The organism is Flavobacterium sp. J372 (assembly GCF_024699965.1).
Lineage (GTDB): Bacteria > Bacteroidota > Bacteroidia > Flavobacteriales > Flavobacteriaceae > Flavobacterium.
Genome location: NZ_JAJOMZ010000004.1, coordinates 1 through 57,671 on the forward strand (window position 1 = coordinate 1; position 57,671 = coordinate 57,671).

Consider the following 57,671-nt stretch of genomic DNA (forward strand, 5'->3'; position numbering starts at 1 on the left):
AGGTATTATAAGCTGTTGTGTAAATATTCCCTGCCCGTTATTCTTATAACAAAATAGAGAAGTATAGCTGCCTTGCATAAAATATGTGCTGTTCGCCATAATGTCGAGGTCGCCGTCATTATCTATATCAACAAGCGTGGCATTACATGCGCCATTCAGAGAAGAGGTGATCGCCAATATTCTGGTTTCCTGTAAAGCCCTGCCCGTTATTATTTTTGGTACCAAGTAATCTTCTTGTCGGTTCCAGATGATACCACAATATCTATATAGCCATCACCATCAATATCGCCTGTATCCGCTTTATTAGGGTCAAACACTGCGCTGGTGATGTTCACTTCGCCATTAAAGCCATCCGGCGTGTTTTTATACCATGACAATTTCGTAGTCCGCATTTCTTGCAACAACTATCAATACTTTCGTTGGTTTCATGTGGCCAACCGCAACAAATTGATGATGCCGGCCATATTTTGGGCGATAACCTGCCCAGCGCGCCACAATACTCCATTTCGCCATGTTTAAGGCATTGTACCAGGGCCACTTTACCTGTTTCCCTTCTCGACAAGCCAATGTCGTGTTTATCATCATTGTCCAAAGTCGGCGGTTTCCAGCCAGAACCAATCATAGCTATTATTTGCCGTTAGTGGTGAAACCAGGGTTTGCCTCGCATCAAACGATGACCATTATTATTGTTTTTGTACCACACCAAACTTTTCAAGGAAAAGCTTGAATCCTGTTCCCATCTTATAAATACAATATCTTCATTACCATCACTATCCATATCAGCAGCTGCGATATTAAAACCTATAGATGCTGTATCTATAGGTTGCATTGCTGCAAAATTCCCGTCCCCGATATTTTTAATTAAACCCATTGTATTTACATGGTTATACACAATATCCGGAAGACCGTCATTAGTGAAATCTGAGCATGTAAACACTATAGTTGCATCACTAAGTTGGGCAATTACAGTGGGCGAAGCGAAATTCTGCCCGTTAGTATTTTTAGACCAGCAAACAGCATTATTTTTTATAAACACAAGATCAGGTTTTCCATCAGCATCTATATCAGATAAATAAAGGTTTACATCTGCAATGGTATTGCCAAGACTAGCTATCATCACTACAGGAGCAAAATTACCTGCTCCGTCATTCTTGATAAAACCTATGTGTGCTGACTGACTTTGTTCACTATATCTATGGAAAATAATGTCCTTGTCTCCGTCACCATCAATATCACCTGTAATAAATCCGCGCATTGACTCACCTGTAAGTATAGTTTTACCCCGGCCAAATGTACCATGTCCATCAATATTTTTATGCCATAGGATTTTTGTTGACCCCTTACTTACAACATCATTTTTACCATCACCGTCAATATCTGCAATTGCAGTATACATCAAATGAAAGTCGCCGGATGTCTCGTCTGTTATTATTTCCCGTGCAAAACCCGTTTGGGCTTGAGCTGCCCCGCAAATCGCTAAAAACACAAGCGTAAAAATTTTCTTCATAAAGTGATTTATTCTGCCGCGAATATAGCATATTGTTTTGATTTACAGCAAACAAAATACAAGCGACCGATATGTGGACTGTTTTACAAGCACACTAAATAAAGACTAAGCTGGAAAATTTCAGAATTTCAAAGAACGTTTGCAAGACTTGAAAAACTTTGAAAACTGAAGACTTTGAAACTTGAAGACTTGAAAAATGAAACCTTAACTTTCTACACTGCAAAATTACGGCGGCTATTTTGAACCGGCGTTACAAAACCCTTTCAAAAGTTACCGTTCATCGATTATTTTATAAGGAAGAATTTTCTTGCATTTTTTTTAATTGAAAAACATATTGAACAGCACCTGTTAAAGAAGTGTTAATCGCTGCTCTGCAAAAATTCAAAAGTGAAGGCAAATAAGGCAATTTATTGTTCAGGTGTTAAATTCTGTTAAAACGAGGCGCGAAAATTAATTATCGTAACTTTGTTTTTTATACCACAAAATGCCGGGCAAAATTTTATCAAACATCAACTCCCCAAAAGACATTAAACAGCTTTCAATTAGCGAATTACATCAGTTGTCGCATGAGTTGAGGGAGTTTATAATTGATGTGGTTTCGGTTAAAGAGGGGCATTTGGGTGCGAGCCTGGGCGTTGTAGAGCTTACTGTTGCCCTGCACTATGTTTTTGACACCCCTAATGACCTGTTAATCTGGGATGTAGGCCACCAGGCGTACGGCCATAAGATACTCACTGGCCGCCGAGACAGCTTTGACACCAACCGTCAGCTTGGCGGTATCAGCGGCTTCCCAAAACGCGATGAGAGCGAATACGATGCTTTTGGCACAGGCCACTCAAGCACTTCAATTTCAGCAGCTCTGGGCATGGCGCTGGCCTCAAAATTAAAAGGTGATTCTGAAAAAGTACACATTGCTGTGATTGGTGATGCCTCGATAGCATCAGGAATGGCTTTTGAGGCCCTGAACCACGCCGGGATGACCGATGCCAACCTGCTGGTGATACTCAACGATAATTCCATTGGCATTGACCCGAGCGTTGGCGCACTCAAGCATTATCTCACAGAGGTAAAAGCAGGCCGTAATCCGCGCCAAAACAACATGATACGCTCGCTGAATTTCAATTATAGCGGACCTATTGATGGCCATAATCTTGAAGTTCTGGTTGCCGAACTTAATCGGCAGAAATCACTGAAAGGCCCACGTTTCCTGCACATTGTTACAACCAAAGGCAAAGGCATGAAACTGGCTGAGGAAGACCAGGTGAAGTACCACGCCCCGGGTAAATTTAACCGCGAGACTGGTGAAGTTTTGCCGGTTAAAAACGAAGGGCTTCCGCCCAAATACCAAGATGTTTTCGGGTTAACCCTGGTTGAGTTGGCGCAGCAAAATGATAAAATCATCGGGATTACGCCGGCCATGCCATCGGGCTCGTCTATGAAATTTATGATGGAGGCTTTCCCGGATCGTGCCATTGACGTTGGCATTGCCGAGCAGCACGCCGTAACCCTCTCCGCAGGCCTTGCCAGCCAAGGAATGACGGTGTTTTGCAACATCTACTCAACCTTCCTGCAACGGGCATATGACCAGGTTATTCACGATGTGGCTTTGCAAAATTTGCCTGTTATTTTCTGCCTTGACCGCGCCGGGCTGGTTGGCGAAGACGGCGCTACACATCACGGTGTTTTTGATATTGCCTACCTCAGCTGTATACCTAACCTTATCATTTATGCACCGCGAAATGAGTCTGATTTACGAAACATTTTATATACCGCCCAGCTTGGGCTGCCCCACCCCATTGCTATTCGCTACCCGCGTGGCCGTGCAGAAAACGCCGACTGGCTGAAGCCGTTTGAACGCATTGAAATAGGTAAGGCACAACAGCTGAAGTCCGGTAGTGAAGCTGCGATTTTAAGCACGGGTACAATCGGCAACAATGTTACCAAAGCGCTTGCAAATAGTAGTAGCGCTGATAAGTTTTCGCATTATGATTTTGGGTTTATAAAGCCGCTTGATGAAGAGCTCTTACATAAGATTTTTGCAGAATTCAAATCCATCATTACTATTGAAGACGGTACCGTTATCGGCGGTTTCGGCAGCAGCATTACGGCCTTTGCTGCAAAGCATAACTACAGAGCTGCTATCAGGGTTTTAGGGATTCCGGACAACTTCATTGAACACGGAACAGTAACCGAACTGCAACAAATTTGCGGTATAGACGTTAAATCACTTACCGATATTTTTTCGGCTTACTAAAATTACCGACTTTTGCACCGAATTAAAACCGTTTCCCGATGAAGTTCAGGGTATACCTCACTACAGTAGTGTTTTTGGCGTTTTTTTTTCAATTGAAAGCACAGGTGCTTATTACTACAACCCTGCCTGATACCATTACTTACTGGACGAAAACCAATACCGTGGGCCTTGACATAAACCAGGTAGCTTTTGTTAACTGGAGCGTAGGTGGTAATAATTCGGTTGCCGGGCTTGCCAAAGGCGCTTTCATCAGGAAATACACCAAAGGCAACCTCAACTGGAATAATGAGCTAATACTGAAATATGGGCTTAACAGTCAGGAAGGGCGTGAGATGCGAAAGACAGACGACCAGATACAAATGAACTCGACCTTCGGCTACCGCACAGACACGATATCTAACTGGTACTACAGTTCAAAATTTACTTTTAATACCCAGTTTGCCAACGGTTATGCCTACCCTAATACCGATATTGAAATCTCTGCCCCATTTGCACCTGCTTATATTTTCCTGGGTGTTGGTACAGAGTACATCCGCAAAGACCTTGGGCTTACTGCTTATTTCTCGCCTCTTACTGAAAAGACTACTTTAGTCCTGAACCAGATGCTTGCAGATAAAGGTGCATTTGGGGTTGATGGTGCCATTTATGACAGTGAGAGCAATAAATTACGAGACGGCAAAAAGTCGCGTACTGAAGTTGGTATACTTGTAACCAACCAGATAAAGCGCCCAGTAGCTAAAAACATAAAAATGGATCACCGTATAAGTTTCTACAGCGATTACCTGAACAATTTCGGGAATATTGATGTAGACTGGCAGCTGTCGCTTGATATGACCGTAAATGAATATGTGAAGGCCAACATAGGCACCCATATTATTTATGATGATGATATAAAAGCTACCGAAGAGCGTGATGGCGGAGTAGTGACCGTAGGCCCGAAACTTCAGCTGAAGCAAATACTAGGGCTTGGGCTGAGCTATACTTTTTAGTCAGATTTTTCGATTATTAGATCTTTCGACAGCATGACTATTTCAACAATTGACCTCTTCGATTACTCGACAGCATGACTGTCTGAATGCTTATTCTTCATATACTTGGTAATTCGAACAGTCGAAATCGAATATCCAACTTTCGAAGATGTCGAACAGTCGATTATTTGTTCCCTGTTATCATATTGTACAACAGCACTGCCTTACCATCGGTAAGGGTTGATACAAAGTGGCAGATATGCAGCAGCCTGTCATATAAGTTCATTTTTTCGGTGATGAACTTTTCGGGAAGCATTTTCAGCAGCAGGTTGTCATAATTTCCCGCGGTGCCGTCATACTTTTTGTTGTAAGCGGTACAGAAGCTATCCAGAAGTACATTAATCATCCTGTAACCCATTATCTCCTTTTCTACTACTTCACGGCTTTGGTAGATATTCTTCACGCTCAGATTGATGATATCACGCATTTGTGCAGTATATCTGCCCTGATTTGTGAGCGCGTGGGGATATTTACCTTCCAGTATCAATTCTTCGTTCTCAAGGAAGGTGCTTACCGCATCGCTGATAAGGCTGCCTATTGCCAGTGCACGCAGGTAGCTCAGGCGGTCTTCCTTAGTTGTCAGCGTATTATATTTGGCTGCGTCTATAGAATCTTTTACCAGTTTTATGAGGTATTCCAGGGCAAATTCTTCAGGAATTAGGCCCAGGTTGATACCGTCTTCAAAATCGATAATGGTGTAACAGATATCATCGGCCGCTTCAACCAGATACGCCAGCGGGTGACGCTCATAACCTATATCTCCACTTGTTTTATTCGGAATCATTCCCAGCTCTTTCGCCACGTCCTGAACAAACTCTTTATCGCATTGGAAGAACCCGTACTTCTTATCAGATATATTGGCAGTCGGCTTTTTAGGAAGCGATTCTTTGGGGTATTTCATGAAAGTGCCAAGCGTGGCATATGTGAGGCGTAGGCCGCCCTCAACGCCGGGGCGTGATGATGTAAGCAGTGTGAAACCGTTGGCATTGCCTTCAAAATCAATCAGGTCCTGCCACTCTTTATCAGTAAGCTTATCACGGTACTGCTGCCCGTTGCCGGTTTTAAAATACTCGCCAATAGCTTTCTCACCCGAATGCCCGAAGGGTGGGTTGCCAATATCATGTGCCAGCGCCGCCGCTGCCACAATAGCCCCAAAATCGTTCATATGGAAACCATGCACTTCGCTTAAGTATGGATGCTTCTCTATGATTTTCTTGCCTACCAAACGCCCAAGTGAACGCCCAACTACACTCACTTCAAGGCTGTGCGTGAGGCGGGTGTGCACAAAGTCGGTTTTAGAGAGCGGTATCACCTGCGTCTTGTCCTGCAGGCTGCGGAACGCCGACGAGAATATAATACGGTCATAGTCCACCTCAAAGCCGAGGCGGGTATCATCCTGTTCTTTACGTAAACGCTTGCTTGTATCGCCCTGCCTTTTAAGAGACAGCAGCTGTTCCCATTGCATCATGGAGTTTTTGTTTCAGGTTTAAGGTTTCAAGTTACTCACTCTTGCAGCAAAACTTGTGGCTTGTGCCTTTTGGCTAGTTACTCTTCTTTACGTGGTGTTTTTACGAACTTCTTATCAGCCAGTACAAAATCCTTTGACTTCATTGGGTAGTCGTGATAGCTGATATCGCTTGGGTTTTCAATCACCGAGCGTATCGTTATCTTATCGCCTTCCTTAAAGCTATTCACCACTATTTTATAATCCAGCAGGTACTCGCCACAGTGGTAGTTGCCTTTCTCATCTTTTCCGATAATGCCGGTGTATATATCCTTTTTATCTTTTGACATGATTTATTCTGATTTGCCTATATCATCGAAAGAATTTTTCCGACTCATTGCTTCATTATACAATTTAATATCAACTACATAGGTGTTAGAGAAGTTGTCGTGCCAGCCATACGCGTCATCACCAATAAAAGATAATGCCTCAAAAGGTATCAGCCTGCACAATGTACGCAGCACAATTGTCCCAAAAGATGGTTTTGAACCGTCGGCCATTACAACCATTGTCCCGGTGATTAACTTCCCTACCGTCCTCTGGAAAATTGATTCCGTTACAATGAAGTAAATCATTAATAGCAGCAGGCTGTACATGATATCTTCGAGCGTAGTCACAGTCTCAATCCAGGCCGTAAATCCTTCGGGATCTATTACAATCGCGATAAAACTCAACACGAACACAATCACATACCGGAAAATTAGGTCTATCACAAAATTCCCGAATCGCTTGCTTTTTACAGCAAGCACATCATCTGTTATTTCCATAAGGTGTTTTCAATCAAATAAGGAGCAGTTGCCTGCCCCTCATTTTCTGTTTGTGTTTGTTTTAAGGTTAAGATCCGCACATTTCGCAGTCTTCAGGGTCAGCATTGCGTGAACGCTCAAGCATCGCCCTGAACTCTGCCGCACTCATGCCTTCTGCTTCCGCCTCAACGGTTACAACTTCAGGCATTGCGGCTGCAACCGGTGCAGGCTCAGCTTTTTTATCGTTATTCAGCGTAAATTTAATAGCATCAACCGCGCTCTTCGTCCTCAGGTAATACATGCCTGTTTTCAGGCCGCTCTGCCATGCATAGAAGTGCATCGACGTAAGCTTGGCAAACGTAGCGCCCTCCATAAACAGGTTAAGTGACTGGCTCTGGTCAATGAAGTATCCGCGCTGGCGAGACATATCAATGATGTCTTTCATACTCATTTCCCATACGGTTTTATACAGCTCTTTTATATCAGCCGGGATGCCTTCAATATTCTGGATTGAACCATTTGCCCTCATGATCTCCTGTTTCAGGGTCTCGTTCCACAAGCCAAGGCGCACCAGGTCTTCAAGCAGGTGCTTGTTCACCACAATGAACTCGCCCGAAAGTACGCGGCGCGTGTATATGTTTGATGTATAAGGCTCAAATGCCTCATTGTTGCCCAGTATCTGTGATGTAGAAGCTGTAGGCATTGGCGCCATAAGCAGTGAGTTGCGCACGCCATGCTCCATAACTTCTTTACGAAGCGAAGCCCAGTCCCAACGCCCGCTAAGGTCGCTGTCATTAAGCCCCCAGAGGTTATACTGGAACTCGCCCTGAGATATTGGCGAACCTGCAAATGTAGAGTATGGCCCTTCTTCTTTCGCCATTTCCATAGATGCGGTAACGGCGGCAAAGTACATGGTTTCAAATATTTCCTGGTTTAGCTTTTTAGCCTCATCACTGGTGAATGGCAGGCGCATAAGTATAAATGCATCCGCAAGGCCCTGCACACCCAAACCAACCGGACGGTGGCGCATGTTACTGTTCTCGGCCTCTTTCACCGGATAGTAGTTCCTGTCAATAACCTTGTTAAGGTTACGGGTTACGCGCTTAGTAACCTGGTATAGGTAATCGTGGTTGAATTTGCCATCTTCAACAAACATTGGCAGTGAAATTGAAGCCAGGTTACATACGGCAACCTCATCAGGCGCAGTATATTCCATAATTTCCGTACACAGGTTTGATGAACGTATAGTACCAAGGTTCTTTTGGTTTGACTTGCGGTTAGCGGCGTCTTTGTAAAGCATGTATGGCGTACCGGTCTCGATTTGAGACTCCAGTATTTTTTCCCAAAGCTCACGTGCCTTAATGGTCTTACGGCCACGGCCCTGTGCTTCGTAAGATGTATACAGCGCTTCAAACTCATCGCCATAAACATCATATAGTCCCGGGCACTCGTTAGGGCACATCAGCGTCCAGTGTGCATCTTCCTGCACGCGCTTCATAAACAGGTCACTTGTCCACATTGCGTAAAACAAGTCACGTGCACGCATTTCTTCTTTACCGTGGTTTTTCTTCAGGTCAAGGAAATCCATGATATCAGCATGCCATGTCTCAATGTACACAGCAAAGCTTCCCTTGCGCTTACCGCCGCCCTGATCAACATAACGTGCAGTGTCGTTAAACACACGCAACATCGGCACAATACCGTTTGATGTACCGTTTGTACCGCGGATGTAAGAGCCTGTAGCCCTCACGTTGTGTATAGAAAGGCCTATACCACCCGCCGACTGCGATATCATGGCTGTTTGCTTCAGCGTGTCATAAATACCTTCAATACTGTCATCGCGCATGGTCAAAAGGAAGCAAGACGACATCTGCGGCTTTGGCGTACCCGCGTTGAAAAGCGTTGGCGTAGCATGGGTAAAATATTTTTTAGACATCAGCTCATACGTTTCTATAGCTGAGTCTATATCGTTCAGGTGGATACCTACAGATACACGCATAAGCATGTGCTGCGGGCGCTCAGCAATCTGGCCGTTCACCTTAAGCAGGTATGAGCGCTCAAGTGTTTTGAACCCGAAATAATCATAGTTGAAGTCGCGGTTGTAGATGATGGTTGAGTCCAGCTTTTCAGCATTGGCCATAATCACTTCATACACTTCGTCAGAAATAAGCGGAGCCTCCTGGTTGGTGCGGGGGTTCACGTACTTATACATGTCGTGCATGGTTTCAGAGAACGACTTCTTGGTATTCTTATGCAGGTTGCTCACAGCTATACGTGCAGCAAGCTGGGCATAGTCAGGGTGCGTAACCGTCATAGATGCCGCCGTTTCAGCTGCAAGATTATCCAGCTCACTTGTAGTAACGCCGTCATACAGGCCTTCAATCACGCGCATGGCTACCTTTACCGGGTCTACCAGCTCGTTAAGCTCATAACATAATTTCCTTACCCTGTCGGTAATCTTATCAAACATTACCGGCTCTCTTTTACCGTCTCTCTTTACTACATACATATGGCGACATTTTTTAGGTTAGAACTGGCAGCATAGCTGCATATATAATGGTTTGTTATCTTATTAAAAATCAGCATCAAAGCTTATTTTCTGCGAGTCTCCGCTTTCTTTGTTGAGCACGCCCGCCTTCTGGTATTCGCTTACGCGCTTCTCGAAGAAGTTGGTTTTCCCCTGAAGCGAGATCATATCCATGAAATCAAACGGGTTGCCGGTGTTGAACTGCCTTTCACAGCCAAGCTCTACAAGAAGCCTGTCGGTTACAAACTCAAGGTACTGTGTCATCAGCACGGCATTCATCCCGATAAGGCTCACCGGAAGCGACTCGGTAATAAATTCACGCTCAATGTTAAGCGCATCTATCAATATTTCTTTTATCCTGTCTTTCGATACTTTATTTACAAGATGGTGGTTGTGCAGGTGCACGGCAAAATCACAGTGAACACCTTCGTCTCGCGAAATCAACTCATTTGAAAAGGTTAGGCCCGGCATCAACCCGCGTTTCTTCAACCAGAATATAGAGCAAAATGCACCTGAGAAGAAAATACCCTCAACGGCCGCGAACGCAATAAGCCTTTCGGCGAAAGAGTCGCTTTTAATCCATTTCAGCGCCCATTCCGCTTTTTTCTTGATGGCGGGAAACACTTCAATAGCATGGAACAGTTTGTCTTTTTCAGCCTCATCTTTCACATAAGTATCAATAAGGAGCGAGTATGTTTCGCTGTGTATGTTCTCCATCATGATCTGGAAACCGTAGAAAACTTAGCTTCCGGATACTGCACCTCGTTTACGAAATTTTCTGCGAGGTTCTCATTCACAATACCGTCTGACGCCGCAAAGAACGCCAGGATATGCTTGATGAAATACTTTTCGTCAGGGCTGAGTTTAGTGTTCCAGTCTGTAATATCCTGGTGCAGGTCAATTTCTTCAGCAGTCCAGAAACTAGCCTCCATTTTCTTGTACCAGTCCCATATATCATGGTGCTTGATAGGGAAAATTACGAAGCGGTTTTTGTTTTCCTGTAAAATTGGCTCTATTGCAGACATATTATTTTGACTTTAATTTTATTATTTGTATGGCGATTTTACCGCCGGAGTAGATTACAAAGATTGGCATTTGAAAAAGAAAATGAAAGCCAAACTTATCCACAATCAGGCATAGTTTTTAACAACGCTTAACATTAAGGCAATCAAATATTAAATTTATAAATACCTGAAAAGCAAAATGTTACGAAACTAAAATAGCAAGATGAGATAGATGTAACGCCCTGTAAAATCAGGGCTTAAGAAGCGATTAACGCCTGCGTTGCGCAGGTTGTTCTTTCAGTTCGGCAGCCACTTTTTCAAGTTCAGCATACCAATCTTCCCTAAAGCGGCGTATCAGCGCCTCGCGTACAAATTTATACACCGGTACTTCAAGTTCTTTACCAAGGGCGCAGGCTGGGTTGCAAATGTCCCACCTGTCATAATTTACCGCCGCAAATTCGGTGAAGTCCTTTACCCTGATTGGGTACAAGTGGCATGAAACGGGTTTTTTCCAGCTTACGATGCCCTGGTTGTAGGCCTGTTCTATTCCGCACAGGGCGGTTTTTCCGTCAAATATTACGTACGCACAGTCTTTATTATCAATGAGCGGTGTTTCAAGGTCGCCGTCAGTCCCGGTAACCCATGTGCCCTGGGCCTCAATAGCAGCAATCCCTTCCGGGCGCAGGAATGGTTTTACCAGTGGATAGATCTCTTCAAGAATGCGGGTTTCCTCTTCATTAAGGGGTGCTCCTGCATCGCCGTCAACACAGCAGCCGCCATGGCATGCCGAAAGGTTGCACACAAAATCTTTCTCCAGTATGTCTTCAGACACTATTGTTTTACCCAGTTGAAACATGCGGCAAAGATAACCATTACATTTTGTATAAATATGTGCTAAAATCCTGCCAAAAAATTAACGGTGTGTTAGCTTCGGGTTCATAAATATTACGGTACTTTTGCGCTTGCAAATAATTTCGCACAAAGATGAATTTCGACTGGAGAGAAATGTTTACCGTGAGCATGGTGCTTTTTGCCGTGATAGATATTGTGGGCAGCGTACCTATTATAGTTGACCTACGCAACAAACTTGGCCATATACAAAGCGAAAAGGCTTCAATAGTTGCTTTAATCATTATGGTGGCGTTCCTGTTTGTTGGTGAAGAGATACTGAAGCTTATCGGGATTGATGCCAACTCGTTTGCCGTGGCGGGTTCGTTTGTACTTTTCTTCCTGGCGCTCGAGATGATACTCGGTATACGCCTTTACAAAGAAGATAATCCAAGCACAGCATCAATCGTACCTATTGCTTTCCCAATCATCGCGGGTGCCGGCACAATGACGACAATATTATCTTTAAGAGCTGAATACGAAAAGATTAACATTATAATTGCCATAGCGCTTAATGTGATTATTGTGTTCGCAGTACTTAAGTCTTCAGCAAAAATTGAGAAAGCATTAGGTGTAAACGGCCTTGGCGTAATCCGCAAAGTATTTGGGGTTGTGCTGTTAGCTATTGCTGTTAAATTATTCGCATCTAATGTTAAACAATTGTTTCTTTAGTTATAATCTGCATAACTTTACCACAGAATCATTACGATTTATATAATGAAATTTTTTATCTACACTCTTATCGCGATTGCAATTGCCCTGATCGCATTTAACGTCACTCTTCTTGATTTTGATAACCTGCTTGCCGGTAACAGCCTTGTAGCCCTTATTGGCATCATTGCCTCTATGTGTGCGGTTTGCATATTGCTTATCTTCAGGATGGCGAAAACTATTGAGGAGAAAACCAGGAACCTGTAGTTTCTCTGATATGTTTGACGTTTTAATTATAGGCGGTGGTGCAGCAGGAGTATCCTGTGCCCTTGTGCTCGGCTCATCTCTTAAAAAGCCTTATGCTGAAGGCAAGAAGGTAGGCATATTCACCCACCAGAAAGCTTCAGCCCTGCAAGACGGGCTTTACAACAATGTTTACGGCATCGCTCCCGGCACATTAGGTAAAGACATAATGGCCCAAAGCCTTGCCCACCTTTCAGGCACTTATCCTGATGTAGTACAGCTACCCGGAGAAAAAGTGATGAAAGTGGAAGGTACTGCCGGCAATTTTACCATTATAACTAACAAAGGCGACTATAAGGCGCGGATTATTGTAGTGGCAGTAGGTTCGGCAGCAACTTTTGATATTGCGGGACTTACAGAATATATTATTCCGCACAAAAAAGCTTTACCTGAAAAAAACCGCATACAATTAAAGAATGAAGACCACCTGGTTGCTGATGGCATTTATGTTGCCGGGACACTTGCCGGTGAAAGAAGCCAGCTTAGTATTGCAGCCGGAAGCGGCGCTGCGGTAGCAACTGATATTATGACGTTGTGGAATAGCGGCACACAGAGCCAGCACCACGATAGCACAAGAAAATAAAAAAACCGCTGCATAGCGGTTTTTTTATTATTCAGGCAGGTTGTAATTATATGTAAACTCCCCTGCTTCTATTGTTACAACTATGTTGCTGTACTCATTATACAGCTGCCCGCTAAAAGTCCCCCTCAGCCTGTTATCACTGTTAAGCAGTGTATTTGAATCAATATCATATTCTTCTCCGTCAACCTGCTTGCGTATGGCAAGGTTACTGTCTTGTGAATATGCCCATCGTGTGGCACGGTTAGCCCCTGTTTCGTATTTATTTATCCTGAAAGCAATGTATTCTCCCGGCACACCATTATTAGACCCTACTACATTAAGATATCTTTGGCCTGTAGAACCCACTTTTTCTGTAACCTGTACATTATTATAAACTTTCTGTACATCATTCACAATAAATGTCATTTCGCCATAGGGCGTGTTAAGCAGTTCAGTGGTTTCATCTGAACATGACGAAGCCGTAAGCCCTATAATTATAGCAAATACCAGGAAGTATATTTTTTTCATATTGTTAACCTTTGAAAAAGTACTGCAATATAATAACTTTTAGCACTCACTATTTAGATTTTGACTTTAATTTAATCATTACGCTTATTGCTTCAGGTAGAGGCAATGGTTGTAATAGTCTATGATCGCTTTGCCCTGAAGCAGCACATCAGCCCCAATTATACCATGTACAGGCCTTGCTTTGTAAAGCCGAAGCGCTTCATTTACATGCGACATATCGAAAATAACAAGGCTCAGCGCGTCGGTTTTCCAGCGCCCCATCTGCAGCATATTTTCAAACGAAGATTTTGTGAGCATCCCTACACCGCCTGCTCCGGCAGCTTTGGTTTCAGAGTCGAGCGCGTTTAGCTTAAAATGTTCAATACCCTCAAAATCAACGCAACTGTTTGATGCCCCGGTATCAAGAATAAAATCGCCTTCTATCCCGTTAATCTTAGCCTTTATTCGCAGGTGCTGGGTCTTAGAAATTTTAAAGCTGATTTTTTTGTAGCCTTTATCTTTAAGGGTATCGTACAGGTTTTTCATTTATGACATTATGATTGACAAATTTGGTTTAAATTAAAGTATTGTTATACTGAAACACAAACCCAAATCGTAATTTTGGCACAAATTTACAACATGACTTTTACCGATACACATACACACCTTTACAGCGAAGAGTTTGAGCAAGACCGCGAGGCAATGATAATGCGAGCTTTTGACGCAGGCGTAACAAGGCTTTTGTGCCGTCTATTGACTCATCATATACACAACAGATGTATGAGCTGGAAGCTAAATATCCTGAAAATGTTTTTCTGATGATGGGCCTGCACCCTACCTATGTGAAAGAAAACTATAAAGACGAGCTTGACCATGTGGAACGTGAACTGGCCGGGCGAAAATTTGCCGCGGTAGGCGAAATTGGGATTGACCTGTATTGGGATAAATCTACACTAGGGTGGCAGCAGGAAGCCTTTAGCAGGCAGATTGAACTTGCAAAGCAATATTCGCTGCCAATTAATATACATTGCCGTGACGCTTTTAATGAAGTTTTTGAAGTATTGGAGTCACATAAAGATGATAACCTGTATGGCATCTTCCATTGCTTTACCGGTGATTTCGCTCAGGCGAAGCAGGCCATCAGTTATAACATGAAACTGGGAATAGGTGGTGTTGCCACTTTCAAGAATGGTAAAATTGACCAGTTTTTGAATGAGATACCCCTTGAAAACATTGTTCTTGAAACCGACGCTCCCTATCTTGCACCTAAGCCCTATCGCGGTAAGCGGAATGAAAGCAGCTATACTGTTATTATAGCACAGAAACTGGCTGAAATATACAGTATGCCTTTAGAAGAAATTGCCGACATAACTACTAAAAATTCAGTTGAAGTTTACGGCATTTAACAAAGATTTTCTAATAAAATCCATTAATTTTTTGTTCATTTGCAGGATTGTTTAACCCGCAGCAAGCACATGTCTAAATTTGACCATATAAGGCCTTTTTACGATACAGAAGTAAACGGGGCTATAAGGAGCGTGATACATCACCCAATGATGAAAGCGCTCATGAGCTTTACATTTCCCGGAACACCTGAAGAAGTCTGGACCGAATGGCTGGAGAAAACGCATTCAAAACGTGATTTTCAGATCAATTTCATTTACCAGGCCATACAAAGGGTTCTTGAAAAAACATCTGACGGGCTTACCACTTCGGGTTTTGAAAAGCTTGAAACACACACACCCTACCTTTATATATCAAACCACAGGGACATCATACTTGATACATCATTGCTTAATGTGTGCCTGTATGACCATAAGCTTACCATGACAGCCAGTGCCATTGGCGATAACCTGGTGCAAAAACAGTTTTTGCAGGTACTGTCAAAACTTAATCGTAACTTTTTGGTACAACGCGGGCTTTCGCCAAGAGAACTGCTGCAAAGCTCTAAACTAATGAGCGAATACATTTACCAATTATTGATGAGGGAGTGCAGATCTGTATGGATTGCACAGCGTGAGGGGACGGACTAAAGATGGTAACGACGCTACCCATCAGGGTGTACTGAAGATGCTTGCCATGGCCAGCGATGAGGAGAACCTTATGGATTATTTCAAAAAGGTTAAGATTGTGCCGGTTTCAATTTCTTATGAATATGACCCTACAGATATGCTTAAAATGCCACAGCTGTTGGCAGAGGCTAACGATGAAGTTTACATAAAAGAAAAGAATGAAGACTTCATGACACTGATAAGCGGAATCATGGGCCAGAAAAAGCGAATACACCTGCATGTATGCGAGCCCCTGGACAAAGAACTTGATGCGATTGCTGCCACTGAAAGTAACCCAAATAAACAGATACAGGCACTTGCGCAGGTTATTGACGATGCCATATTAAGCACCTATAAGCTGTGGCCCACCAATTATATAGCCTATGACATGCTCAATGGATCTGACAGGTTTGCTGCACACTATTCTGAAAAGGAAAAAGATCTTTTGAACGCCGGCTTGAACTTCGCATAGATGCAGATGACAAAATTGTGCGTGAAGGTTTCCTGGCTATGTATGCCAACCCGGTTGTTAACCAGATGAAATACCAGAATGCACTATAGGCCAAACATCCTGCTTATTTATACCGGCGGCACCATTGGCATGGTGAAAGATTTCACTACAGGAGCTCTTAAGGCCTTCAATTTTAAAAACTGCTGAACCGCATACCCGAACTACGCCACCTGGACTGTAATATTGAAACGGTTTCTTTTGACCACCCTATAGATTCATCAAACATGGATCCGGATAAATGGACAAAGATTGCAGCTATAATAAATGACAATTACGACATTTTTGACGGTTTTGTGGTATTGCATGGCTCAGACACTATGTCGTATTCAGCATCAGCGCTAAGCTTTATGCTTTCTGGGCTTACCAAGCCAGTGATTTTTACAGGCTCTCAGCTGCCAATCGGGGATTTGCGTACTGATGCCAAAGAAAACCTTATCACTGCCATACAGGTTGCGGCCCTACAAAAAAATGGCAAACCCGTAATCAAAGAAGTTTGCCTGTATTTTGAATATAAGCTGTACCGGGGCAACCGCACAACAAAGATTAGCGCTGAGCACTTTAATGCATTTACATCGCCCAACTACCCTGCCCTTGCAGAATCTGGCGTGTATTTGAAGGTAAATGAAGATTTGCTGCACAGCAATAACAATGAACAATTTAGCGTAAAAGATAAGCTGGATGCAGGTACTGTAATTATCAAAATATTTCCTGGTATAAACAAAGCAGTACTAACATCAATAATGGCAACTCCGGGCCTTAAAGGCGCTGTTATTGAAACTTATGGCTCGGGCAATGCGCCTACAGATGAATGGTTTGTAGATATTTTAAAGGAGGCAATAGCAAAAGGCATCCACATCATTAATGTTACCCAATGTTCCGGCGGAAGTGTGAATATGGGGCATTATGAAACCAGTACCCAATTAAAAGAAATAGGGGTTATTTCAGGCAAAGATATTACAACCGAAGCTGCCATTACAAAGCTTATGTGGCTGTTAGGGCAGGAGACTCCGGCAAATCAATTCATGTATGCTTTTGAAAGCAGCATCTGCGGCGAATTGACACAATAGCCTTTTTTTAATGGTTATTAAATAGTATTTTTGGCGCCAGCTTAGAGAGGTGGCCGAGTGGTCGAAGGCGCACGCCTGGAAAGTGTGTATGCTCCAAAAGGGCATCGAGGGTTCGAATCCCTTCCTCTCTGCAACTATATAAATAAAAAGGCTGCCTGTTGGCAGCCTTTTATCATAATCTACATTACAACTATTTTATAACGATTTTTGATGTACCGTAATTCACGTTACCGCTGTCAACGTTAAAGAAGAACATACCTGAGTTAAGGTGGCTGAAATCAAAGTTAAGCTCATTCCTTCCCTCTTCCAGGTTAACAGCTGCTGTATGTACCAGCTTGCCGGTAATGTCATGTACCGTAACTTTAGCAGTTGTTGTAACCTCGCTATAAAGCAAACAGTTGATATTACCTTGAAACGGGTTAGGGAACATTACAAACTGGTTAACCATTGAGTTTAGCAACTCCTCATAACCTTCACGGGCTGTCTGGGTAAATTTAACGTCTTCTATTGTCAGGTCAAGGTCATTAGTCCCAGCCTGTACTGGTAAGAATGTGTACGTAATCATTGTAAGGTCATCAGCAGTCAATTGCTGGTTACTTGCAATCGATTTCATGAAGCTGAATGGTATGTAATAAACTTCTTCTTTGTTACGCACATTTATCACAGCTTTGTACTGGTGTTTCCATTCTGTAATACCGGCTTTTACCAGGCCAATTTCAAGCAGGCCGCTACCTTTGGCTTTGAACGAAAGGAATTTATAATCAGTATAATTAGCGGGCAAATGGCCAGGAAGCAATGATTTGTATAGGGTAAGATAGTCTTGGTTGCTATGCGCCTGCAATTTTACATTCCTGTGTATAGCATACTCGTTCTCGTTATATACTCTGTCGAAGTCATTTGATACTGTGTAAGACTTTATTATGGTGTTAGCGCCGTCATAGTCAAGGCCCCAGTTACCGTCAGCATGATAAAATGCATCCTGGGTAATTCCTTCCACTTTTATAAGCCCATCATACTCATAACCATCTTTGATATCGATACGAAGCGTCTGCGTCATTTCAGAAGTCAGTGGGTTATATCTCATGGCATAACCATTAGTTTCGCTATATACTTCTTCAGTAACAACCTCAATGTTCTGCCCTGCTTCAGCACTTTTCAGGTTAATAACCATATCTGTCCCTTCCCTTGACACTTTAGATGCATAGGTCTTCGGCATCCTTTGTACTTCTGTTTGCTGTACCGGGATGAAATTTTGAAGGTTGTGCAGTATATCTGTAACGAGTTTCTCTGTGCTTTCAGGATTTGTAGCCCAAACCTGGAAGTTATACATATCATTCATGATTGCATAATCCTTCACAAACCAGTTAGACTGCAGTGTATACTTAGTGTCGTTATTATTTTTTGCAACAGCAAATGATATAGCATATTCAACAATACCTGTGCGTTGTTTTATTGCCTGCATCAGGAAATTATAGCCTTCAATCTGTACTGCTTTTACGGTAAGTATTTCGGCGCCGCGAAGCCTGTCACATGATGCTTTGGTATGGTTATATACCTTATCTCTCGTTCTTACCCCAAGTACAACAGCTTTAGTTTTGCCGGCTATTTCAAAGTCAACACTTATTACTTCCTGGGCTATAGTGTAGTCAAGGATATCTGTAGGTGATGTTACGTGCGATGTGTTTCCGGAAGCAAGTTCTGTCGGGAACATTGCAAGCATCGTCTGGCTGTTTACGTTGCGGCCGGCAGGGTTTGATTTTACAAGCAGCTTAGCTTTGTCATAAAGCATAGCATCGGTCTTTACTAATTCTGTAGGTACACTTTTCATTTTGCGTTGCACATATCTTTTTGATAAGGCATCACCAAGGCTTTCGCTTTCAAGTCCACCATTATTACCTGTACTTACATCATCAGACGCAATCACTACACCAACAACAGTTGATTTTTCACATCCGTTAGCAGTAGTTCCTGTAACAATTACTTCATAGTAGCCTTCTACAGTAAATGTAAAATTCACAATCGGCTGGTTGGTGTACAATCCTGTACCTGCGCCTGCCATTGACCATGAATAATTAGTAAAATCTGAAGCATTTGTGAGCGTAAACTGCTTTGTGATTGATCCGTTACCTGTTGCAGCTGTTGCCTGGTTTACAGCAGGAACAACTTCAGGGTACACAGTTAAAAATACTGTTTTTGTATTGCTGCCATAAGTATTTGTTGCGGTAAGCTTTACCATATGCACACCGGCAGTTGCAAATGTTTTAGTTGGATTCATGGCCGTGCTTGTAGTGCCATCGCCGAAATCCCAAAGGTATGAAAGCGGAGCTTCCGGTTGAACCGCATTTCCGGTATGAGATGTATTTGTAAACACAAATGCATTACCAAGGCACAGTGCGCCGTTGTTTATGCTAAAATTAGCTGTCGGGGCAACACCTACCGGCTGTGCACAACCTGTAACAGATGGTGTGAAAACTGCATAATGCACTTCGCCGCCACTGTGTATGAACGATTTTGCAATAACCTGCCCTTCGAGGTTTGACTGGTTACCGCTTTTATCAACGTTTGCAAAAGGAGCGAATACTGTACCTTCAATTGCATTACCTGATACAATGTTTAGCTGTGTGGTATTGTAAAAGTTATATAAAATGTACGGACAGTTCTGGAAGCCTATGCCGCCCTGGTTCCATACATTCCAGTTATAAGTACCTGCCGCATCTACATTAATAACCAACACTTTTGAAGCGCTTGGCGGGTTATTGAAAATGATATTTTGTACAGCATTAAGGTCTGCTCCCGTAATATTAAAATAGTTTATACCATCAGCAAGATTGATTTTGATTTGTCCCGGCATATTGGTATGAGGTATAGTCGCTCCATTCGCATTTGTAATATTTGCATTGGCAGCACATTGTGAGATTGCCGAAGACTTTGTGCGAAGCGTCTGGAAAGCTGCACTAAAATCAAGAAGCCCGCCCTGGAAAACAGGATTATTGTTTACACCTACGCCAAGCTGTGGAGAATTTGCCTGAAGCTCAATTCTGGGCGAACCGTTGTAACCTCCTGCTGTAGGAGTAACCCTTATTGGAGGTGTGGCATTATTCTGGTCATAGTACCAAACGGTAGAGCCTGTGCTATTACCAATCTTTACGTATGTATTAGACTGTACCTGAACAGCGTTTCCGGATGTGTAATTAACTTTACCATTTACTAACAGGCCGATTTTTACTCCGCCTACAGTAAAGGTACCGGAATTATGTATAGCCACCTGGTAGCTGCCTTTAATAGTAAGGTCACCGCCGCAGGCAACAGGGCCTTCAGTTTCATTTGTTATAAGAGTAAGGCCGTTTTCAGTAAAGATATTGAAACCTTTAGCTGCCTCGGTTGGGCTTTGCGCAGTAGCGAGGTTTGTAAAAAACAGAGAGGCCGCCGATAAGGAGCAGATCCTCAGGAGTACTTTTCTAATCATCAATATTAAATTTTAACGTTTGGGGATGGCAAATGTAAGAAAACATTTTTTAATTGACACAACTTCTTAAATAATAAACGCGCTTATGTTCAATTATTTACGCGATATATTATTCCAAATTTATCGTTCAAGAGTTAAATATTGACTACAAATTAATTGTTAAAAATAATATTTACATAACTGTTCTCTATTACTTCTTACTTGCCACTGAAACATCAACCTTTAAAGCAGCACATACCCAGTTTCGAATCCATTGTTCTGATGAATTTTTTCGGACCATGGTAAAATATTTATCATGACCATTGCATAAGCAATCAATATAAAATTCATTTTGTGCGCTTCTTTGCCCTAATCTTTTAAGGCCAATGAAGATTTTACCAGGACTTTGAATGTCAAGCCCTGCAAGATATAGTGTAATGCTTCCTTTGTGTTCCTTTTTAACCGTGGCAACCATCACATCATCAATCAGTTTTTCGCCAGGTGTATTGTCAGGATTTACATTGTATATCACCAATTCAAAATCTGTATCCCGGAAGGTATCAGGCTTTACTTTTTTTGAAAAATACATTTCGTTAAAATGAAATGAAACAGAATTTAAGTACCCGGACTTCAAACCGTCAACCAATGTTACAATTTCTGATGCATCAGCCATGTTTTCCGCAGCATAGCAGGGGACCACGAAGCTTTTCGGTACGAATTTTAATTTTTGGCCGGTCACTGCCAATCACAACTTCTTCAAGATGTAGGGTATCTTTTGATATATTTATTTGTGCTAACACCTGGGTGCAAATCAAGAAAATGAGTCCTGTTATAATTTTCATAGATATATTTAAATTTCGAAAGTTACCTATTAAAAAGCATACTATTGTTTAGTTTTACATGTTATTAGTAATTTTGAAAGCTTTTATCTGAAGATAATATGTACTTTCTTACACGTGAATTATATTTTCCCAATGTTGAAGAAGCCTCACCTGAAGGCCTGGTTGCCATTGGCGGCGATTTGAGCCCTGAACGTTTATTATTAGCATATCGTAACGGAATTTTTCCCTGGTTTGAAGATGATGAACCTATATTATGGTGGAGCCCGCCGGAGAGGATGGTACTCTTCTTCAATGAGCTGAAAATATCAAAAAGCATGCGCAACATACTAAACCGGGGGATGTTTACTATTACCTGTAATAAAGCGTTTCGCGAAGTTATAACAGCCTGCCGCCGTGTTGAGCGTGAAGGCCAGGATGGCACATGGATAACCGATGATATGGTTGATGCCTACTGCAGGCTACATGAATTGGGTGTAGCCCGGTCATATGAAGTCTGGTATGAAGATAAACTCGTAGGCGGCTTGTATGGGGTTGATATGGGCCATATCTTTTGTGGAGAGAGCATGTTTTCACTAATGCCAAATGCCAGCAAAGTGGCCTTTATAAAATTATCACGCGATTTACAAAAGCAAGGTTACAGGTTGCTTGACTGCCAGGTACATAATTCGCACCTTGAAAGCCTGGGCGCACGTGAAATACCAAGAAAGGAATTTATACGATACCTACGTTCAATATAACAATAAAAAAAGAGCCCTGATAAGAGGGCTCTTTTTAGTATTGAGATGGGTATTAATGGTGTAATACCTCTTCATTTTCTTTCATTGGTACGTTTTGCGGAACAAAATCGTCATCATGGCCAGGCTTGCTATAGTCATAAGGCCACCTGTAAACTTCAGGTATCTCGCCAGGCCAGTTACCGTGCATATGCTCAACCGGAGCTGTCCACTCAAGAGTGTTAGACCTCCAAGGGTTCATTGGTGCACGCTTACCACGGAATATGCTGTAGAAGAAGTTCCAAAGGAATACAAGCTGAAATGCTGCACCTATTATGGCAAACATCGTGATGATAACGTTTACGTCAGCAAGGTCGTCAAATAAAGGGAATGCAGTATTGGTATAATAACGCCTTGGCAATCCTGCCATACCTATAAAGTGCATTGGGAAGAATACACCGTAAGCACAAACCGCAGTTACCCAGAAGTGGATGTAACCAAGGTTTTTGTTCATCATACGGCCGAACATCCTCGGGAACCAATGGTAGATACCGGCAAACATACCGTAAAGTGCTGATATACCCATTACAAGGTGGAAGTGAGCTACCACAAAGTAAGTATCATGTACGTTAATGTCAAGCGTACTGTCACCAAGAATAATACCTGTAAGACCACCTGTAATGAACGTAGATACAAGGCCGATAGAGAAAAGCATTGCAGGGTTCATCTGCAGGTTACCCCTCCATAATGTTGTGATATAGTTGAAAGCTTTTACTGCAGAAGGTATAGCAATCAATAGCGTTGTAAATGTAAATACCGAGCCAAGGAACGGGTTCATACCCGAGATGAACATGTGGTGACCCCAAACAATTGTTGAAAGGAATGCAATGGCAAGTATTGACGCAATCATCGCGCGGTAACCAAAGATTGGCTTACGAGAGTTTGTCGCTATAATCTCTGATGTTATACCAAGAGCAGGAAGTAGTACAATATAAACTTCAGGGTGCCCAAGGAACCAGAAAAGGTGTTCAAACAATACCGGTGAACCTCCCTGGTAGTGAAGAACTTCACCAGCAATAAAGATGTCAGACAAGAAGAATGATGTACCAAAGCTTCTGTCAAACAGCAATAGCAATGCCGCAGAAAGAAGTACCGGGAATGATACGATACCGATTACGGCTGTAATAAAGAACGCCCATATTGTAAGTGGAAGGCGTGTCATTGACATACCTTTTGTACGAAGGTTGATTACTGTTACAACATAGTTAAGCGAACCCATCAGCGATGATGCAATGAAGATAGCCATTGACACCAACCATAGTGTCATACCGGCACCTGAACCGGGTATTGCCTGTGGCAATGCACTTAGCGGCGGATAAATTGTCCAACCTGCAGAGGCAGGGCCAGCTTCAACGAAAAGCGACATTACCATGATTACAGTTGATATAAAGAACAACCAGTAAGATATCATGTTCATAAAGCCTGATGCCATATCTCGCGCACCAATCTGCAACGGAATAAGAAGGTTACTGAATGTACCTGACAGTCCTGCCGTAAGTACAAAGAATACCATTATAGTACCGTGTATTGTAACAAGGGCAAGGTAAATATCGTTACGCATTACACCATTTGGTGCAAATTTTTCACCAAGAAGCACTTTGAAAATCCCGAAAGATTCTTCTGGCCACGCAATCTGCATACGGAATAATATTGACATCATGATGCCTATCACACCCATTATAATACCGGTGATAAGATATTGCTTGGCAATCATCTTATGGTCAATACTAAAGATGTACTTTGTTATAAAAGTATCTTTATGGTGGTGATGATCATGAGCATCGTGGTGACCGTGTTCTTCGTGACCGTGTATTTCGTGTCCTACTGCTGACATATTTCTTTAATTTGAATATATTTTAAAAGAATTATTTTTTTTGCGTTTGTGCTGCTATTGGCTTATCAGCTTTAACTGCTGCTGTATCACTGCAGGTTCAGCTGGTGTAGTTTCAGTAGCCGGTGCTGCAGCTTCTTTTTTAGATTCAGCCACAGCAGCTGCAAGAGTCTGCTTTTCGCTTAACCATTTATTGAAATCTTTCTCTTCATCAACAACAAGCTTCATTTGCATGTTATAGTGTGATGCGCCACAAATCTTGTTACATAGCAGAAGATAATCAAAAGTATATGGGTCAAGTGCTGACTGTCCTTTTGCAACAAGCTCGCTGGACTTTTTAGATCTTATCTCATTAATATGAGCCACTTTTTCCATTATTGCAGGATCTTCACGCATTTCTTCAGTAGTTAAAGTCGGCGTAAATGCAAACTCAGTAACCATACCCGGCACAACGTTCATCTGTGCCCTGAAGTGAGGCATGTATGCTGAGTGAAGTACGTCTTGTGAACGGAACTTGAAGATCACCTTTTTACCTTTTGGTATATGTAATTCAGTAGCTGTAATATCATCTTGCGCGTTTGGATCGCTCATGTCAACACCCATAGTGTTTACGCCATCAATATACCTTACATTAGCTTTGCCTAAAGTGCGGTCTTTACCTGCATAACGTACTTCCCAGCTAAATTGCTTAGCGTAAACTTCTACATATATAGCATCGTTATTCTCATCTTCAATGAACATGATGTTTGTCCAGGCAAGCATACCGTAAAGGATAAGGCCGGCAAGAACAATTACAGGAATAATTGTCCAGATAAATTCAAGCCTGTCATTATCTGCAAAATAGAAAGCTACATTACCTTGCTTACCACGGTATTTAAATGCAAAGTAGTGAAGAAGAAACTGTGTAACAATCTGTACAAAGAAAATAAGACCCATCGAGATAGCCATTAGCCTGTCATACTCCGGGCCGTGCTCTGAAGCAGGAGTGCCAAGAGTAAGATGTCCCCATTTCCAAAGCGAATATATAGTAACGATGTAGATGAAGCCAACAAAGGCAAACATCAGGTAGCCATTTACATTATTATCCCTGTCATTAGCCACCTCAGAGTTCTCTGCATAAGTAGCCGTACCTAATTGAGTCAGGTGGAAAATTTTAGTTAACTGCCATATTGCAATGCCTAATAAAACTAAAACTATAATTACCAATAAACTTGTCATTTGTTTATTACTTTAAATATTAATAATGAAAATGCTTACTTTCCTCAAGGTACGGGTTGCGTTTCAGCATAAGCGGAGCTTTTGTAAGCGCTGTAAACACAACAAATATGAATAAACCAAGGAAGAACAGTATTGCTCCTATTTCGCCTGCACCTATAAACCACTGGTCACCTACTGTAGCCGGCATAATCATGTTGAAGAAGTCAATATAGTGGCCGCAAAGTATTACGATACCCGCCATAACCACGATCCATGTAAGGCGTTTGAAGTCTGTATTTAATAATATTAGTACAGGGAACACAAAATTCATGGCAAGCATACCGAAGAATGGCAGGTTATACTTCTCTATACGCGTTACAAAGTATGTTACCTCTTCAGGTATGTTAGCATACCACATAAGCATGAATTGAGAGAACCAAAGATAAGTCCAGAAAATACTGATACCGAACATGAACTTAGCAAGGTCATGAAGGTGACTTGTATTTACATATTCAAGGTAGCCTTTAGACTTAAGGTAGATTGTTATCATGGCGATAGTTGTGATACCGCTCACAAAGAAGCTGGCAAATACATACCATCCGAACAGTGTACTGTACCAGTGCGGGTCAACCGACATGATCCAGTCCCAAGACATTATTGATTCAGTAACTATGAAGAATACAAGGAAAGCAGCCGACATCTTGAATGTCTTTTTGTACAGGCTGTCATCATTTGCATCATCATTAGCGATAGAGTTTCTCCTTGAAAGGAAACGGTACAGGTTCCATCCTGCAAGGAATATTACAGCCCTGATAAGGAAGAAAGGTATGTTTAAGTAACCTGATTTACCTTGTATAAGGTGGTCATGTGCTACAACATCTTTATCCATCCACACAAACAACCCATTATGACCGATGTGGAAACATGCGCAAAGCAACAGAACAAAAAATATGATAGAGCCTGGCAATAGGTAAGCCGTGATACCTTCCATAACCCTGAAAAGCATTGGCGACCATCCTGCCTGCGCAGCATATTGAATAGCATAAAAAGCAAGTACACCGAGAGATATCAACATGAAAAATATACACGCAACATATACAGCAGCCCAAGGCTTGTTCTGTAGTTGGTGAAGCACATGTTCAAGGTGCTTTTGGTGTGCGGCATGGTCAGCATGGGCATCGTGGCCTTCATGAGCGTGAGCTGCATGTTCTTCAGCAGTTTCACCTGCATGAGCATCATGGCCATGTGCATCGGCAGCATGGTTTTGGCCCATTTCAGTATGCGCTACGTTATCGTGAACATCCTGGTCAGCAGCCATATTTTGTGTAGTGTCAGCATTATGAGTTACAGGCTCATCAACAGAACCGGTAGTATGCTTCTCTATATTCTCGGCATGGTCCTGATTGTCATGAATTACATGATCAGTTGCGTTTTTTTGATTTGCTTCGGGAGCGTGAACTTCCTGAGTGGTCGCAGCTGTCGCATCAGGATGGTGTGAGGCTGCGCCATGCCCACCATGATGATCTTCCTGCTCCTTTAGTATTTTCTCAACGTCTTCAATGGTCTTTGGTGCAGTGAAAAAACTATAGCCAATCCCCAGGATACCTAATACCATCAGGATCACGGCGAAAGTTTTTAATCTACTTGAAAATGTGTACATATTTTATACTTTCAGTGTTCTACAATTATAATTCACTCCTTAGTTTCATCACATAAGCGGTAACCTGCCAACGCTCTTCCTGCGTAAGCTGGTTAGCATGCGACCCCATTGAGTTAAGTCCGTATGTAATTACGTGGAATACGCTTCCTTCAGTAATCTGCCTGTCTTTATAGTTAGGCACACCAAGGAATTTTTCCCTTTTTACAAGGTTGCCCTTGCCATCACCTTTATCACCGTGGCAAATAGCACAGTAAACAGTAAACAACTGCTCGCCTCTGGCCATATCAACCGAAGCAGTATCAAGAGGCGACTTAAGGTTAGCTTTTGCAAGCTCATACCCGGCAGTAGAGTTTTCATATTCATACGGTGTAAAGCCCCTTGGCACAGAGCCCTTCGCAGGCAGCTGGCCTTCTTTACCGTTCGGGAAAGCATCAGACTCAGCATATGTCTCGTATGCAACAGAGTGCTGCATGTTCGGGAAATATTGGTAGTTAGGCTCCTTTTTGTTGAAGCAGGCTGTAAAAGCCATTGAAAGGCCTGCCAGCATTGCTATTTTATATAACGCTTTCATATTCTGAATTAATGCTTTTCAATTACTTTGATTTCAACGGCCCCAGTATTTTCAAAGAAAGAAACCAACTGGTCAACGTCGCCATGTGCAGCAATCTCCATTAAAAAATGATCATCGGTTGTCCTTACATCAGGGTTTTCAGCTTTTTTAAAAGGCCAAAGCTTACTCCTCATGTAGAAAGTTATCACCATAAGGTGGGCAGCGAAGAATACTGTCATCTCAAACATTACCGGTACAAAAGCCGGCATATTCTGGATATAGCTGAAACTTGGCTTACCACCAATGTCCTGAGGCCAGTCAATAATCATGATGAAGCGCATCATGGTTACTGCAACGCTAAGGCCAACAAGGCCGTATAAGAATGAAGTAATAGCAATTCTTGTAGGTTCAAGGCCCATGGCTTTGTCAAGCCCGTGAACCGGGAATGGCGTATAAATCTCTTCAATGTGATGGTGTGCGGCGCGTGTTTTCTTTACTGCGTCCATCAGCACGTCATCGTCATTGTATAATACATGTAAAACTTTATTACTCATATCTTAATGATGATTATGTTCTGTTGAATGATTGTCGTGGCCATGGCCGTGGTCACCTTCAAGTTCCCTTTTTCTTTTGTAGTTTTCACTTGAAGATTTCATGATAGACTTAACTTCTGCCTGTGCGATTACAGGGAATGTCCTTGAGTAAAGAAGGAACAATACAAAGAAGAAACCTATTGTGCCAATATAGAAACCAGCATCTACAAAAGTTGGCTGGAACATTGTCCATGATGATGGCAGGTAATCCCTGTGAAGTGAGGTCACGATAATTACGAAACGTTCAAACCACATACCTATGTTCACAACAAGAGAGATGATGAATGATGCCATGATGCTCGTCCTGATCTTTTTGAACCACATTACCTGCGGAGAGATAACGTTACATGTCATCATCAGCCAGTATGACCACCAGTAAGGACCTGTAGCCCTGTTAAGGAAGGCGTACTGCTCATACTCAACACCTGAATACCATGCTACGAAAAGCTCAGTTATATAGGCAATACCTACAATTGAACCCGTGATCATGATAATAATGTTCATTAACTCAATATGCTGTATTGTAATGTATGCTTCAAGGTTTGATACCTTCCTCATGATGATAAGAAGCGTGTTTACCATCGCGAATCCTGAGAAGATTGCACCGGCAACGAAGTAAGGAGGAAGGATTGTGGTGTGCCAGCCCGGTATAACCGATGTAGCAAAGTCAAATGATACGATGGTGTGTACCGAAAGTACGAGTGGCGTTGCAAGGCCTGCAAGTACAAGTGAAACTTCTTCAAAACGCTGCCAGTCTTTTGCGCGGCCGCTCCATCCGAAGCTTAGTATTGAGTATACCCTTTTAGTGAATGGCGTCAGCGCCCTGTCGCGAAGCATCGCAAAGTCAGGAAGAAGGCCTGTCCACCAGAATACAAGCGAAACTGAAAGGTATGTTGAAATCGCAAAAACATCCCAAAGAAGCGGTGAGTTAAAGTTAACCCAAAGTGACCCGAACTGGTTAGGGATTGGAAGTACCCAAAATGCCAGCCATGGGCGACCCATGTGGAATACAGGGAATAAACCTGCCTGAACTACTGAGAATATTGTCATCGCTTCCGCAGAGCGGTTGATAGCCATCCTCCATTTCTGGCGGAATAACAATAGTACAGCAGAGATAAGTGTACCTGCGTGGCCAATACCTACCCACCAAACGAAATTGGTAATATCCCAGGCCCAGCCGATTGTTTTATTTAAACCCCATGCTCCGATTCCCGTTGCAACTGTGTAAGCCACACAAGCTACACCCCAAAGGAAAGCTGCAAGTGCAATAGAGAACGCAATCCACCATTGCCTGTTTGCCCTGCCTTCCACCGGACGTGCAACGTCAACCGTTACATCGTGGAAATTTTTATCACCTATAATTAAAGGTTTTCTAATGGGTGCTTCGTAATGAGACGACATAATCCTTTATATTGTTTCTTATTATTAATAATTCCTGCTTAGGTATTCCTTACTTTAACCTGGAAGAATACATTCGGTTTTGTACCTATGTGCTCAAGAAGGTGATACATCCTTTCATCTTCCTTAAGTTTTGTAACTGTATCTTCAGGGTTGTTAATATCACCAAATACAAGTGCACCGGTGCCACAAGCTTCTGAACATGCAGTGTAGAACTCATCTTTCATAACCGGACGGCCTTCCCTTTTCGCTTTAAGGATGGTAGCCTGGGTCATTTGAATACATAGTGAACATTTCTCCATAACGCCTCGTGAACGTACGTTTACATCAGGGTTAAGTACCATACGGCCAAGGTCATTGTTCATGTGGTAGTCAAACTCTTCGTTCTTGTTGTATAAGAACCAGTTGAAACGACGTACTTTATAAGGACAGTTGTTTGCACAGTAACGTGTACCAACGCAACGGTTATATGCCATGTGGTTTTGGCCCTGGCGGCCGTGTGATGTTGCAGCAACCGGGCAAACAGTTTCACAAGGTGCGTGGTTACAGTGCTGGCAGAATACCGGCTGGAAAACAACCTGCGGATTTTCAGACGGGCTCTCAAGCCCATTGAACTTATCGATAGAATCCATAAGTCCGTTAGCGCTTTCTTTAGTCTTAACGTCTCCGGCAAAAGTATCTTCAGATGAATAATACCTGTCAATACGCAGCCAGTGCATATCACGGCTTCTTCTCACTTCACTTTTACCAACTACCGGTACGTTGTTTTCAGCGTGGCAAGCGATAACACATGCGCCACAACCTGTACAGGCGTTAAGGTCGATTGAAAGGTTGAAGTGGTGGCCTACCGTACGGTCAAATGATTCCCAAAGGTCAACCGTCGCAGCAGGAACTTCATTATGGTCTAAAGACACAACAGGAACAACGTTCCATTCGCCCGCATCTTTAGTATTAAATATTTCAAGCGTGGTTTCTTTAACAATATCACCCCTTCCCATCAGCGTTCTCTGCAGCTGTACGCAGGCAAACTCATGGTCTCCTGCTTCAACAGAAAGCTTAGCTGTCTGGTGGGCGTTAAAATTGTCATATATAGTGTAGGCATTAACACCTACCATCATTTCTTCTTTTATAGACTCTTTGCGGCCGTAACCCAAAGAAAGTCCTGCAGTTCCCCTTGCCTGCCCCGGCTGTATAATTACCGGAACTTTTTCAATCTTCTTGCCGTTAACTTCTACAGTAACATAGCTGCCGTTAAGGCCGCCGTTTGCCACGTTGTAGTTTTCAAGCTTAAGGCGTTCAGCATCGTATTTAGAAACTGTTATATAGTTATCCCATGAAACCCTTGTAACCGGGTCCGGGAATTCCTGAAGCCATGGGTTGTTTGCCTGCTGGCCGTCACCTATACCTACTTTAGTATAAAGGGTTAACTCGAGACTATCTCCGGCCGCAGATTTAGCCTGTGCAAGCTTTTGTGCAGCTGCGCCAAAACCACCGGCATTTGCAGAAGCTCCGCCTGTCACCTCACTCATGGCAACACCATCGTGAACCAGCTGGTTCCAGGTTTTACCTGTGAAGAAAACTGTTGATGAAGCTTTAAGGTAATCGTAGTATGATTGTGGATTACCACTCCATGAAAGAAGCGCATCCTGTATTTGTCTTGTATTAAAAAGAGGGCGGATTGTTGGCTGCATGATGCTGTAATGTCCTTTTGACATACTTACATCACCCCATGACTCAAGGTAGTGAGGGGCTGCAGCAGCAATAGTACAATGCTTAGCGGTTTCATCATTCTTCATTGTAAAGTCTACAGAAAGCTTCACTTTCTTGAGCCCGTTTACAAAATCACCACTATTTGGCATTGTATAAACCGGGTTAACACCGCTCATGATTAGCGTGCTAACTGCACCGGCATTCATATCTTTTACAAGCTGGGCAACTGCCTTAGCATCGCCTTTGCGTACCATACGGGCACCTGCAGGGTTGAAAGCCTGAGACTGTAGTGCGCTGTTTATGGCAAGAACCAGCATTTGCGCGTCAACATCATCAAGGCCAGATACAAGAACACCTCTTGAACCGGCAGCTTTTAATTGCTGCGCAGCAGTTGCAACAGCAGCATCATAGGTTTTATTTACAGCAGGAACACCAACTGATGAACCTGTAACGATATTGTATATCTTAACCAGCGCATGCTTTTGCTCAGTAACTGTAAGCGGAATACGCTTATCAGCATTAGCGCCTGTAAGAGACATGTTCGACTCTATCTGGATGTGCTTAGACATCTTGCCGTTCTTAGGGATACGGCGTAATGAATATCCTGATTCATAATCACCGCCCTGCCAGTCGCCAAGGAAATCAGCCGAAACAGAAACTACAACATCAGCTTTAGAGAAATCATAATCAGCAAGTGCCCTTTCGCCGTAAACAGCCTGGAAAGCATCAAGCGCTGTAGACACTGAAACAGCATCATAAACAACATGCCTGAAGTTAGAATACTTTGCACCAAACTCAGCGATAAGCTTATCTGTTGACGGGCTTGCCATAGTGTTTGTAAGAAGCACTACCTGGCCACCACCTTGGCCAAGGCCTGATTTTACGCGGGCATCAACCTCTTCCCATGAAGCAGGCTTCCCTGCAATCATTGGCTCTTTCAGGCGAAGGCTGTCATACATTGACAGTACAGAAGCATACACTCTTGCGTTGGCACCCTTCTTTGAACCCGGAAGATAATTATTCTCAACCTTGATAGGCCTGCCCTCACGGGTCTTTACTAGTATATTTGCGAAATCGAAACCATCCGCCATTGTAGTTGCATAGTAATCTGCAACGCCCGGGATGATTTCTTCCGGCTGAACAACATAAGGTATAGACTTGATAACCGGCCCCTCACACGCAGCAAGTGACGCTGCAGCAGTACTGAACCCGACATATTTCAAAAAGTCACGACGGCTTGTAGATGAAGATGAAAGCGCTTCCTTATCACCAAGAAATTCATCTGTAGGAATTTCTTCAGCAAACTCGTTGTTTCTTAGCGTCTCAACAATAGAGCTGTTTTCATTCAGCTCTTCAACACTTTGCCAGTATTTTTTGTTTGATGCCATTTGTATATAGATATTAGCTTCTTTAATTTATTAATAGTGACATTTACCACACTCGGTACCACCCATGTTGGCAGCAGTAAGCTTTTGTACGCCATATTTTTTGGCAAGCTCATCGTGGATTTTCTTGTAGTAGTCGTTGCCTTCCACCTTCACGTCTGTTTCGCGGTGGCAATTGATACACCAGCCCATAGTTAACGGAGAGTGCTGCTTCATTACCTCAAAAGTTTCAACCGGGCCGTGGCATGTCTGGCACTCTACACCTGCAACTGAAACGTGCTGTGCATGGTTGAAGTAAACAAAATCAGGAAGATTGTGTATCCTTACCCATTTAACCGGCCTTTGCTTGCCTGTATACTTTTGCGCAGCCGGATCCCAGCCTACAGCAGCATATAGCTTTTTAATTTCACCCGTGTAGAATTCTTTTGAATATTCCACATACGTTGAGTCTTTATCACCGGCAAACTCTGAAATGTTTTTGTGGCAGTTCATACACACGTTAAGCGACGGGATGCCTGAGTGCTTGCTTACCCTTGCAGATGAGTGACAGTATTTACAATCAATTCCGTTATCACCGGCGTGTATTTTGTGAGAGAAGTGTATCGGCTGTATCGGCTCATACCCCTGGTCAACACCTACCTGCATTAGGTAACCATACCCAAGGTATGCAGCGCTAAGCATCAGTAAGATTACAGTAACCAATACAAGGAACTGGTTTTTAGCATAAGCCCTCCAAAGAGAGATAGTAGGTTCTTTCTCGATAACTACACCATTTGAAGAAGTAACCCTCTTAAGCGTTTTGGTAACAAGGAACAACATTATGATAAGCACCGCAAGCACAAGCACAAGCGCACCAAGAATAAGGTTGTTTGATATACCGCCTTCAGCAGAAGCACCACCTGCATTTGCAGCACCAGCAGAAGCCCCTGCTGCAGCCTGTTCTTTAGGCATTGAAGTATACGCGAGAATATTGTCGATATCGGCATCCGTAAGCTGCGGGAACGGCGTCATCACTGAATTATTGTTTTCAGCAAATAACTTTACCGCCACCGGATCTCCAGATTTGATCATCTCACTGCTGTTGCGAATCCATTTACCAAGCCAGGCGCGATCATGCTTTTCAGCAACACCCCTCAGCGCAGGGCCGGTTGCCTTAGCATCAAGCTTGTGACAAGCCGCACACAGCGTATTAAAAAGCTCTTTACCTTTTGCAGCATCGCCAGCTCCGGCAGCAGGCGCAGCAGCAGCATCGCCGGCAGGTGCAGGCGCAGCAGCAGCGGCTTCAGCAGTTGGAGCTGCAGCTTCCTGGGCAAAAGATGAAAGAGAAAACGTTAGGGATAGCGCCAGACAGAAAAGTAAATTTCTTGTAAACGAATTATGGTTACCCACTTTTTTCATATTAAAAATGATTATCGACTTTGTTTTGGTACAGTTTTTTCAGGTATAGCCTACGAAAACCACACTTTTTAAAAACTCCCACAAAAATACGACTTAAGAATTATTCTCAAACCTTAAATAATCCTTAACATATAATTTATAATCTTTCTAAATAAATATAGTCTGGGCGTTCACAATAATAAATTGTATTTTTGCGTTAAACATCAGTATTTTATGAAAATTTCAAGAATTGCAGCCCTGTTTTTTGTAAGCGGATTCTGCTTCATCTCAACCCAAAAAAGTTTTGCACAAACAGGTAATAGCGCTGTTGTGCAGGATAATCGCTTTGAACAGCTTTTAGCTGATAAAAGAAAGATAAACCCTACGATTACAGTTAACGATAAATATAAGATACAGATATTTTACGGGGATAATGAGAAAGCCCGTAAAACACTTTCTGAATTTAAAAGGGAATTTAAAACTATTGACGGCACTATAATATTTGCTAGCCCTACCTACAAAGTATGGGTTGGCAGCTATAAATCACGTATAGATGCCGAGCGGGCACTGAAAGATATCCAGCGTAAGTATCCCTATGCACTGCTTATTAAACCAAACAAATAGAAATAAAAAAATCCGCTCATTGAGCGGATTTTTTTATGTATTCACTTAAGATTACTTAAGCGTTTTCTTTACTTCAACTTCCTGGTAAGCTTCAATAATATCAAGCTGTTGGATGTCGTTATAGTTCTTAACCTGCATACCGCAGTCATACCCTTTAGATACTTCCTTCACATCATCTTTAAAGCGTTTCAGCGCAGCAAGTTCACCTGTATAAATCACTACACCGTCACGGATAAGCCTTATCTTAGAGTTCCTGAATATCTTACCATCTGTAACCATACAACCTGCAATGGTACCCACTTTTGATATCTTGAATATCTCACGGATTTCGGCAGTACCGGTAACTTCTTCCTTCATTTCCGGAGAAAGCATACCTTCCATCGCATCCTTCACATCATCAATTGCATCGTAAATGATAGAGTAGTTCCTGATGTCAATTTCCTCTTTATCGGCAAGCTGCTTGGCATTTGCCATAGGGCGAACGTTGAAGCCGATGATGATGGCATCTGAAGCTGACGCAAGCAATACGTCTGACTCTGTTATCGCACCAACACCTTTGTGAATGATATTGATCTGGATCTCTTCTGTTGAAAGCTTAGAGAATGAATCTGAAAGCGCTTCAACCGAACCGTCCACGTCACCTTTAAGAATTATGTTAAGTTCTTTAAACTGGCCAAGGGCAATACGCCTTCCAATTTCGGCAAGCGTAATGTGCCTTTGCGTACGTACGCTCTGCTCGCGCATAAGCTGTGTACGCTTGGCAGCAATCTGCTTCGCTTCCCTTTCATCTTCAAATACGCTGAATTTATCACCCGCTGTCGGCGCACCGTCAAGTCCTAATATAGATATAGGCTGAGATGGCCCCGCTTCCTTAACATTGTGTCCGCGCTCATCGTGCATTGCCTTAATCTTACCGTGATGCTTACCAGCAAGCACATAGTCGCCAATGCGCAGTGTACCGGCTTGTACTAGCACTGTAGAAACATATCCGCGCCCTTTGTCAAGAAACGCTTCAACAACCGTACCCACAGCGGCTTTATCAGGGTTAGCCTTAAGGTCAAGAAGTTCAGCCTCAAGCAACACTTTTTCAAGAAGGTCTTTTACGCCAAGCCCTGTTTTAGCAGAGATGTCGTGAGACTGTATTTTACCGCCCCAGTCTTCAACCAATAGGTTCATACCGGCAAGGCGCTCTTTAATCTTTTCAGGGTTTGCAGCAGGCTTATCCACCTTGTTTATCGCAAAGATAATAGGCACACCCGCAGCCTGTGCGTGGTTTATCGCTTCCTTCGTCTGTGGCATGATGTCATCATCCGCCGCAATTACAATGATAGCAATATCGGTAACCTGTGCACCACGGGCACGCATAGCGGTAAACGCTTCGTGGCCCGGTGTATCAAGGAAGGTAATTTTCTGGCCATTATCAAGGGTAACACCGTATGCACCAATGTGCTGGGTAATACCACCTGATTCGCCCGCAATCACGTTCTCTTTACGAATGTAGTCAAGAAGTGACGTCTTACCGTGGTCAACGTGTCCCATTACCGTAACAATTGGGGCACGGTGCTGAAGGTCTTCCTCACGGTCTTCAACCACTTCCATTGCCTCCTCAATATCGGTAGTGATAAATTCAACCTCATAGCCAAATTCGTCCGCCACAATACTAAGCGTTTCAGCATCAAGCCTCTGGTTCATGGTTACCATGATACCAAGCGACATACATACCGAAATTACTTTTGTAATAGGCACATCCATCATGGTAGCAATCTCACCTACGGTAACAAACTCTGTTACTTTCAGCGTTTTGCTTCCTTCGTCAAGCATTCTTTGCTCATCGTCAGATTTCTGGCGGTGGCTGTCACGCTTGTCCCTTCTGTATTTCGCGGCTTTAGATTTGCTGCCTTTACCTTGCAGCTTCTCTAAAGTTTCACGAATCTGGTTTTTAACTTCTTCTTCAGTAGGCTCAACCTTGGCAGTAATAAGCGGCCTTCCGGTGCCTGTACCTTTACCAAAGCCCGGTTTGTTAGGCCCGAATTTACCGGTTCCTGTGCGCTGGCCCTGCTGCCCGCCGCCTTGTGCAGGAGCGCCCGGCTGACCAGGTTTTGGCGGTATGCGCTTACGCTTGTTTTTATTATTATTGTTATTGTTTGCGCTGTTCGGCTGTATGGCAGGCCCTTTCTTAGGGTCTTCCTTCTTCTTCTTCTCGAACTGCGAAAGGTCAATCTTCGCACCTGAGAAAGTAGGGCCGGTAAGCTTCTGGTACTGGGTAGTAATCCTTTCTTCTTCCTGGCCTTCCGGTCCTGAAACAGCAGCAGGAGTTTCAGGCTGCTTCACTTCCTGAACTTTTTCAGGTTTTGGCTGCTCAGCCTCTTTTGCAGGAGCTTCTTCTTTTACAGGCTCCGCTTTTTCTGCTTTTACAGGTTCAGCTTTTGGCTGTACAGGTTCAGCCGGCTTGTCTGAAGGAGTTTCTGGCTGTGCCTTTTTAGGATTAAGGTCTATCTTGCCGACAGCCACAGGGCCAGACAATGATGCTTTGGCACGAACCACTTCCTGCCTCTGGCGTTCTTCATCCTGCCTGCGCTTTTCTTCAATTTCGCGTTCCCTTTCAATCCTGAGCGCCTCCTTCTCCTTCCTCTTCTCTTCGCTCACTTCCAGCGATGCAGTCTTGTTGCCCCTGTCGGCAGAAAACTGGTTGAACAGGGCGCTATACTCTTCGTTGGATATTTTGGCGTTTGGGCTCGCATCTATAGTGTGGCCTTTCTCTTTCAGAAAGTCCACGGCCCTGTCCAGCGAAATGTTTAGTTCCCTTAAAACTTTATTAATTCTTATTACTCTTTCTTCAGACATACAATCTTTTTAATTTATCTACTAAGTCGTGTTGTTGTATTGTTGCAGTTATGCCTAATCTTCAAATTCTTCTTTCAATATCCTCATCACATCCTGGATGGTTTCTTCCTCAAGGTCGGTACGCCTTACAAGGTCAGCCACATCCTGGTTCAGTACGCTTCGGGCAGTATCAAGGCCTATTTTTGCAAATTCCTCAATAACCCAGGCCTCAATTTCATCAGAGAATTCTGTCAGTTCAACATCTTCATCTTCAGCAGGGCTTCCTTCACGTATCACATCAAGCTCATACCCTGTAAGCAGTCCGGCAAGCTTAATGTTATGCCCGCCGCGGCCAATAGCCTTAGACACTTCCTCAAGTTTCAGGAACACATCTGCCCTGTGGTTTTCTTCATCAATTTTGATTGATGAAACCTTCGCAGGACTCAAAGCTCTTGAAATAAGAAGCTGCGTATTTGTTGTATAGTTGATAACATCAATATTCTCATTACCAAGCTCACGAACGATGCCGTGGATGCGTGAACCTTTCATACCAACGCAGGCTCCCACGGGATCTATCCTGTCATCATAAGAGTCAACCGCTACTTTAGCCTTCTCGCCCGGTATCCTTACCACTTTCTTTACCATGATAAGCCCGTCAAACACTTCAGGTATTTCCTGCTCGAATAATTTCTCAAGGAATTTCTCCGATGTACGTGACATTATGATTTGCGGCTTATTCCCTTTAAGCTCAACATTTTCAATGATTCCGCGAACATTATCTCCCTTGCGAAAGAAGTCGCTTGGTATCTGCTTTTCTTTCGGAAGCACTATTTCATTGCCCTCATCATCCACCAAAATTACGGCTTTAGGCCTTACGTGGTGAACTTCAGCGGTATAAATATCACCAATAAGGTCTTTAAACTGCTTGTAAAGGTTGGTATTATCGTGCTCATGAATCTTAGAGATAAGGTTTTGGCGCAATGCAAGTATCGCCCTGCGGCCAAGCTGGATAAGCTTCACTTCTTCAGAAACATCTTCACCCACTTCAAAGTCAGGCTCTATTTTACGGGCTTCAGAAAGTGATATCTCGCTGTTTTCATCTTCAACCTCGCCATCGGCAACCACTACACGGTTCCTCCAAATCTCCATATCTCCTTTATCAGGGTTAATGATGATGTCGAAGTTATCGTCAGACCCGTATTTTTTCTTCAGTGCATTTCTAAATACATCTTCAAGGATCGCCATCAGCGTTACGCGATCTATAAGCTTATCATCTTTAAACTCTGAAAACGACTCAATTAATGCGATATTTTCCATACCAACTTCAGTTTACTTTTTTTAAAATATTATTACAACAACTGCTTCAATTATATCCGCATAGGGTATTTCAGCCCTTTTTTTCACGGTTTCTTTTCCTTTTCCTATTTGCTTAGGCTCTCGCGCTTTCCACTCGAGCACTATAAAATCGTCATTAGCGCCAGTAAGCTGCGCCTCAATGGTTTCTGTGGCAGTCTTTACCTTCAGCGTCCGGCCAACATTTTTCTTGTACTGGCGCTTGTCTTTCAGCGGGCTTGTTGCCCCTGCCGAAGCCACTTCAAGTGCAAAATCATGCTCTTCCCTGTCAAGGTTATGCTCAATGGCACGGCTTACATCAATGCAATCCTGCAGCGTAACGCCATTATCACCATCAAGGGTTACTATTATCTTTCCTGCATCACTTACAGAGAAGTCTGTCAAAAACAGCGAAGGACGCTCATCGAGCGCCGTATCAAGAAGGCTTTTTACCTTTTCTTTAAACGTCATATGCTATAAAAAGAGGGGACTATCTGTCCCCTCATTATTTAGTTTTTAGTAAATAACTCTGCAAATATACGAATATTTTTAAATATTGAAAATCATAGGATAATGTAAAAATATTTGCTAACTTTATTGTATTAATTTTTCTGCCAATTTCTTGTTAAATTAACCATACAAACTATATGAAACGAATTCTTGTACCCACCGATTTTTCTGACCACGCTGTACACGCCCTAAAAGTTGCCGCACAAATTGCCCGCGATAATGACGGCGAGATATACCTGCTGCACATGCTTGAGCTGCCAAACCAGGCTGGTGATGCCATAGGCTCTGGCACTGATATACCTGAAATCATGTTCTTTATGGAAAAGGCCCGCGAACTTTTTGAAGACATCAAGAACGAGCCTTACCTGCAAGGCATTGAAGTGACAGAACTCATACATTTTGAACGTGCTTTTGACGGCATCATAAAAATTTCTAAAAAGAATAATGTTGACCTTATCGTTATGGGCTCTCATGGTGCAAGCGGTTTTAAAGAGATGTTCATTGGCTCTAACACTGAGAAAGTTGTCCGCACGAGCGATATCCCCGTACTTGTTATCAAGCGCGAAGAGCAGGCTTTCAATCCTGATAAGATGGTATTTGCTTCAGATTTCAGCGATGAGATAAAGAAACCGTTTGCCAAAGTTGTTGACTTCGCTAACAGCTTTAACGCCAAACTCCACCTGGTTTACATCAATACGCCGAATGATTTCCGCTCTACCCACGCCGCTGAAAAGATCATACACAATTTTGCCGCAGGCTTCCAGTTCAGGAACGGCTACACAGCCCACATTTACAATGATGTAAACGTTGAGAAAGGAATACTGCATTTTGCCAACAGCGTTAATGCGGACCTGATTGGCATGTGCACCCACGGCCGCAAAGGGCTTGCCCACTTCTTCAACGGCAGCATTAGTGAAGATTTGGTGAACCATGCAGTAAGGCCTGTGGTAACCTTCAGGATTTAAAAAACACTTGATTACAAGGCACAAAAAAACCTCTCATTGCTGAGAGGTTTTTTGTTGGTCTACTAGGACTCGAACCTAGAATGACTGAACCAAAATCAGTAGTGTTACCATTACACCATAGACCAATTGCATGTTTGCGGGTGCAAATGTAGCACATAAAATTTTTATTCCAAATTTTTGCTGCAAAAAATATTAAAAAAATCCTTTCGCCGTTGTAAGGCAGAATGTTACTGTTTCAGGTATTTTACAGCTTCTTCCAAAATCTCTTATTAAAATAGCGAAGCTTCACCAAATTACGTAAAAAAACAGTTTCTTTGCAGTTATCAATCATGAACATACTCCTTACATGACGACATTCAATTTTAAAAAGTGGGACACCATAACAGGGTGGGCCGTTTTTGCCATTGCACTGATTGTTTACACACTTACCGTAGAGCCCACCATGAGCTTTTGGGATGCAGGCGAATATATTGCCACAGCTGCCAAGCTTGAAGTAGGCCACCCGCCGGGAGCGCCTCTTTTCCAGATGATTGGGGCATTCTTTGCAAGCTTTGCCTTTGGAGATGAGACAAAAATTGCATTGATGGTAAATATGGTGTCGGTGTTCTCGAGCGCCTTTACCATATTGTTCATGTTTTGGTCGTCAACCATTATCCTTCGTAATCTTGTAAGCCGTTTTTCTGAGCTTACAAAAGATAATCTTGTAATGATTTTAGGCGCCTCGGCCGTTGGGTCGCTCGCCTTTACTTTTTCAGACAGTTTCTGGTTTAATGCCGTTGAAGCCGAGGTGTATGCCATGGCATCACTTTTCATTGCCATTTTGCTTTGGCTTGGCCTGCGCTGGGAGATGGAAATGCATACACCGCGCGGCAACAAGTGGCTGCTTATCATATCATTGGTTGTGGGCCTTTCATTCGGGGTACACTTTATGGCGCTATTGGCCATCCCGTCAATAGGGTTTATTTACTTCTTTAAAAATCACGAAAAAGTTACGGTTAAGAATTTCATCATTGCCAATATAATAATCGTAGCCATACTCCTATTTATATTCAAACTACTATTGCCATATACCATGGCACTTTTCGGGAAGACTGAAATCTTCATGGTAAACAGCCTGGGCATGCCTTTCAATTCCGGAACCATATTTATGGTACTGGTTATTGTGGCATTCTTTTACTTCGGGCTACAGTACACCAAAAGAAAAAATCTCCCTGTATATAATACAGGCTTGCTTTGCGTACTGTTCATATTGATTGGATTCTCTACATGGATGATGCTGCCAATACGTGCCAATGCCAATGTGGTAATTAACGAGAACCGCCCCAGTGATGCCGCCGAGGTACTTGCCTACTACAACAGGGAACAATACGGTGAGCAAAAGCTTTTTTATGGCCCTATGTATACAGACGAATATGCAGGACTTGATAAAGTCAGGCCTTATGAAGATGAAAAGCCTAACTACCAGCGAAACTATGCCACCGGCAAATATGATATTGTAAACAATTTTAAGAATGCCAAGCAAAATACAGATGATGCACACAAAGGCTTTATGCCACGCCTTTGGAGTACAGACCATGCTGTGAACTATATGAGTTTCACCAGCCCGCCGAAGTTCAGGATAGACCCGGGATATTCTTTTGAGCGCGAATTACGCCAGTACGGACTTCCGCTTGAGCAGATGAGCGATGAGGAAATAAGCAATGCCATGGCACAAGTGCGCGGTGAGATTGAAAACATTGTTGCCGATTTCCGTAATGCTTACGCCTCAAGGCAGGTGAGCCTTGACCAGTACCATAAATTCCTAAAAAGCTACGGGCAGTACCTTATTGTAGAAAAACCTTCACTGGGCGAGAACCTGCAGTATATGTTTGAATACCAGTTTGGCTACATGTACTGGCGTTACCTTATGTGGAACTTTGTAGGCCGCCAGGATGATGTGCAGGGACGCTATGACAAACTGCACGGCAACTGGATAAGCGGAATTGGTTTTATTGATGAGATGCATGTTGGCAACCAAAGCAAACTCTCAAGTGACCAACTAAACAACAAAGGCCGTAATGTATATTACTTCCTTCCGTTCATTCTAGGATTAGTGGGTATCGCATTCCACGTGAAGCGAGACCTGAAGAGTTTTTACGTATTACTCGCGCTTTTCCTGTTTACCGGCCTTGCGCTTAAGATATACCTGAACGAAAGGCCGTTTGAGCCGCGTGAACGCGATTATGCGCTGGTAGGTTCCTTCTATGTATTCGCGATATGGATAGGCCTTGGCGTGTACGCAATTTATGATGGTATAAAGAAATACCTGCAGCCGAAAATTGCAGGGCCTGTTGTACTTGCTGTTACAATGCTGGCCGCGCCCGTGCTTATGGCTGCCCAAAACTGGGATGATCATGACCGCAGCAATAAATATACTGCATTGGCAATGGCGAAAGCGTACCTTTCATCATGCGATAAAAATGCAATACTATTTACAATTGGCGACAATGACACCTTCCCGCTGTGGTATGCCCAGGAGATTGAAGGCTACCGTACCGATGTTCGTATTGTAAACACCAGCTTGTTTATGACCGACTGGTATGCCGACCAGATGAAGGCTAAAGCGTATGAAAGTGAAGGTATGCCGATTACTTTTACGCACAAGCAGTACCAGCAGGGTACACGTGATTATATGCTTCATACCGGTGAAATGGAAGACCGCTGGGATTTGAAGACTTTCCTTCAATTCCTTGCTTCTGAAGATCCGCGTGCGAAGAAAGAGCTGAACAACGGCCACATGGTTAACTACTACCCTACCAACAAAGTGAGGTGGAATATTGATAAGAACGCTGTTATTGCTTCTAAACAGGTGAACCCTAAAATGTATGATTCTATTGTACCATACATTGATATTGATATTAAAGGTGATGCCCTGTACAAGAACCGCATGCTGATGCTCGACATTTTGTACAACAACAACTGGAAACGACCTGTGTACTTTACCGGAGGCAGCTTTGGCGATGATGATTACCTGTGGATGAAAGACTACCTGCAGCTTGACGGCATGGTATACAAGCTGGTGCCGGTACACACACCGATACCAAAAGGGGGCAGCCCGCTTGATATGGGTATGATTGATGCAGATAAAATGTATGATATTGTGATGAGCTGGGATTGGGGCAACAGTGAGAGCCCGGATATTTACCACGACCCGGAAACACGCAAGAACAGCATAAACTACCGCACCAACCTGGCAAGGCTTATGGAAACCCTTATAAACGAGGGCAAGAAAGATAAGGCAAAAAAAATCATTGAACTGGCAATGACAAAAATGCCGATCGATTATTATGGCTACTACACGCTTGTTGAGCCTTTTGCCGCGGGTTACTATGAGTTGGGCGAACCTGAAAAAGCGCGTGACATTTTAAAGAAACTGGTGACTAAGTACCATGAAAGCCTCGATTTCTATAAGAGCCTTGATATTCAGGACCAGATTACATACCGCGAAGAGATTGAAACGGATATTGAGCGTTACAGAAGCCTGCTGATAATTATGGAAGAACGTGACCCGGCATATTATGAGGCATCAAAAGCTGTTTTCAATACATACAACCAAAAGTTTAAACAGTTTGGGCGCCCGAACGAGTAAGCTTTAAATCACTATATTTGAAGGTGCGGTTACAGCCGCACCTTTTTTATTACTATGAAGTTATACTGGGTAAAAACAGGCAGGATAGTTAAGAGGCTCTTTGGAGGCTACGTATGGAGCTTTCCTGTAAAAGATAAAGTTGCCTACCTTACTTTTGATGACGGCCCAACACCTGAAGTAACTGATTTTGTGCTTGATGTGCTTTCACAGCACAATATTAAAGGTACATTCTTCTGTATCGGGAACAACATTGAGAAACATCCTGACATTTTTCAACGGGTTATTGACGCTGGTCATACTATTGCCAATCATACATATAACCACCTCAACGGCTGGAAGACAAGCTTTGACAGCTATATAAAGAATGTTAGACAATGTGAGGAAAGCATTTTAAGCCGATATACAGGATTTATTCCCAACAAGCTATTTCGTCCGCCGTATGGAAAAATCAAAGCCTCACAAGCCCGTACATTATGTAAACAAGGCTACAGGATAATAATGTGGGATGTTTTAAGCGCCGACTTCGACCAGACCATTTCACCTGAGCAATGCCTGCAAAATGTAGTACGAAATGTACAGCCCGGAAGCATAATCATCTTCCATGACAGTATAAAAGCGTCAGTAAACATGCAATATGCATTACCACGCGCAATAGAAATACTAAAAGAAAAAGGATTTCGGTTTGAGCCTATAGCTGCTCCTGAACCAGCCCGATGATGGTGTTGGCATCAAGCTCACCGCTTTGGCGCCAGACCATCTGCCCGTCTTTATAAATCATAAGTGTAGGCAGTCCTTTGATGCGAAGTGCATCAGCCAGCTCCTGGTTTTTGTCAACATCAATTTTTATCACTTTAGCCTTATCGCCAAGGGCAGCAGCTACGTCTCTTATCACCGGGTGCATAGATACAGAAGGCTCATTCCACTCTGTGTAAAAATCAATAAGCACAGGCACATTGGAGTTTATAAGTTCGCCAAATTTTGACATAAATTGAAAGTTTAAAACCGTTTTAAAAGCTTAATTTTTCGGAAATGTAATACAAATATAACATTTTCCGAAAATTACACAGCTTTTTCGCCTTTTTTAGTTCCAGCACTGTAATTTCAGGCCAGATACCTGTACGGCCTGAATAAGCATGGAAGCCGAAGCCCCGGTTTACATATAAATTCCTGCCAAGGTTCTCATACAATCCTGCCCACTGTTTGTACACGTACTGTACAGGGCTCCATTTCAGGAATCCCGGAATCTCGATACCAAACTGCAGGCCATGTGTATGCCCGCTTAGGGTAAGATGGTAGTTATCAGGATGATTCTTCACCTCATATTCCCAATGTGACGGATCATGGCTCATAAGTATTTTAAAGTCTTTATGATCAAGCCCTTGCGATGCCAGCTTAAGGTCGCCCGCTTTTTTAAAATTGTGCCCCCAGTTTTCAACACCTACCAGATGAATTGCCTGTCCGTCCTTTTCAAGCTTTACATTCTCATTCAGCAACAGCTTAAACCCTATCTGCGGATGCAGGTTTTTAATGGCTTTAAAGTTCTGCTCTTTCTCCTGCCATGAATTCCATTGCAGGTATTCGCCATAATCATGATTGCCCAGTACAGAGAACTTACCGAATTCAGGCGTTTCTATTTTATTGAATGTTTCAATCCACGGCATCATTTCATCGGCATGGTTGTTCACTATATCACCGGTAAACAGAACCACATCGCTTTTCTGCTCATTAATCATATCAATGGCATGGGCTATTTCGCCTGCATCGTCAAAACTACCACTGTGTATGTCACTGATGTGTGTTAGTGTAAAACCGTCAAAATTCTCAGGGAGATCAGGATAATACAAAGTCTTCTTAATCACCTTATAATTGTACTTACCTTTTGTCATTCCGTAAATAAGTGACAGGAACGGTATTGCGGCAATACCAAGCGCAATCTGTGTTACAAACTTGCGCCTTTCTACCAGAAACGTTTCCTGTTTAGTGCCCGCAAATGCACGAATGATGCCACCTCCCACACGGAAAATATCCTCCCCTAAAAGAAAAAACGCGATAATCATCTTCGGTAGGACGGTGAGCAGTATCAGCCCCATGGCAAACATGCTTTGGCGTGTTTGGCCCTTGCTACGATCAAACTGCGTGAAAGAATATATTATATAACCGATAATAGCAAGCGATATTAAAACGTAGGCCCACTGTATCCAGCGTGTTTTGGTAAGGGTGCGCACAGCGAGAAAGGTATATATTTCGCCAAGTACAATGGCAGCCAGAAGGAAGATAAGAATACGGCGCATGTAGGAATGTTTTTGCAAAGTAACGAATAACACGCGCTTTTGTAACAGCGGTTTATGCAAATTTAACATCGGCTGTGTTTTGGGAGAATCTGATGTGCATTTTATGGCTGGGTTTCCTTATTTTTACGCAAATAATTTTTCGATGTCAGACCAGAAAAGACTTTTCCTTCTTGATGCCTACGCCCTTATTTTCCGTGGGTATTACGCATTTATAAAGAACCCGCGCATCAACTCAAAAGGTATGGATACCTCAGCCATATTCGGGTTTATGAATTCGCTTCTTGATGTTATAAAACGCGAGCGCCCCGACCATCTTGCAGTAGCTTTTGATAAAGACGGAAGCACAGTGCGTACCGAAATGTTCACCGGGTATAAAGCCCACCGTGATGAAACGCCTGAAGCGATAAAGATTGCCGTGCCCTATATCCAGGAGATATTGAAAGCCATGCATATACCTGTAATTGAAGAGGCAGGATGCGAAGCTGACGACCTTATAGGCACCGTAGCAAAACAAGCGGAAGCCCAAGGGTACCGGGTATTTATGGTAACGCCTGATAAAGACTTTGCACAGCTGGTGAGCGACAACATATTCATGTACCGCCCGGCACGTTTGGGCAACGGCATTGAAATTTGGGGCGTGCCTGAAGTACTGGAACGCTTTGAAATTGAACGCCCCGAGCAGGTGATTGACTTTCTAGGCATGATGGGAGATGCTGTAGATAACATACCGGGACTGCCCGGCGTTGGTGAAAAGACTGCGAAGAAGCTGCTGAAAGACTTCGGCAGTATGGAGAACCTTTTGGCTAATACACACCAGCTGAAGGGTAAACTAAAGGAAAACATTGAAAAATTTGCCGAGCAGGGCATCATGTCGAAAAAGCTGGCAACGATAATTACTGACTGCACCGTTACCTTCAACGAAGATGATTATGAGCTTACAAAGCCTGACACCGAAAAAGTGGAGGCGCTTTTCAACGAGCTGGAGTTCCGCCGTATGGCAGAGCAGTTCCACCGCCTGTTTGCTGAAGGGCAGGACTATGATGACGTAACCACGCAGGGCCTCGCCCCTACCAAAACCATTGTAAAGGGCGACCAGCAGTTTTCGCTTTTCGGTGGCGACTTTCCGCTGGAAGAGCAACAGCAGCCGGAAGGTTTTTATAAAACGCTTGAAAATACCGAACATTTTTATCAGGCGGTTGAAGGTAACATGGGCATTAACCTGCTACTGCGCGACCTCCTGAATCAAAAGAGCGTAAGCTTTGATACCGAAACTACAGGGATTTGTGCACTCACGGCAGAACTTGTGGGCATTTCTTTCTCATGGGAAAAAGGCAAAGGATTTTATGTGCCTGTCCCACCCGATTATGAGGAAGCAAAAGCCCTGGTTGAGAAATTCAGGCCGTTTTATGAAGATGAAAACATTGAGAAAGTAGGCCAGAACCTGAAATATGACCTTGAAGTGCTGGCCAATTACGGTATCACTGTAAAAGGCAAATTCTTCGACACCATGCTGGCACATTACCTCATCAATCCTGATATGAGACATGGCATGGATATCCTGAGTGAAACATACCTAAAATACTCACCGAAGCCTATTGAGGCGCTTATAGGCAAAAAAGGCAAAGGCCAAAGAAGCATGAGGGATGTAGCCCTGGAAGAGATAAAAGAATACGCTGCAGAAGATGCCGACATTACGCTTCAGCTAAAAGAAGTTTTTGAGCCGGAACTTGAGCGCACAGGCACACGCAAGCTGTTTGACGAGATTGAAATTCCGCTTATGCCGGTGCTGGCAAGTATGGAACAGGAGGGCATAAACCTTGATGTGCCGTACCTGAAGGAGCTTTCGGCAGAGCTTACCAGCGATATAAAGCGTCTCGAGCAATGCATTTATGAAGCGGCTGGTGAAACCTTTAACCTTGGTTCGCCGAAACAGCTGGGCGAAATATTGTTTGATAAGCTAAAAATTGGAGGCAATAAACAGAAAAAGACCAAGACAGGCCAGTATGCCACGGGTGAAGAAGTGCTTTCTTACCTGGCGCTGACCAACCCAATAGTACAAGACATACTGGAGTGGCGCCAGCTGGTAAAACTGCAGAATACGTATGTTGACGCATTGCCTGAACAGGTAAAGCCTAAAACAGGCCGGGTACATACTGATTATATGCAGGCGGTGGCAGCAACAGGACGACTTAGCAGCAACAACCCCAACCTGCAGAACATCCCTATCCGCACCGAGCGTGGCAGGCAGATAAGGAAAGCATTTATTGCGCGTGATGAAAACCATACGATACTTTCTGCCGACTACTCGCAAATTGAACTACGTATCATTGCAGCATTAAGCGGCGACCCGGAGATGTGCCGCTCGTTCCAGATGAGTGAGGATATCCACGCGGCTACAGCGGCAAAGGTTTTCAACGTACCACTTGAGGCAGTTAGCCGTGAGCAGCGAAGCCATGCCAAGACGGTAAACTTCGGTATTATATACGGCGTGTCGGCATTCGGATTGAGCAACCAGACGTCGCTTAGCCGCAGTGAGAGCAAAGACCTTATTGATGCTTATTACCAAACCTATCCCCGACTTCGTGACTATATCAACGAGCAGGTAGAGACAGCCCGTGAACGCGGTTTTGTACAAACCGTTTCTGGCAGGCGCAGGTACCTTAAAGACATTAACTCGCAAAACCAGGTGGTGCGCGGCGCGGCAGAGCGAAATGCCGTTAACGCGCCTATACAGGGTAGCGCAGCCGACATCATCAAGATTGCGATGATCAACATACAGAAAAGGTTACTGTCTGAAAACTGGAAGAGCAGGATGCTGCTGCAGGTGCATGACGAATTGGTGTTTGATGTTCACAACAATGAACTTGAAGCCATTAAGCCGATGATAAAGCACGAAATGGAAAACGCTTATATTCTTGATGTGCCGTTGGTGGTAGATATGGGTACAGGCAGGAACTGGCTTGAGGCGCATTGATCATTTAAGAGTTAAGATTTTAGATTGAAGATTGAAGAATGGAACACGCCTGCCCGACTGGTACAGGCGGGGATGACGCGGATTGGGCGCGGATTTTGAAAAAGTTGCTTCAAACTAAAATAATAAATGCTGCATTTAATTTAGTATTTTAGCCATCAGTCATTTATCATCAATTAAAATGAAAAAGTTTGTATTAGCACTCTTAGTAATTACAATCACCACAACTGCTTCTGCACAAACCGATGCGAAGTTCCATAAGATTGACAGCTTGTTGCGCTATCTTGCTAATAACAACCGCTTTATGGGCAGCGTTGCCATCCGCGAAAAAGATAAGGTGGTGTTTGAGCGGGCTTATGGTTTTGCCGACCTTGAAAATAAAGTGAAGGCTAACACAACTACAAAATATAAGATAGGCTCTATCACTAAGATGTTTACATCGGCAGTTATTTTTCAATTGATTGAAGATAAGAAACTTACACTTGATACTAAACTTTCAGCATTCTATCCACAGATAAGAAATGCCGATAAGATTACTATAGCCCAATTGCTGAACCACCACAGCGGGATTTATAACTATACCAACGACCCTGTATTTGGTGGTAAAATAACAAAGGCTTATACAAAAGACGAAGTGCTGGCAATGATTGCAGGATACCCGAGTGATTTTGAGCCTGGCAGCAAAGCCGAATACAGCAACTCAAACTTTATTTTGCTGGGTTATATTATAGAAGACATCACTAAGAAAACGTACAAAGATGTGGTAGCAGAACGCATAGTAAAAAAGATTGGCTTAAAGAACACCTACTATTACAGCGCAATCGATACGAAGAAAAACGAAGGTTTCTCCTATTCTTATAAAGGTAAAAAATGGGAAAAACGCGAAGAATGGGATGAATCTCTGGTGTTTGCAGCAGGTGCGTTGCAAAGCACTCCGGCCGACCTTACACAATTTATTAAAGCGTTGTTTGACGGAAAAGTTGTGAGTAAAACATCTTTGGCGCAGATGACGAAGCTGGATATGGGGTATGGTTACGGGATACTGCAGTTTCCGTTTGGGGAGCGCAAGTTTTTTGGACACAACGGTGGCATTGAGGGATTCTCGTCGGCTATGGGTTATTATCCGCCGGATGGAATGTCATTTGCACTGCTTGTGAACGGCGAGAACTATGATTACAATGACATTGTGCTTGGTATCCTTAGCATTTATTACAAACTACCCTACCAGTTCCCGAATGTGAAAATAGCAGATGTTGCCGAATCGGTGCTAAAAAGTTATGAAGGTACTTACAGCGCCCCTGGCTTCCCAATGAAAATCATGATGAAGTTTCATGATGAAGCTTTGTACGCGCAGGCTACAGGCCAGGGTGAATTTCCATTGACACCGGTAAGCAATACCGAATTTGTTTTTGACCCGGCAGGAGTGAATATTAAGTTTACTGCTAATGGCTTTACACTTACCCAGGGAGGAATGAAGACGGTTTTTAGTAAAGAGAAATAGCCAAAAGGCAAAAGCCACTAGCCAAAAGTGCAAAGGGACGTTTCGGGTGAAACCGTCCTTTTTCTTTTACAGAGATTTCTCCATTCCGCTGCGCTCCAGTCGAAATGGAAGCACATTGTTGTGTTATAACTTACGCGTTGATTCCCTTTGCCTTAGCTCAGTTTTAATCACTCGGGTGTTATAGACAGGTGTTTCGTCTTCATTCTTAGATTCGAGTTTTTCAATAAGCATATTGGCAGCAGCCTCACCTATTTCAGGCCCGTGCTGGCTTATGGTTGATAAACTTGGCGTAAGCCTGCGTGACCAAACTCCGTCGGCAAAACCAATGATGTTGAGTTCATCAGGAATCCTGATTCCTTTTTTGATGGCTGTCTTGTGCGCCATTACGGAAGCGTGTTCATCTAACGCAAATATACCGTCAATCTTTTTATCAAACAGCGATGCAAGTTTTACATCAAAATCTTCAGGCGTTTCTGTCCTGATGATAATATCTTCATTTATTTCATAGCCATTATCTTTCAGGGCTTTTTCATAGCCTTCGGCACGTAATTTCCCAACACTGAGGTTATCAATCGTAGAAAGCAGGGCGATATTTTTACACTTCAGTTTTACCAGGTGGTTCACGCCGTCAACTGCTGAATCAAAATCGTCCACAATCACCTTATCACAGTTCACTTCATCACTAATCCTGTCAAACATAACAATAGGCAGGCCTTCGGCAATGGCCTCCTTAAAATGCTTAAAACTCTGCTCCTTTTGGGTCTCTTCAGAAATTGAAAGGATGAAGCCATCAATCGTACCATTGCTCAGCATATCCATAGCATGTATTTCTTTTTCAAGCGATTCGTTTGAAATACAGGTAATTACATTATAGCCTTTATCATTCGCTGCCTTCTCTATACCGCTAAAAACCTTTGCAAAAAATGGGTTGAGGATGTTCGGTATGATAACACCGATTGTCCGCGAACGCTTGTTCTTCAGGTTTACGGCCAGGTTATTTGGCTTGTAGTTCTTGAGCTTTGCAAATTCCTGCACCCTGATTTTTGTGGGTTCGCTTATCTCCGGACTGTTGCTCAATGCTTTAGACACAGTTGATACAGAGACACCAAGTTCTTTTGCGATTTGTTTTAGCGTGGCTTTTGACTTCATGATGATGATTATGAAATGTAAAGTAACGAAAATTTTGGGTTAATGCCAATCTGAAAATTATGTGTAAATATTTACTTACGAAATATGTTCTTCCTGTTCTAAAAGATTGTTGAGATAAGGTTAAATATTTTACAAATTTTAAATTAATCTCTGTTAATAAAATGTTAAATATTAATTCATATTTCTACCCTAATAATTTGATAAACTACAGATTAAATAAAAATAAGTGGAAATAATAAATCTTAAATATTTGTTAGCAGCAAATCAAGTTTAATAACTGTTAAAACTTTATACCAAATTCATGCGTAAATAAAAAATAGCTTTGATAATCAACAAAGTTAACGACCAAACTGCTTTATTAACCTATTTAAATGTTACATTATGAAAAACAAAGTAAATGTTCAGGAGGTCCGCTCAGGGCTGCATGACAGAAGGAGCTTCCTGCGAATCAGCGGGCTTGCCCTTGCCGGAACCGGTCTGCTAATTGCCGGCTGTAGCGATGACGATGACGGCGGTATGAACAATACCGTGCCGGGACCCGGTGTAATCAACGGTACTTTTGACCTGGGCGGCGGCGACCTCGGCATACTTACGTATGCGTATGCGCTTGAGCAACTTGAAGCTGAATTTTACAATCGCGTGGTAAACAATGCCAGCTTCGGAAGTACCTTCAGCCCTGATGAACGCGCTATACTTGAAGATCTTTACGATCATGAAGTGATACACCGTGAATTCTTTAAGGCAGCGCTTACCGGCGCAGTAAGCAACCCGCAGACAATGCTGCTCCCGGATCTTGACTTTACATTCCCAGGTGTAAACTTTAGTAACAGGCTTTCTGTTTTGCAAACAGCTAAAGTACTGGAAGATACAGGTGTTGCAGCATACAACGGTGCGGGTAAATATATTTCAGATGCAAATTACCTACTGCTTGCAGGTAAAATTGTTTCGGTTGAAGCGAGACATGCATCGGCCATTCGCGATTTACTGAACCCTGGTTCTACAGACTTTGCAGGTGATGACGTTGTAGATGCTAACGGACTTGATGAGGCGCTGAAACCCTCACTGATCGTTCCTATGGTTGACCCATTCATCACTACTGCATTTACCGCTAACTACTTACCATAATCACAAACATTTAAATTGACCATCATGAATATTTTAAAATTTATAGAGTCGTTTACAAATGAAGGCCTTTTAAATGCCAAAGGTACGCGACGTGACAGTTTCGGACAATTTGGGACACTAGGCAAAGGCCTGGCTACCGCTGCCCTTCCGTTTGGGCTCGGAGCCATAGCGTTAAATTCTAATAAAGCTAATGCAGCATCGGCTGCATTCCTCTCCGCTGCTGCAGAAACGCCTATTCAGGCATTACAGCTTGCACTCACACTTGAATATCTTGAGGAAGAATTTTACCAGACTGGTATGGATACACCCGGGCTTATACCTGCGGAAGACCGCGATGTTTTCGGCAAGATATTACTGCATGAAGAGAAGCATGTGGCTTTCCTTCAGCAGGGTTTAGGCAATAATTCTATAACTAAGCCTGAATTTGATTTTACTGCCGGGGGGTACATTTGCTGATGTATTCAGCAACTACCAGACATTCCTGGCACTGTCCCAGGCTTTTGAAGATACGGGTGTTCGCGCTTATAAAGGCCAGGCAGCAAACCTTATTTCAGAACCGGAATTGTTGCAGGCAGCTTTACAGATACACTCTGTAGAGGCCAGGCATGCGTCTATGATACGCAGGATGAGAGGGCAGAAAGGATGGATTCCGGGTAATGACCCAGGCGGGCACCCTATGCAAGCTGACGCAGTTTATGCCGGGGAAGAAGTTACAACTCAGGCCGGGTTTAACACAGCGAATGTTGCGGGCACATCATCAACAGCCGGTTCAGAATCATTTGATGAGCCATTAACAGGCGCCCAGGCTACAAGCATTGCAAGCCTGTTTATAATGACATAAAAATAAATTAAGTTAGCTTTTGAAGCTGCCCCGGAGAAATTTGGGGCAGTTTTTTTATTAGAGGCCTAAATTAAAAAAGCCCCTGAAAAAATCAAAGGCTTTTGTGCGGGTGATAGGACTCGAACCTACACACCGTGAGGCACCAGATCCTAAGTCTGGCGTGTCTACCAATTTCACCACACCCGCAGGCTTTATAAAACTAATAGTTGTTTCATTAAGTGGGTGCAAATATACGCACAGAATCTGACTTTCCAAATAAAATCGAAAAAAATTAGTCTTTATTTTTTTGTAGATTTGGCATGCAAACGTATATCATTAATTTTAAAATGGATAGCATAAAAAACTACGTAGAAAAAAATAAAGAAAGATTTTTAAATGAGCTTATTGAACTGCTCAAAATACCATCTGTAAGCGCCGACAGCGCCTATTCACAGGATGTAATCAATACCGCCGAAGCTGTAAAAGCAAGCCTTGAAAAAGCCGGTTGTGATAAAGTAGAGCTTTGCGAAACGCCCGGCTACCCTATTGTTTACGGCGAGAAGATGATTGACCCCGCCCTGCCGACTGTGCTTGTATACGGCCATTACGACGTGCAGCCGGCGGACCCGATTGATTTATGGACATCGCCTCCGTTTGAGCCGGTAATTAAGAAAACCGAACTTCACCCCGAAGGTGCCATCTTTGCCCGTGGCGCGTGTGACGACAAAGGCCAGATGTACATGCACGTGAAGGCGTTGGAGTACATGGTGCAAAATAACAACCTGCCGTGCAATGTAAAATTCATGATTGAGGGCGAAGAAGAAGTTGGCTCGCCAAGCCTTGCATGGTTTGTAGAGCGCAACCAGGAAAAGCTGAAGAATGACGTGATCCTTATATCTGATACCGGGATGATATCTAACCAGCAACCGTCTATCACTACCGGCCTGCGTGGGCTTAGCTATGTAGAAGTTGAAGTGACCGGGCCAAACCGCGACCTGCACAGCGGGCTATATGGTGGCGCAGTGGCCAATCCTATCAATGTACTGGCTAAGATGATTGCACAGCTTCATGACGAGAACAATCATATTACCATTCCCGGGTTTTATGACAGAGTGCAGGAACTTTCTCGTGACGAACGCGATGAGATGGCTAAAGCGCCATTCTCTCTTGACAACTACAAGAAAGCACTTGACATTGCCGATGTGTATGGTGAACAAGGCTATACAACCAATGAGCGAAACTCTATCCGCCCAACACTAGATGTAAACGGCATTTGGGGCGGCTATACCGGCGAAGGTGCCAAAACTGTTATTGCAAGCAAAGCTTATGCAAAAATATCTATGCGCCTGGTGCCAGACCAGGACTGGAACGAGATAACCCAACTTTTCACTAAACATTTTGAAAGCCTTGCCCCGGCAGGAGTTATTGTGAAAGTGAAGCCGCACCACGGCGGCCAGGCCTACGTGACACCTATTGACAGTGTGGGTTACCGCGCAGCAGCCGCAGCTTATGAAGAAAGCTTCGGGGTACGCCCTATTCCTGTACGCTCAGGCGGCAGCATACCTATTGTGGCGCTGTTTGAAAAAGAGCTTAAGAGCAAAACCATCATGATGGGCTTCGGGCTTGACAGTGATGCCATACACTCGCCCAATGAGCATTTTGGCGTTTTCAATTACCTAAAGGGTATTGAAACTATACCATTGTTCTACAAGTATTTTGCTGAAATGAACAAATAAACTGCAGTCGCAGTCACAATTTAAAATCCGTTTCCCAAAAGGAAGCGGATTTTTTTTTGCTAAAAATTGCAGGTTTAAAATTTTATTCTACATTTGTAGAAACAATTCTATTTTTGTAGAAATGAAATTGACCAAAACTGAAGAACAGCTTATGCAACTCCTCTGGAAAAAGGAGAAGGCATTCATGAAAGACCTCCTTGATTTATTTGACGAGCCTAAGCCCGCGGCGACTACTGTTGCCACACTGCTGAAGCGGATGACAGACAAGGGGTTTGTAGCCTATAACGAGATGGGCAACTCGCGCGAATACTACCCGCTGGTGAAGAAAACCGATTACTTTTCGGGCCAGGTAAACGGGATGATCAAAAGTTTCTTTAATGATTCAGCTGCACAGTTTGCTTCTTTCTTCACCAAAGAGACTAATCTAAGTGAAGCTGAATTGAAAGAACTCCGTAAGATTATCGATGAACAAATTGAAAAGAAGAAAAAATGATAGAATTTCTTATCAAATCCACAATAAGCCTAGTTGTCCTTTTGACTTTTTACCATTTGGTGCTGCAACGAGAGAGCATATTCTGTTTCAACAGGTTTTACCTGTTATTTTCAGTCGCAATCTCGCTCGCAGTGCCCTTTATAACGATACCAGTGTACACCGAAGCTGAGCCGCTTGCTGCCCTGCCTTTATCAGACATTACTCCCCTGAATGGGCTTACCGCTGCACACACGGAAACTGCTGCAAACTATTGGCCATTTGCAGGCTTAACACTATATTTTGCCGTAGTATTGGTGCTCATACTACGTTTCACCGGTAACATTATCAAATTATTGCGAAAAGTGCATCGGAATCAAACGATACCTTATCAAAGCGCCTGTCTTGTACTGCTCGATGAAAAAACACAACCTTTTACATTCTTGAATTATATTTTTCTGCATCGTACAGATTATGAGGCAGGACGAACAGAACGAGAACTGCTTGTACATGAAATGGCACATGTTTCCCAAAAGCACACACTTGATGTTTTGTTCATTGAAATGCTGAAAACAGTATTTTGGTTTAACCCCCTATTCTATTTTTACCAGCAGGCAATTCGGTTAAACCATGAATTCCTCGCCGATGCTGCAGTGGTAGAGGCAGACACCAGTGTTACATCTTACCAGGAATTATTGTTCGCTAAACTACTCCCCAAACCCCGTTACAAACTTGCAAGCAGCCTTACTTTTTCATTAACTAAAAACGTTTAATCATGATGACTAAAGCAAAAAACAAATCAAAAGCGTTAATGCTACAGGCATTTTCGTTGCCGCTCTTAGCCTGTATCATACTTACCCTATGCACTGAAACGGTAGCGCAGGAAGTTAAAACCACAACAGCATCCACAAAAAACAACCTCAAAGAGAGGCGCGATACCTATTATAGCCGCGTACAGATGATAATTGAAGACAAAGCGAATGGTATTACTATTAATATGCCATATGAGCAACTGACGGAAGAACTGAAAAATAAATACCTGATTTATGCACCCGAGCCATACAAGGAAAAGCATCCGACCAAGGCAGAATATGAGCGTTTTAAGAACAAAAAAGGCTACGCCCTGCAGATAGATGGCAAAGATGTTGACAACAGCGTACTTGACAAATACAAACCTGCAGATTTTGCTTACTACACAGGCTACACCATGAATAAGGCGGCCCTTACAAAAGCAAAGCCTCAAATATTTCATTACCAGCTGTACACCCACCCTTACTTTGAAAAAAACCTAAAGGGCAAGAACACGCACTACCCTGATAAGGTTTATAAAATGACCGTAACTAAAGAATTTAAGGATGACAAAGCGATTGCTCCGAAGAAAGTTTCTTCCTGGGCGGAAGCACAAAAATATCTGCAGGAAGATAACATTGTGCAATATGATGATGATGATGATGTAAAACCAAAGTATCCCGGCGGCATGTCTGAACTTTACAAGGTAATTTCTAAAAATTATAAATCTCCGGGTCAAGCTTTGATTAAAGAAACTGTTTATGTAGAATTTACAGTGGAAGAAGACGGCAGGGTAACCAACCTTTAGCCATTAAAGGCATCATCACCGGAGGTGGGAGACTCTGTACTTAAAGCCTTTCCGATCGATGTAAAATGGACTCCCGGCACTAAAAACAATACCCCGGTTTCTATGAAAATGCAGCTGCCGGTAAGAATCCACATGGAATAGATCGGTCATTGTTTAGAAAAATCCGCCTATCGTGGCGGATTTTTCTATTTTAAGCACCTTAACAACAATGCATTAAAAAACGCGTTACCTTTGTAAACATCATCAATCAAAAATCAAA

At 43.1% G+C, this 57,671-nt stretch carries 44 protein-coding genes, 3 tRNA genes and 4 pseudogenes; 23 read left to right on the top strand and 28 right to left on the bottom strand.

The genetic code is table 11. The annotated features are described in order from the left end of the window. Window positions 1–209: 209 nt before the first annotated feature. Entirely contained in the window at window positions 210–392 is a 183-nt protein-coding gene (locus LRS05_RS00415; protein WP_257866514.1) for a hypothetical protein, read from the bottom strand. Between the two features lie 245 nt (window positions 393–637). Then, entirely contained in the window at window positions 638–1,507 is an 870-nt protein-coding gene (locus LRS05_RS00420; RefSeq protein WP_257866515.1) for a VCBS repeat-containing protein, read from the bottom strand. 484 nt (window positions 1,508–1,991) lie between these two features. Here LRS05_RS00420 and LRS05_RS00425 point away from each other — a divergent pair, with 484 nt between their 5' ends. Both LRS05_RS00425 and LRS05_RS00430 read left to right on the top strand, forming a co-directional pair. Beyond that, the gene (locus LRS05_RS00425; protein ID WP_257866516.1) at window positions 1,992–3,761 is read left to right on the top strand and encodes a 1-deoxy-D-xylulose-5-phosphate synthase; all 1,770 of its coding nucleotides are present in this window, start codon (window positions 1,992–1,994) and stop codon (window positions 3,759–3,761) included. Between the two features lie 38 nt (window positions 3,762–3,799). Continuing rightward, window positions 3,800–4,750, top strand: coding sequence for a DUF3078 domain-containing protein (locus LRS05_RS00430; RefSeq protein ID WP_257866517.1), 951 nt, complete (start codon window positions 3,800–3,802; stop codon window positions 4,748–4,750). 163 nt (window positions 4,751–4,913) lie between these two features. Here the strand turns inward: LRS05_RS00430 and LRS05_RS00435 are convergent, their stop codons facing one another. The 6 genes and pseudogenes from LRS05_RS00435 to LRS05_RS00460 all read right to left on the bottom strand — a co-directional run bounded on the left by LRS05_RS00435 (window position 4,914) and on the right by LRS05_RS00460 (window position 11,426). Further along, on the bottom strand, window positions 4,914–6,254 hold the full coding sequence (locus LRS05_RS00435; protein WP_257866512.1) for a deoxyguanosinetriphosphate triphosphohydrolase: 1,341 nt from the start codon (window positions 6,252–6,254) through the stop codon (window positions 4,914–4,916). An 80-nt stretch (window positions 6,255–6,334) separates the two neighbouring features. Further along, a complete protein-coding gene (locus tag LRS05_RS00440; RefSeq protein WP_257866496.1) occupies window positions 6,335–6,583 on the bottom strand; it encodes a hypothetical protein in 249 nt (82 codons plus the stop codon). A 3-nt stretch (window positions 6,584–6,586) separates the two neighbouring features. Next, window positions 6,587–7,060 (bottom strand): RDD family protein, encoded by a 474-nt coding sequence (locus LRS05_RS00445; protein WP_257866497.1) that lies wholly within the window; start codon window positions 7,058–7,060, stop codon window positions 6,587–6,589. 67 nt (window positions 7,061–7,127) lie between these two features. Continuing rightward, window positions 7,128–9,548, bottom strand: coding sequence for a ribonucleoside-diphosphate reductase subunit alpha (locus LRS05_RS00450; RefSeq protein WP_257866518.1), 2,421 nt, complete (start codon window positions 9,546–9,548; stop codon window positions 7,128–7,130). A 63-nt stretch (window positions 9,549–9,611) separates the two neighbouring features. Continuing rightward, a pseudogene (locus tag LRS05_RS00455) lies at window positions 9,612–10,591 on the bottom strand (ribonucleotide-diphosphate reductase subunit beta). Window positions 10,592–10,838: 247 nt separating this feature from the next. Further along, window positions 10,839–11,426, bottom strand: coding sequence for a DUF3109 family protein (locus LRS05_RS00460; protein WP_257866501.1), 588 nt, complete (start codon window positions 11,424–11,426; stop codon window positions 10,839–10,841). Between the two features lie 128 nt (window positions 11,427–11,554). On the opposite strand from LRS05_RS00460, the gene LRS05_RS00465 reads away from it, so the two are divergent. From LRS05_RS00465 to LRS05_RS00475, 3 genes are read left to right on the top strand one after another with little or no spacing between them, the layout of a single operon-like run. Further along, window positions 11,555–12,130 (top strand): MarC family protein, encoded by a 576-nt coding sequence (locus LRS05_RS00465; RefSeq protein WP_257866502.1) that lies wholly within the window; start codon window positions 11,555–11,557, stop codon window positions 12,128–12,130. Between the two features lie 45 nt (window positions 12,131–12,175). Next, on the top strand, window positions 12,176–12,376 hold the full coding sequence (locus LRS05_RS00470) for a hypothetical protein (protein WP_257866503.1): 201 nt from the start codon (window positions 12,176–12,178) through the stop codon (window positions 12,374–12,376). A gap of 10 nt (window positions 12,377–12,386) precedes the next feature. After that, the gene (locus LRS05_RS00475) at window positions 12,387–12,995 is read left to right on the top strand and encodes an NAD(P)/FAD-dependent oxidoreductase (protein ID WP_257866519.1); all 609 of its coding nucleotides are present in this window, start codon (window positions 12,387–12,389) and stop codon (window positions 12,993–12,995) included. Between the two features lie 27 nt (window positions 12,996–13,022). Here LRS05_RS00475 and LRS05_RS00480 read toward each other — a convergent pair whose 3' ends face one another. Next, entirely contained in the window at window positions 13,023–13,502 is a 480-nt protein-coding gene (locus LRS05_RS00480; protein ID WP_257866504.1) for a hypothetical protein, read from the bottom strand. Window positions 13,503–13,586: 84 nt separating this feature from the next. After that, on the bottom strand, window positions 13,587–14,027 hold the full coding sequence (locus tag LRS05_RS00485; protein WP_257866505.1) for a retropepsin-like aspartic protease: 441 nt from the start codon (window positions 14,025–14,027) through the stop codon (window positions 13,587–13,589). A gap of 93 nt (window positions 14,028–14,120) precedes the next feature. Between LRS05_RS00485 and LRS05_RS00490 the strand changes: the two are divergent. The 4 genes and pseudogenes from LRS05_RS00490 to LRS05_RS00505 all read left to right on the top strand — a co-directional run bounded on the left by LRS05_RS00490 (window position 14,121) and on the right by LRS05_RS00505 (window position 17,241). Beyond that, window positions 14,121–14,887: pseudogene (locus tag LRS05_RS00490) on the top strand (TatD family hydrolase). Window positions 14,888–14,956: 69 nt separating this feature from the next. Then, window positions 14,957–16,093, top strand: a pseudogene (locus LRS05_RS00495) (1-acyl-sn-glycerol-3-phosphate acyltransferase). Next, window positions 16,083–17,110: pseudogene (locus LRS05_RS00500) on the top strand (asparaginase). The pseudogenes LRS05_RS00495 and LRS05_RS00500 overlap by 11 nt, the downstream one beginning before the upstream one ends. A 43-nt stretch (window positions 17,111–17,153) precedes the next feature. Continuing rightward, window positions 17,154–17,241, top strand: a tRNA-Ser gene (locus LRS05_RS00505). Between the two features lie 59 nt (window positions 17,242–17,300). Here LRS05_RS00505 and LRS05_RS00510 read toward each other — a convergent pair. Beyond that, window positions 17,301–20,576 (bottom strand): collagen-binding domain-containing protein, encoded by a 3,276-nt coding sequence (locus LRS05_RS00510; RefSeq protein WP_257866520.1) that lies wholly within the window; start codon window positions 20,574–20,576, stop codon window positions 17,301–17,303. A 190-nt stretch (window positions 20,577–20,766) separates the two neighbouring features. Further along, a complete protein-coding gene (locus tag LRS05_RS00515; protein WP_257866521.1) occupies window positions 20,767–21,228 on the bottom strand; it encodes a hypothetical protein in 462 nt (153 codons plus the stop codon). A 267-nt stretch (window positions 21,229–21,495) separates the two neighbouring features. Here LRS05_RS00515 and aat point away from each other — a divergent pair, with 267 nt between their 5' ends. Beyond that, entirely contained in the window at window positions 21,496–22,134 is a 639-nt protein-coding gene (gene aat / locus LRS05_RS00520) for a leucyl/phenylalanyl-tRNA--protein transferase (protein WP_257866522.1), read from the top strand. A 52-nt stretch (window positions 22,135–22,186) separates the two neighbouring features. On the opposite strand, the gene LRS05_RS00525 is transcribed toward aat, so the two are convergent. From LRS05_RS00525 to LRS05_RS00560, 8 genes are all read right to left on the bottom strand, one after another. Continuing rightward, the gene (locus tag LRS05_RS00525; protein ID WP_257866523.1) at window positions 22,187–24,004 is read right to left on the bottom strand and encodes a cbb3-type cytochrome c oxidase subunit I; all 1,818 of its coding nucleotides are present in this window, start codon (window positions 24,002–24,004) and stop codon (window positions 22,187–22,189) included. A gap of 54 nt (window positions 24,005–24,058) precedes the next feature. Beyond that, the gene (locus tag LRS05_RS00530) at window positions 24,059–25,219 is read right to left on the bottom strand and encodes a cytochrome c oxidase subunit II (RefSeq protein WP_257866524.1); all 1,161 of its coding nucleotides are present in this window, start codon (window positions 25,217–25,219) and stop codon (window positions 24,059–24,061) included. 19 nt (window positions 25,220–25,238) lie between these two features. After that, window positions 25,239–26,813, bottom strand: coding sequence for a quinol:cytochrome C oxidoreductase (locus tag LRS05_RS00535; RefSeq protein WP_374707780.1), 1,575 nt, complete (start codon window positions 26,811–26,813; stop codon window positions 25,239–25,241). A 70-nt stretch (window positions 26,814–26,883) separates the two neighbouring features. Then, window positions 26,884–27,429: a cytochrome c gene (locus LRS05_RS00540; protein ID WP_257866526.1), complete on the bottom strand. Its 546-nt coding sequence runs from the start codon at window positions 27,427–27,429 to the stop codon at window positions 26,884–26,886. An 8-nt stretch (window positions 27,430–27,437) separates the two neighbouring features. Next, the gene (locus LRS05_RS00545) at window positions 27,438–27,962 is read right to left on the bottom strand and encodes a DUF3341 domain-containing protein (RefSeq protein WP_257866527.1); all 525 of its coding nucleotides are present in this window, start codon (window positions 27,960–27,962) and stop codon (window positions 27,438–27,440) included. Window positions 27,963–27,965: 3 nt separating this feature from the next. Then, window positions 27,966–29,402, bottom strand: a complete 1,437-nt coding sequence (nrfD, locus tag LRS05_RS00550; RefSeq protein ID WP_257866528.1) for an NrfD/PsrC family molybdoenzyme membrane anchor subunit — start codon at window positions 29,400–29,402, stop codon at window positions 27,966–27,968. Window positions 29,403–29,440: 38 nt separating this feature from the next. Beyond that, a complete protein-coding gene (locus tag LRS05_RS00555) occupies window positions 29,441–32,497 on the bottom strand; it encodes a TAT-variant-translocated molybdopterin oxidoreductase (RefSeq protein ID WP_257866529.1) in 3,057 nt (1,018 codons plus the stop codon). 30 nt (window positions 32,498–32,527) lie between these two features. Next, entirely contained in the window at window positions 32,528–33,892 is a 1,365-nt protein-coding gene (locus LRS05_RS00560) for a c-type cytochrome (RefSeq protein WP_257866530.1), read from the bottom strand. A gap of 213 nt (window positions 33,893–34,105) precedes the next feature. On the opposite strand from LRS05_RS00560, the gene LRS05_RS00565 reads away from it, so the two are divergent. Beyond that, window positions 34,106–34,495: an SPOR domain-containing protein gene (locus LRS05_RS00565; protein ID WP_257866531.1), complete on the top strand. Its 390-nt coding sequence runs from the start codon at window positions 34,106–34,108 to the stop codon at window positions 34,493–34,495. A 51-nt stretch (window positions 34,496–34,546) separates the two neighbouring features. Here LRS05_RS00565 and infB read toward each other — a convergent pair whose 3' ends face one another. Genes infB through rimP form a run of 3 tightly spaced genes read right to left on the bottom strand, consistent with a single transcriptional unit; the run spans window position 34,547 to window position 39,121 of the window. After that, the gene (infB, locus tag LRS05_RS00570; RefSeq protein WP_257866532.1) at window positions 34,547–37,339 is read right to left on the bottom strand and encodes a translation initiation factor IF-2; all 2,793 of its coding nucleotides are present in this window, start codon (window positions 37,337–37,339) and stop codon (window positions 34,547–34,549) included. A 54-nt stretch (window positions 37,340–37,393) separates the two neighbouring features. Then, window positions 37,394–38,635 carry a transcription termination factor NusA gene (nusA, locus tag LRS05_RS00575; RefSeq protein WP_257866533.1) on the bottom strand — a complete coding sequence of 414 codons (1,242 nt, stop codon included), beginning with the start codon at window positions 38,633–38,635 and terminating at the stop codon, window positions 37,394–37,396. A gap of 21 nt (window positions 38,636–38,656) precedes the next feature. Beyond that, on the bottom strand, window positions 38,657–39,121 hold the full coding sequence (gene rimP, locus LRS05_RS00580; RefSeq protein WP_257866534.1) for a ribosome assembly cofactor RimP: 465 nt from the start codon (window positions 39,119–39,121) through the stop codon (window positions 38,657–38,659). A gap of 176 nt (window positions 39,122–39,297) precedes the next feature. Here rimP and LRS05_RS00585 point away from each other — a divergent pair, with 176 nt between their 5' ends. After that, window positions 39,298–40,125: a universal stress protein gene (locus tag LRS05_RS00585; protein WP_257866535.1), complete on the top strand. Its 828-nt coding sequence runs from the start codon at window positions 39,298–39,300 to the stop codon at window positions 40,123–40,125. A 54-nt stretch (window positions 40,126–40,179) separates the two neighbouring features. On the opposite strand, the gene LRS05_RS00590 is transcribed toward LRS05_RS00585, so the two are convergent. After that, window positions 40,180–40,250, bottom strand: a tRNA-Gln gene (locus LRS05_RS00590). Between the two features lie 221 nt (window positions 40,251–40,471). Here LRS05_RS00590 and LRS05_RS00595 point away from each other — a divergent pair. Further along, complete coding sequence (locus tag LRS05_RS00595; protein ID WP_257866536.1) at window positions 40,472–43,753, top strand: DUF2723 domain-containing protein; 3,282 nt, start codon at window positions 40,472–40,474, stop codon at window positions 43,751–43,753. Between the two features lie 54 nt (window positions 43,754–43,807). Beyond that, window positions 43,808–44,470 carry a polysaccharide deacetylase family protein gene (locus LRS05_RS00600; protein WP_257866537.1) on the top strand — a complete coding sequence of 221 codons (663 nt, stop codon included), beginning with the start codon at window positions 43,808–43,810 and terminating at the stop codon, window positions 44,468–44,470. Here the strand turns inward: LRS05_RS00600 and LRS05_RS00605 are convergent. Beyond that, the gene (locus LRS05_RS00605) at window positions 44,442–44,738 is read right to left on the bottom strand and encodes a co-chaperone YbbN (protein ID WP_257866538.1); all 297 of its coding nucleotides are present in this window, start codon (window positions 44,736–44,738) and stop codon (window positions 44,442–44,444) included. The two genes, LRS05_RS00600 and LRS05_RS00605, sit on opposite strands and share 29 nt — an antisense overlap. Window positions 44,739–44,760: 22 nt before the next feature. After that, window positions 44,761–46,044, bottom strand: coding sequence for a metallophosphoesterase (locus tag LRS05_RS00610; RefSeq protein WP_257866539.1), 1,284 nt, complete (start codon window positions 46,042–46,044; stop codon window positions 44,761–44,763). A gap of 142 nt (window positions 46,045–46,186) precedes the next feature. Between LRS05_RS00610 and polA the strand changes: the two genes are divergently transcribed. Both polA and LRS05_RS00620 read left to right on the top strand, forming a co-directional pair. Then, window positions 46,187–49,018 (top strand): DNA polymerase I, encoded by a 2,832-nt coding sequence (gene polA / locus LRS05_RS00615; protein WP_257866540.1) that lies wholly within the window; start codon window positions 46,187–46,189, stop codon window positions 49,016–49,018. A gap of 178 nt (window positions 49,019–49,196) precedes the next feature. Then, on the top strand, window positions 49,197–50,516 hold the full coding sequence (locus LRS05_RS00620) for a serine hydrolase (protein WP_257866541.1): 1,320 nt from the start codon (window positions 49,197–49,199) through the stop codon (window positions 50,514–50,516). Window positions 50,517–50,639: 123 nt separating this feature from the next. On the opposite strand, the gene LRS05_RS00625 is transcribed toward LRS05_RS00620, so the two are convergent. Beyond that, window positions 50,640–51,665, bottom strand: coding sequence for a LacI family DNA-binding transcriptional regulator (locus tag LRS05_RS00625; RefSeq protein ID WP_257866542.1), 1,026 nt, complete (start codon window positions 51,663–51,665; stop codon window positions 50,640–50,642). A gap of 381 nt (window positions 51,666–52,046) precedes the next feature. On the opposite strand from LRS05_RS00625, the gene LRS05_RS00630 reads away from it, so the two are divergent. From LRS05_RS00630 to LRS05_RS17150, 3 genes are read left to right on the top strand one after another with little or no spacing between them, the layout of a single operon-like run. Further along, window positions 52,047–52,790: a ferritin-like domain-containing protein gene (locus LRS05_RS00630; RefSeq protein WP_257866543.1), complete on the top strand. Its 744-nt coding sequence runs from the start codon at window positions 52,047–52,049 to the stop codon at window positions 52,788–52,790. Window positions 52,791–52,814: 24 nt separating this feature from the next. Next, window positions 52,815–53,246, top strand: coding sequence for a ferritin-like domain-containing protein (locus tag LRS05_RS17145; protein ID WP_308224782.1), 432 nt, complete (start codon window positions 52,815–52,817; stop codon window positions 53,244–53,246). Continuing rightward, the gene (locus LRS05_RS17150; RefSeq protein WP_308224784.1) at window positions 53,215–53,631 is read left to right on the top strand and encodes a ferritin-like domain-containing protein; all 417 of its coding nucleotides are present in this window, start codon (window positions 53,215–53,217) and stop codon (window positions 53,629–53,631) included. Before LRS05_RS17145 ends, LRS05_RS17150 begins: the two co-directional genes overlap by 32 nt. A 104-nt stretch (window positions 53,632–53,735) precedes the next feature. Here the strand turns inward: LRS05_RS17150 and LRS05_RS00640 are convergent. Next, window positions 53,736–53,817 (bottom strand) — tRNA-Leu (locus LRS05_RS00640). Between the two features lie 140 nt (window positions 53,818–53,957). On the opposite strand from LRS05_RS00640, the gene LRS05_RS00645 reads away from it, so the two are divergent. The 4 genes from LRS05_RS00645 to LRS05_RS00660 all read left to right on the top strand — a co-directional run bounded on the left by LRS05_RS00645 (window position 53,958) and on the right by LRS05_RS00660 (window position 57,412). Beyond that, window positions 53,958–55,346, top strand: coding sequence for a dipeptidase (locus LRS05_RS00645; RefSeq protein WP_257866544.1), 1,389 nt, complete (start codon window positions 53,958–53,960; stop codon window positions 55,344–55,346). A gap of 121 nt (window positions 55,347–55,467) precedes the next feature. After that, the gene (locus LRS05_RS00650; protein WP_257866545.1) at window positions 55,468–55,839 is read left to right on the top strand and encodes a BlaI/MecI/CopY family transcriptional regulator; all 372 of its coding nucleotides are present in this window, start codon (window positions 55,468–55,470) and stop codon (window positions 55,837–55,839) included. 152 nt (window positions 55,840–55,991) lie between these two features. Next, window positions 55,992–56,588, top strand: coding sequence for a M56 family metallopeptidase (locus LRS05_RS00655; protein ID WP_257866546.1), 597 nt, complete (start codon window positions 55,992–55,994; stop codon window positions 56,586–56,588). Between the two features lie 2 nt (window positions 56,589–56,590). Beyond that, complete coding sequence (locus LRS05_RS00660) at window positions 56,591–57,412, top strand: hypothetical protein (RefSeq protein ID WP_257866547.1); 822 nt, start codon at window positions 56,591–56,593, stop codon at window positions 57,410–57,412. Window positions 57,413–57,671: the final 259 nt, after the last annotated feature.

Bases quoted from the DNA above. Each gene is read 5' to 3' on its own strand.
- LRS05_RS00415 (WP_257866514.1), bottom strand. From the start codon at position 392: ATGCGGACTACGAAATTGTCATGGTATAAAAACACGCCGGATGGCTTT.
- LRS05_RS00420 (WP_257866515.1), bottom strand. From the start codon at position 1,507: ATGAAGAAAATTTTTACGCTTGTGTTTTTAGCGATTTGCGGGGCAGCT.
- LRS05_RS00425 (WP_257866516.1), top strand. From the start codon at position 1,992: ATGCCGGGCAAAATTTTATCAAACATCAACTCCCCAAAAGACATTAAA.
- LRS05_RS00430 (WP_257866517.1), top strand. From the start codon at position 3,800: ATGAAGTTCAGGGTATACCTCACTACAGTAGTGTTTTTGGCGTTTTTT.
- LRS05_RS00435 (WP_257866512.1), bottom strand. From the start codon at position 6,254: ATGCAATGGGAACAGCTGCTGTCTCTTAAAAGGCAGGGCGATACAAGC.
- LRS05_RS00440 (WP_257866496.1), bottom strand. From the start codon at position 6,583: ATGTCAAAAGATAAAAAGGATATATACACCGGCATTATCGGAAAAGAT.
- LRS05_RS00445 (WP_257866497.1), bottom strand. From the start codon at position 7,060: ATGGAAATAACAGATGATGTGCTTGCTGTAAAAAGCAAGCGATTCGGG.
- LRS05_RS00450 (WP_257866518.1), bottom strand. From the start codon at position 9,548: ATGTATGTAGTAAAGAGAGACGGTAAAAGAGAGCCGGTAATGTTTGAT.
- LRS05_RS00460 (WP_257866501.1), bottom strand. From the start codon at position 11,426: ATGTTTCAACTGGGTAAAACAATAGTGTCTGAAGACATACTGGAGAAA.
- LRS05_RS00465 (WP_257866502.1), top strand. From the start codon at position 11,555: ATGAATTTCGACTGGAGAGAAATGTTTACCGTGAGCATGGTGCTTTTT.
- LRS05_RS00470 (WP_257866503.1), top strand. From the start codon at position 12,176: ATGAAATTTTTTATCTACACTCTTATCGCGATTGCAATTGCCCTGATC.
- LRS05_RS00475 (WP_257866519.1), top strand. From the start codon at position 12,387: ATGTTTGACGTTTTAATTATAGGCGGTGGTGCAGCAGGAGTATCCTGT.
- LRS05_RS00480 (WP_257866504.1), bottom strand. From the start codon at position 13,502: ATGAAAAAAATATACTTCCTGGTATTTGCTATAATTATAGGGCTTACG.
- LRS05_RS00485 (WP_257866505.1), bottom strand. From the start codon at position 14,027: ATGAAAAACCTGTACGATACCCTTAAAGATAAAGGCTACAAAAAAATC.
- LRS05_RS00510 (WP_257866520.1), bottom strand. From the start codon at position 20,576: ATGATTAGAAAAGTACTCCTGAGGATCTGCTCCTTATCGGCGGCCTCT.
- LRS05_RS00515 (WP_257866521.1), bottom strand. From the start codon at position 21,228: ATGGCTGATGCATCAGAAATTGTAACATTGGTTGACGGTTTGAAGTCC.
- aat (WP_257866522.1), top strand. From the start codon at position 21,496: ATGTACTTTCTTACACGTGAATTATATTTTCCCAATGTTGAAGAAGCC.
- LRS05_RS00525 (WP_257866523.1), bottom strand. From the start codon at position 24,004: ATGTCAGCAGTAGGACACGAAATACACGGTCACGAAGAACACGGTCAC.
- LRS05_RS00530 (WP_257866524.1), bottom strand. From the start codon at position 25,219: ATGACAAGTTTATTGGTAATTATAGTTTTAGTTTTATTAGGCATTGCA.
- LRS05_RS00535 (WP_374707780.1), bottom strand. From the start codon at position 26,813: ATGGTATTAGGTATCCTGGGGATTGGCTATAGTTTTTTCACTGCACCA.
- LRS05_RS00540 (WP_257866526.1), bottom strand. From the start codon at position 27,429: ATGAAAGCGTTATATAAAATAGCAATGCTGGCAGGCCTTTCAATGGCT.
- LRS05_RS00545 (WP_257866527.1), bottom strand. From the start codon at position 27,962: ATGAGTAATAAAGTTTTACATGTATTATACAATGACGATGACGTGCTG.
- nrfD (WP_257866528.1), bottom strand. From the start codon at position 29,402: ATGTCGTCTCATTACGAAGCACCCATTAGAAAACCTTTAATTATAGGT.
- LRS05_RS00555 (WP_257866529.1), bottom strand. From the start codon at position 32,497: ATGGCATCAAACAAAAAATACTGGCAAAGTGTTGAAGAGCTGAATGAA.
- LRS05_RS00560 (WP_257866530.1), bottom strand. From the start codon at position 33,892: ATGAAAAAAGTGGGTAACCATAATTCGTTTACAAGAAATTTACTTTTC.
- LRS05_RS00565 (WP_257866531.1), top strand. From the start codon at position 34,106: ATGAAAATTTCAAGAATTGCAGCCCTGTTTTTTGTAAGCGGATTCTGC.
- infB (WP_257866532.1), bottom strand. From the start codon at position 37,339: ATGTCTGAAGAAAGAGTAATAAGAATTAATAAAGTTTTAAGGGAACTA.
- nusA (WP_257866533.1), bottom strand. From the start codon at position 38,635: ATGGAAAATATCGCATTAATTGAGTCGTTTTCAGAGTTTAAAGATGAT.
- rimP (WP_257866534.1), bottom strand. From the start codon at position 39,121: ATGACGTTTAAAGAAAAGGTAAAAAGCCTTCTTGATACGGCGCTCGAT.
- LRS05_RS00585 (WP_257866535.1), top strand. From the start codon at position 39,298: ATGAAACGAATTCTTGTACCCACCGATTTTTCTGACCACGCTGTACAC.
- LRS05_RS00595 (WP_257866536.1), top strand. From the start codon at position 40,472: ATGACGACATTCAATTTTAAAAAGTGGGACACCATAACAGGGTGGGCC.
- LRS05_RS00600 (WP_257866537.1), top strand. From the start codon at position 43,808: ATGAAGTTATACTGGGTAAAAACAGGCAGGATAGTTAAGAGGCTCTTT.
- LRS05_RS00605 (WP_257866538.1), bottom strand. From the start codon at position 44,738: ATGTCAAAATTTGGCGAACTTATAAACTCCAATGTGCCTGTGCTTATT.
- LRS05_RS00610 (WP_257866539.1), bottom strand. From the start codon at position 46,044: ATGCGCCGTATTCTTATCTTCCTTCTGGCTGCCATTGTACTTGGCGAA.
- polA (WP_257866540.1), top strand. From the start codon at position 46,187: ATGTCAGACCAGAAAAGACTTTTCCTTCTTGATGCCTACGCCCTTATT.
- LRS05_RS00620 (WP_257866541.1), top strand. From the start codon at position 49,197: ATGAAAAAGTTTGTATTAGCACTCTTAGTAATTACAATCACCACAACT.
- LRS05_RS00625 (WP_257866542.1), bottom strand. From the start codon at position 51,665: ATGAAGTCAAAAGCCACGCTAAAACAAATCGCAAAAGAACTTGGTGTC.
- LRS05_RS00630 (WP_257866543.1), top strand. From the start codon at position 52,047: ATGAAAAACAAAGTAAATGTTCAGGAGGTCCGCTCAGGGCTGCATGAC.
- LRS05_RS17145 (WP_308224782.1), top strand. From the start codon at position 52,815: ATGAATATTTTAAAATTTATAGAGTCGTTTACAAATGAAGGCCTTTTA.
- LRS05_RS00645 (WP_257866544.1), top strand. From the start codon at position 53,958: ATGGATAGCATAAAAAACTACGTAGAAAAAAATAAAGAAAGATTTTTA.
- LRS05_RS00650 (WP_257866545.1), top strand. From the start codon at position 55,468: ATGAAATTGACCAAAACTGAAGAACAGCTTATGCAACTCCTCTGGAAA.
- LRS05_RS00660 (WP_257866547.1), top strand. From the start codon at position 56,591: ATGATGACTAAAGCAAAAAACAAATCAAAAGCGTTAATGCTACAGGCA.